At 66.9% G+C, this 55,034-nt stretch carries 55 protein-coding genes, 1 pseudogene and 1 riboswitch (1 of these 57 running past the window's edge); of the genes and pseudogenes, 26 read left to right on the forward strand and 30 right to left on the reverse strand.

From position 1 onward, the window contains the following. Positions 1–99: 99 nt before the first annotated feature. Both C8P69_RS16800 and C8P69_RS16805 read left to right on the forward strand, forming a co-directional pair. Positions 100–552 (forward strand): annotated as a pseudogene (locus C8P69_RS16800) (integrase core domain-containing protein); the annotation flags it as partial. A 49-nt stretch (positions 553–601) separates the two neighbouring features. Next, a protein-coding gene (locus tag C8P69_RS16805) for an IS3 family transposase (RefSeq protein WP_108178603.1) occupies positions 602–1,701 on the forward strand; the annotation gives its coding sequence in 2 pieces (ribosomal slippage) (positions 602–854 and positions 854–1,701; 1,101 coding nt in all). Positions 1,702–1,904: 203 nt separating this feature from the next. Here C8P69_RS16805 and terL read toward each other — a convergent pair. The 5 genes from terL to C8P69_RS16830 form a co-directional block, all read right to left on the reverse strand. Next, complete coding sequence (gene terL, locus C8P69_RS16810) at positions 1,905–3,371, reverse strand: phage terminase large subunit (protein ID WP_108178604.1); 1,467 nt, start codon at positions 3,369–3,371, stop codon at positions 1,905–1,907. Between the two features lie 9 nt (positions 3,372–3,380). Beyond that, on the reverse strand, positions 3,381–4,064 hold the full coding sequence (locus tag C8P69_RS16815; RefSeq protein ID WP_146167367.1) for a DUF5681 domain-containing protein: 684 nt from the start codon (positions 4,062–4,064) through the stop codon (positions 3,381–3,383). Positions 4,065–4,074: 10 nt separating this feature from the next. Beyond that, positions 4,075–5,601, reverse strand: a complete 1,527-nt coding sequence (locus C8P69_RS16820) for a site-specific DNA-methyltransferase (RefSeq protein ID WP_170118280.1) — start codon at positions 5,599–5,601, stop codon at positions 4,075–4,077. Between the two features lie 705 nt (positions 5,602–6,306). Continuing rightward, positions 6,307–7,335: an ERF family protein gene (locus C8P69_RS16825; protein ID WP_108178607.1), complete on the reverse strand. Its 1,029-nt coding sequence runs from the start codon at positions 7,333–7,335 to the stop codon at positions 6,307–6,309. A gap of 3 nt (positions 7,336–7,338) precedes the next feature. Then, complete coding sequence (locus C8P69_RS16830) at positions 7,339–8,259, reverse strand: YqaJ viral recombinase family protein (protein ID WP_245902097.1); 921 nt, start codon at positions 8,257–8,259, stop codon at positions 7,339–7,341. A 442-nt stretch (positions 8,260–8,701) separates the two neighbouring features. On the opposite strand from C8P69_RS16830, the gene C8P69_RS16835 reads away from it, so the two are divergent. From C8P69_RS16835 to C8P69_RS16850, 4 genes are all read left to right on the forward strand, one after another. Continuing rightward, positions 8,702–9,433, forward strand: coding sequence for a GntR family transcriptional regulator (locus C8P69_RS16835; protein WP_108178608.1), 732 nt, complete (start codon positions 8,702–8,704; stop codon positions 9,431–9,433). Between the two features lie 96 nt (positions 9,434–9,529). Next, complete coding sequence (locus C8P69_RS16840) at positions 9,530–10,528, forward strand: sialic acid TRAP transporter substrate-binding protein SiaP (RefSeq protein WP_108178609.1); 999 nt, start codon at positions 9,530–9,532, stop codon at positions 10,526–10,528. Between the two features lie 90 nt (positions 10,529–10,618). Beyond that, positions 10,619–11,197: a TRAP transporter small permease gene (locus tag C8P69_RS16845; RefSeq protein WP_108178610.1), complete on the forward strand. Its 579-nt coding sequence runs from the start codon at positions 10,619–10,621 to the stop codon at positions 11,195–11,197. Further along, a complete protein-coding gene (locus C8P69_RS16850) occupies positions 11,194–12,474 on the forward strand; it encodes a TRAP transporter large permease (RefSeq protein WP_108178611.1) in 1,281 nt (426 codons plus the stop codon). Before C8P69_RS16845 ends, C8P69_RS16850 begins: the two co-directional genes overlap by 4 nt. Before the next feature lie 18 nt (positions 12,475–12,492). Here the strand turns inward: C8P69_RS16850 and galE are convergent, their stop codons facing one another. From galE to C8P69_RS16870, 4 genes are all read right to left on the reverse strand, one after another. Continuing rightward, a complete protein-coding gene (gene galE, locus C8P69_RS16855; protein WP_108178612.1) occupies positions 12,493–13,479 on the reverse strand; it encodes a UDP-glucose 4-epimerase GalE in 987 nt (328 codons plus the stop codon). Positions 13,480–13,578: 99 nt separating this feature from the next. Then, complete coding sequence (locus C8P69_RS16860) at positions 13,579–14,928, reverse strand: UDP-glucose dehydrogenase family protein (protein WP_108178797.1); 1,350 nt, start codon at positions 14,926–14,928, stop codon at positions 13,579–13,581. A 131-nt stretch (positions 14,929–15,059) separates the two neighbouring features. Then, positions 15,060–16,049: a Gfo/Idh/MocA family protein gene (locus tag C8P69_RS16865; protein WP_108178613.1), complete on the reverse strand. Its 990-nt coding sequence runs from the start codon at positions 16,047–16,049 to the stop codon at positions 15,060–15,062. 131 nt (positions 16,050–16,180) lie between these two features. Beyond that, positions 16,181–16,648, reverse strand: a complete 468-nt coding sequence (locus tag C8P69_RS16870) for a YccF domain-containing protein (protein ID WP_245902098.1) — start codon at positions 16,646–16,648, stop codon at positions 16,181–16,183. Between the two features lie 118 nt (positions 16,649–16,766). On the opposite strand from C8P69_RS16870, the gene C8P69_RS16875 reads away from it, so the two are divergent. The 3 genes from C8P69_RS16875 to murJ all read left to right on the forward strand — a co-directional run bounded on the left by C8P69_RS16875 (position 16,767) and on the right by murJ (position 19,716). Then, a complete protein-coding gene (locus C8P69_RS16875; protein WP_108178614.1) occupies positions 16,767–17,489 on the forward strand; it encodes a transaldolase in 723 nt (240 codons plus the stop codon). Between the two features lie 75 nt (positions 17,490–17,564). Next, positions 17,565–18,038 (forward strand): PaaI family thioesterase, encoded by a 474-nt coding sequence (locus C8P69_RS16880; RefSeq protein ID WP_245902099.1) that lies wholly within the window; start codon positions 17,565–17,567, stop codon positions 18,036–18,038. A 136-nt stretch (positions 18,039–18,174) separates the two neighbouring features. Further along, a complete protein-coding gene (murJ, locus tag C8P69_RS16885; RefSeq protein ID WP_108178800.1) occupies positions 18,175–19,716 on the forward strand; it encodes a murein biosynthesis integral membrane protein MurJ in 1,542 nt (513 codons plus the stop codon). A gap of 45 nt (positions 19,717–19,761) precedes the next feature. On the opposite strand, the gene C8P69_RS16890 is transcribed toward murJ, so the two are convergent. Continuing rightward, positions 19,762–20,721, reverse strand: a complete 960-nt coding sequence (locus tag C8P69_RS16890) for a DMT family transporter (RefSeq protein WP_108178615.1) — start codon at positions 20,719–20,721, stop codon at positions 19,762–19,764. Between the two features lie 285 nt (positions 20,722–21,006). Between C8P69_RS16890 and C8P69_RS16895 the strand changes: the two genes are divergently transcribed. Further along, positions 21,007–21,366, forward strand: a complete 360-nt coding sequence (locus tag C8P69_RS16895) for a DoxX family protein (RefSeq protein ID WP_425440765.1) — start codon at positions 21,007–21,009, stop codon at positions 21,364–21,366. A gap of 371 nt (positions 21,367–21,737) precedes the next feature. Here the strand turns inward: C8P69_RS16895 and C8P69_RS16900 are convergent, their stop codons facing one another. Continuing rightward, positions 21,738–24,047 carry a xanthine dehydrogenase family protein molybdopterin-binding subunit gene (locus tag C8P69_RS16900; RefSeq protein ID WP_108178617.1) on the reverse strand — a complete coding sequence of 770 codons (2,310 nt, stop codon included), beginning with the start codon at positions 24,045–24,047 and terminating at the stop codon, positions 21,738–21,740. Positions 24,048–24,195: 148 nt separating this feature from the next. Here C8P69_RS16900 and C8P69_RS16905 point away from each other — a divergent pair, with 148 nt between their 5' ends. Continuing rightward, positions 24,196–24,480 carry a hypothetical protein gene (locus tag C8P69_RS16905; protein ID WP_108178618.1) on the forward strand — a complete coding sequence of 95 codons (285 nt, stop codon included), beginning with the start codon at positions 24,196–24,198 and terminating at the stop codon, positions 24,478–24,480. Between the two features lie 9 nt (positions 24,481–24,489). On the opposite strand, the gene C8P69_RS16910 is transcribed toward C8P69_RS16905, so the two are convergent. After that, positions 24,490–24,726 carry an Lrp/AsnC ligand binding domain-containing protein gene (locus C8P69_RS16910; RefSeq protein WP_108178801.1) on the reverse strand — a complete coding sequence of 79 codons (237 nt, stop codon included), beginning with the start codon at positions 24,724–24,726 and terminating at the stop codon, positions 24,490–24,492. Between the two features lie 125 nt (positions 24,727–24,851). Further along, a riboswitch (TPP riboswitch) is annotated at positions 24,852–24,956 on the forward strand. On the opposite strand from C8P69_RS16910, the gene C8P69_RS16915 reads away from it, so the two are divergent. The 4 genes from C8P69_RS16915 to C8P69_RS16930 all read left to right on the forward strand — a co-directional run bounded on the left by C8P69_RS16915 (position 24,945) and on the right by C8P69_RS16930 (position 28,315). Beyond that, positions 24,945–25,751 (forward strand): hydroxyethylthiazole kinase, encoded by an 807-nt coding sequence (locus C8P69_RS16915; protein ID WP_108178802.1) that lies wholly within the window; start codon positions 24,945–24,947, stop codon positions 25,749–25,751. Its footprint overlaps the riboswitch before it by 12 nt. Then, on the forward strand, positions 25,748–26,545 hold the full coding sequence (gene thiD / locus C8P69_RS16920; RefSeq protein WP_108178619.1) for a bifunctional hydroxymethylpyrimidine kinase/phosphomethylpyrimidine kinase: 798 nt from the start codon (positions 25,748–25,750) through the stop codon (positions 26,543–26,545). The genes C8P69_RS16915 and thiD overlap by 4 nt, the downstream gene beginning before the upstream one ends. Before the next feature lies 1 nt (position 26,546). Then, on the forward strand, positions 26,547–27,617 hold the full coding sequence (locus C8P69_RS16925; protein WP_108178620.1) for a TRAP transporter substrate-binding protein: 1,071 nt from the start codon (positions 26,547–26,549) through the stop codon (positions 27,615–27,617). 83 nt (positions 27,618–27,700) lie between these two features. After that, on the forward strand, positions 27,701–28,315 hold the full coding sequence (locus C8P69_RS16930) for a helix-turn-helix domain-containing protein (RefSeq protein WP_108178621.1): 615 nt from the start codon (positions 27,701–27,703) through the stop codon (positions 28,313–28,315). Between the two features lie 104 nt (positions 28,316–28,419). Here C8P69_RS16930 and C8P69_RS16935 read toward each other — a convergent pair whose 3' ends face one another. Further along, positions 28,420–29,283 carry a DMT family transporter gene (locus C8P69_RS16935; protein ID WP_245902100.1) on the reverse strand — a complete coding sequence of 288 codons (864 nt, stop codon included), beginning with the start codon at positions 29,281–29,283 and terminating at the stop codon, positions 28,420–28,422. 46 nt (positions 29,284–29,329) lie between these two features. Beyond that, entirely contained in the window at positions 29,330–30,175 is an 846-nt protein-coding gene (locus C8P69_RS16940; protein ID WP_108178623.1) for a fumarylacetoacetate hydrolase family protein, read from the reverse strand. 238 nt (positions 30,176–30,413) lie between these two features. Here C8P69_RS16940 and C8P69_RS16945 point away from each other — a divergent pair, with 238 nt between their 5' ends. Then, a complete protein-coding gene (locus tag C8P69_RS16945) occupies positions 30,414–31,310 on the forward strand; it encodes a cation diffusion facilitator family transporter (RefSeq protein ID WP_211353839.1) in 897 nt (298 codons plus the stop codon). On the opposite strand, the gene C8P69_RS16950 is transcribed toward C8P69_RS16945, so the two are convergent. Next, positions 31,307–31,852 carry a GNAT family N-acetyltransferase gene (locus C8P69_RS16950; RefSeq protein WP_108178624.1) on the reverse strand — a complete coding sequence of 182 codons (546 nt, stop codon included), beginning with the start codon at positions 31,850–31,852 and terminating at the stop codon, positions 31,307–31,309. The two genes, C8P69_RS16945 and C8P69_RS16950, sit on opposite strands and share 4 nt — an antisense overlap. Before the next feature lie 65 nt (positions 31,853–31,917). After that, positions 31,918–33,099 (reverse strand): vWA domain-containing protein, encoded by a 1,182-nt coding sequence (locus tag C8P69_RS16955; protein ID WP_108178625.1) that lies wholly within the window; start codon positions 33,097–33,099, stop codon positions 31,918–31,920. 358 nt (positions 33,100–33,457) lie between these two features. On the opposite strand from C8P69_RS16955, the gene C8P69_RS16965 reads away from it, so the two are divergent. Beyond that, positions 33,458–34,051 carry a hypothetical protein gene (locus C8P69_RS16965; protein WP_146167368.1) on the forward strand — a complete coding sequence of 198 codons (594 nt, stop codon included), beginning with the start codon at positions 33,458–33,460 and terminating at the stop codon, positions 34,049–34,051. A gap of 6 nt (positions 34,052–34,057) precedes the next feature. Here the strand turns inward: C8P69_RS16965 and C8P69_RS16970 are convergent, their stop codons facing one another. Together C8P69_RS16970 and C8P69_RS16975 are read right to left on the reverse strand one after the other, a co-directional pair. After that, entirely contained in the window at positions 34,058–34,282 is a 225-nt protein-coding gene (locus C8P69_RS16970) for a hypothetical protein (RefSeq protein WP_108178628.1), read from the reverse strand. A gap of 84 nt (positions 34,283–34,366) precedes the next feature. Then, positions 34,367–35,596, reverse strand: coding sequence for an MFS transporter (locus C8P69_RS16975; RefSeq protein ID WP_108178629.1), 1,230 nt, complete (start codon positions 35,594–35,596; stop codon positions 34,367–34,369). 103 nt (positions 35,597–35,699) lie between these two features. Here C8P69_RS16975 and C8P69_RS16980 point away from each other — a divergent pair, with 103 nt between their 5' ends. Next, entirely contained in the window at positions 35,700–36,545 is an 846-nt protein-coding gene (locus C8P69_RS16980; protein ID WP_108178630.1) for a LysR family transcriptional regulator, read from the forward strand. 6 nt (positions 36,546–36,551) lie between these two features. Here C8P69_RS16980 and C8P69_RS16985 read toward each other — a convergent pair whose 3' ends face one another. Together C8P69_RS16985 and C8P69_RS16990 are read right to left on the reverse strand one after the other, a co-directional pair. After that, positions 36,552–37,094 (reverse strand): hypothetical protein, encoded by a 543-nt coding sequence (locus tag C8P69_RS16985; RefSeq protein ID WP_146167369.1) that lies wholly within the window; start codon positions 37,092–37,094, stop codon positions 36,552–36,554. Between the two features lie 64 nt (positions 37,095–37,158). After that, positions 37,159–38,007, reverse strand: a complete 849-nt coding sequence (locus C8P69_RS16990) for an AAA family ATPase (RefSeq protein WP_108178632.1) — start codon at positions 38,005–38,007, stop codon at positions 37,159–37,161. 283 nt (positions 38,008–38,290) lie between these two features. Here C8P69_RS16990 and C8P69_RS16995 point away from each other — a divergent pair, with 283 nt between their 5' ends. The 4 genes from C8P69_RS16995 (at position 38,291) to C8P69_RS17010 (ending at position 43,653) form a co-directional block, all read left to right on the forward strand. Next, positions 38,291–39,643: a flagellar hook protein FlgE gene (locus C8P69_RS16995; RefSeq protein ID WP_108178633.1), complete on the forward strand. Its 1,353-nt coding sequence runs from the start codon at positions 38,291–38,293 to the stop codon at positions 39,641–39,643. 35 nt (positions 39,644–39,678) lie between these two features. After that, positions 39,679–41,571: a flagellar hook-associated protein FlgK gene (flgK, locus tag C8P69_RS17000; protein WP_108178634.1), complete on the forward strand. Its 1,893-nt coding sequence runs from the start codon at positions 39,679–39,681 to the stop codon at positions 41,569–41,571. A gap of 8 nt (positions 41,572–41,579) precedes the next feature. Continuing rightward, entirely contained in the window at positions 41,580–43,157 is a 1,578-nt protein-coding gene (locus tag C8P69_RS17005; protein ID WP_108178635.1) for a hypothetical protein, read from the forward strand. A 121-nt stretch (positions 43,158–43,278) separates the two neighbouring features. After that, entirely contained in the window at positions 43,279–43,653 is a 375-nt protein-coding gene (locus tag C8P69_RS17010; RefSeq protein ID WP_108178636.1) for a Crp/Fnr family transcriptional regulator, read from the forward strand. A gap of 76 nt (positions 43,654–43,729) precedes the next feature. Here the strand turns inward: C8P69_RS17010 and flaF are convergent, their stop codons facing one another. The 3 genes from flaF to C8P69_RS17025 form a co-directional block, all read right to left on the reverse strand. Then, positions 43,730–44,101, reverse strand: a complete 372-nt coding sequence (gene flaF / locus C8P69_RS17015; protein ID WP_108178637.1) for a flagellar biosynthesis regulator FlaF — start codon at positions 44,099–44,101, stop codon at positions 43,730–43,732. After that, positions 44,064–44,477 (reverse strand): flagellar biosynthesis repressor FlbT, encoded by a 414-nt coding sequence (gene flbT / locus C8P69_RS17020; protein ID WP_108178638.1) that lies wholly within the window; start codon positions 44,475–44,477, stop codon positions 44,064–44,066. Before flbT ends, flaF begins: the two co-directional genes overlap by 38 nt. An 82-nt stretch (positions 44,478–44,559) precedes the next feature. Next, a complete protein-coding gene (locus tag C8P69_RS17025; RefSeq protein ID WP_108178639.1) occupies positions 44,560–45,783 on the reverse strand; it encodes a flagellin N-terminal helical domain-containing protein in 1,224 nt (407 codons plus the stop codon). A gap of 270 nt (positions 45,784–46,053) precedes the next feature. Between C8P69_RS17025 and fumC the strand changes: the two genes are divergently transcribed. Both fumC and C8P69_RS17035 read left to right on the forward strand, forming a co-directional pair. Further along, positions 46,054–47,490 carry a class II fumarate hydratase gene (gene fumC / locus C8P69_RS17030; protein WP_245902101.1) on the forward strand — a complete coding sequence of 479 codons (1,437 nt, stop codon included), beginning with the start codon at positions 46,054–46,056 and terminating at the stop codon, positions 47,488–47,490. 80 nt (positions 47,491–47,570) lie between these two features. Next, the gene (locus C8P69_RS17035) at positions 47,571–48,434 is read left to right on the forward strand and encodes a DMT family transporter (RefSeq protein ID WP_108178804.1); all 864 of its coding nucleotides are present in this window, start codon (positions 47,571–47,573) and stop codon (positions 48,432–48,434) included. 57 nt (positions 48,435–48,491) lie between these two features. Here the strand turns inward: C8P69_RS17035 and C8P69_RS24280 are convergent, their stop codons facing one another. From C8P69_RS24280 to C8P69_RS17055, 4 genes are all read right to left on the reverse strand, one after another. After that, positions 48,492–48,929 carry a flagellar protein FlaG gene (locus C8P69_RS24280; RefSeq protein WP_245902102.1) on the reverse strand — a complete coding sequence of 146 codons (438 nt, stop codon included), beginning with the start codon at positions 48,927–48,929 and terminating at the stop codon, positions 48,492–48,494. A gap of 147 nt (positions 48,930–49,076) precedes the next feature. Continuing rightward, on the reverse strand, positions 49,077–49,559 hold the full coding sequence (locus C8P69_RS17045) for a hypothetical protein (protein WP_108178641.1): 483 nt from the start codon (positions 49,557–49,559) through the stop codon (positions 49,077–49,079). Positions 49,560–49,562: 3 nt separating this feature from the next. Beyond that, positions 49,563–49,892: a rod-binding protein gene (locus C8P69_RS17050; protein ID WP_108178642.1), complete on the reverse strand. Its 330-nt coding sequence runs from the start codon at positions 49,890–49,892 to the stop codon at positions 49,563–49,565. Continuing rightward, positions 49,892–50,992, reverse strand: a complete 1,101-nt coding sequence (locus C8P69_RS17055) for a flagellar basal body P-ring protein FlgI (RefSeq protein WP_108178643.1) — start codon at positions 50,990–50,992, stop codon at positions 49,892–49,894. Before C8P69_RS17055 ends, C8P69_RS17050 begins: the two co-directional genes overlap by 1 nt. 242 nt (positions 50,993–51,234) lie before the next feature. Between C8P69_RS17055 and C8P69_RS17060 the strand changes: the two genes are divergently transcribed. Together C8P69_RS17060 and dksA are read left to right on the forward strand one after the other, a co-directional pair. After that, on the forward strand, positions 51,235–51,684 hold the full coding sequence (locus C8P69_RS17060; RefSeq protein WP_108178644.1) for a flagellar assembly protein FliX: 450 nt from the start codon (positions 51,235–51,237) through the stop codon (positions 51,682–51,684). A gap of 202 nt (positions 51,685–51,886) precedes the next feature. Beyond that, positions 51,887–52,303 (forward strand): RNA polymerase-binding protein DksA, encoded by a 417-nt coding sequence (gene dksA / locus C8P69_RS17065; protein ID WP_108178645.1) that lies wholly within the window; start codon positions 51,887–51,889, stop codon positions 52,301–52,303. A gap of 445 nt (positions 52,304–52,748) precedes the next feature. Here dksA and flgH read toward each other — a convergent pair whose 3' ends face one another. The 3 genes in view from flgH to flgG are tightly spaced (at most 5 nt apart) and all read right to left on the reverse strand, a layout consistent with a single transcriptional unit that may run on beyond the window. Beyond that, positions 52,749–53,534, reverse strand: a complete 786-nt coding sequence (gene flgH / locus C8P69_RS17070) for a flagellar basal body L-ring protein FlgH (RefSeq protein ID WP_425440766.1) — start codon at positions 53,532–53,534, stop codon at positions 52,749–52,751. 5 nt (positions 53,535–53,539) lie between these two features. After that, positions 53,540–54,547 (reverse strand): flagellar basal body P-ring formation chaperone FlgA, encoded by a 1,008-nt coding sequence (gene flgA, locus C8P69_RS17075; RefSeq protein ID WP_108178647.1) that lies wholly within the window; start codon positions 54,545–54,547, stop codon positions 53,540–53,542. A gap of 3 nt (positions 54,548–54,550) precedes the next feature. Further along, positions 54,551–55,034, reverse strand: the 3' portion of a protein-coding gene (gene flgG, locus C8P69_RS17080) for a flagellar basal-body rod protein FlgG (protein WP_108178648.1). It continues 305 nt past the right edge of the window; the window shows 484 of its 789 coding nt (coding positions 306–789); the start codon falls outside the window, past its right edge — the gene reads right to left on this strand; it ends in the stop codon at positions 54,551–54,553.

The following is a 55,034-nucleotide window of genomic DNA, read 5'->3' on the forward strand; positions in this document are numbered from 1 at the left end:
AATCCCGACCAGCTGCGTCGGGGCGTCCGCTGCCATACTGCAAGGGGGTCAACTTTGGACGCCGACAAGGGGTCAACTTTGGGCGCCGATTGACATGTGAGGGTTGATCGCGAACTTGACAGGCTGCTGGCAGAGCGCGGCAGGCCGAAGATGATCGTGAGCGACAATGGCAGCGAGCTGACATCCAACGCCATCCTGGCCTGGGCTGACGCGGCGAGGGTCGAGTGGCACTACATCGCGCCCGGCAAGCCGATGCAGAATGGCTTCATCGAAAGTTTCAACGGCCGCCTGCGGGGCGAGCTGTTGAACTATACGCTGTTCTCCAGCCTCGCCCAGGCCAGAGCCGCACTCTTGCGGTGGTAGCTCGACTACAACACCACAAGGCCGCACTCGACGCTCGGATGGCAGACGCCGATGGACTTCGCGGCCACGTTCCACCCGCGGCGGGATCAGACGCTACGCCTCGCAAATGGCTCCGCGTCTGCCCATCCCGCTCAACCCGCCCGACAGGGCCCAACCATGACGTGCTCCCGGCCTTTTAGGCCAGTCTGAACTGGAATTTTCCACTTATGATCCCCGGGTCGGGGACGAGGAGAGTTCCATGAAGACGTCGAAGTTCACGGAGGCGCAGATCGCCTTCGTGCTGAAGCAGGCGGAGGATGGTGCGCCGATCGCGGAAGTCTGCCGGAAGGCGGGGATCTCGGACGCCACCTTCTACAACTGGCGGAAGAAGTATGCCGGGTTGATGCCGTCCGAGATGAGGCGGCTGCGGCAGCTCGAGGAAGAGAACGCCAAGCTGAAGCGGATCGTCGCGGACCTGTCGCTCGACAAGGCCATGCTCCAGGACGTTCTGGCAAAAAAGCTTTGAGGCCTGCGCGCAAGCGGGAGCTTGTGGACAAGGTTCGCAGTGATTGGAAGGTGTCGGCCAGGCGAGCCTGCGCCACCCTTCGGATCGATCGGGGTCTTTACGTCTACAAGTCGAAGCGTGGCACGCAGGCCGAGCTGAAGCAGCGCATCAAAGAGATCTGCGAGACGCGGGTACGGTACGGCTATCGCCGGGTCCACGTCTTGCTGCGCAGAGATGGATGGGCGGTCAATCCGAAGCGGATCTATCGTCTTTACAAGGAATTGGGACTGCAGTTGCGGAACAAGGTGCCAAAGCGCCGGGTAAAGGCGAAGCTGCGGGACGATCGTCGGGCGGCCACCCGAACGAACGAAACCTGGGCCATGGACTTCGTTCACGACCAGCTGGCGACCGGGCGGAAGATCCGCGTGCTGACGATCGTCGATACCTTCTCCCGATTCTCGCCGGCGGTCGATGCGCGGTTCAGCTACCGGGGTGAGGACGTGGTGCTGACCCTTGAACGGGTCTGCGCTGCCGTCGGCTATCCAGCGACAATCCGTGTTGACCAAGGTTCAGAGTTCGTCAGCCGTGATCTCGATCTGTGGGCCTATCAGAAGGGCGTCATCCTCGACTTCTCCCGGCCTGGCAAGCCGACCGACAACGGCTTCATCGAGTCGTTCAATGGCAAGTTCCGCGCGGAGTGCCTGAACACCCACTGGTTCATGAGCCTTGACGACGCCCGCTCGAAAATGGAGGCTTGGCGTAGAGACTACAACGAAGTCCGGCCACACAGCGCTATCGGCAACAAGCCCCCGATCGCGCTGATAAATAGCTCTCCGGCACCCCCGCCGGCATGAGCCCTAGCCCCGGAAGATTCCAGCTCCGGCTGGCCTAGAAACGGGTAGCGCTTCAACCAACCGCCGGAATGAACTCACAGCTGGATAGAAACTGGGGGCAACGTCAGAAGTGGCGAGTGCATTGTAACCGCTCAATTGATTTCAAGTTTTACGCGGTCGCCGGGTTGAATATCTAGTATTTATAATTGCTTGTCGACATTATTCTACAGTTTTTCGCGAGTGTAGCCGGATGGCCTTTCCATACGTCTGGGGCGGACGAGTGCAGGTCTTTTTAGCTTGTCTCGGATCGGGCGCCCCATCTGGTAGAGGTAGTCAAGGGCTTGGCTTACCGAATCGACCTGGTCGTCGTGCCGACAATTTGGAAACGACAGGATTTCATCCATTAGCAGGGCCAGCCACGGTGCCTCGCTGGGGAAATGGACCTGTGCCGCCTCGAACCGTGAGGCCTGAGCCGCAAAGCGTGTCTGTTTGTCGACGCGCGGTTTCTTTAGGATCGGTCGCAATTCCCGGCCGCGTCTGAGTTCTTGTGCTAGCGCACGGCCAAGCTCGCTATCCTCGATCAGTGTGACGTTCGCCTGCCACTGACGGTCGGTTTGGACAATGAGCCGCTTAAGAGACGGGAATTCGAGCTTGTCCCTTGCCACGTGAAGGAGATAGTAATCATCTCCTTTCGCGCCCCAGACGGTGCCGACAGACCAGTCGGAACCCGCTCCGAGCGTTGAAGCCGTGTCCCAGCTAACGATCGTTTGGTCAAAGACCGACGGTGGAGCGTCGTAGAACCGCAGCCAGCTGCGTCTAACAACGTTTCCGTCCGCTGGCGTTGGTTGTTGTTGGTACTGGGCGGAGAACACCAGAGACCCCTGGGCTTCCTGGATGCTTTGCAGAACGACCAGCGGCTCCCGCTCGCCGTGCAGCGGCGTGCCTTTCTCCCGATGAAAGACGTGCGCTGGATTATCGCTCAGCTGATAAGCGACCTCTTCCGGCGCGATTGCCGGCAGGACCACGTGCTCCCAGTCATCGTGCTGCAGAACGTGGCCAACGAGGTCGTCCTCGTGAAGCCGCTGCATAATGAGGATAATGGCGCCGTACCGTTTGTCGTTCAGGCGCGTCACCAGCCCATTGTTGTAGAACTCTTTTGCCTGGCGACGACCCGCCTCGGAAATACCCTGAATGGCCTTCTGGGGATCGTCGATGATGATGAGGTCTGCGCCGCGACCGAGGATACTGCCCCCCATGCCGCTCGCTAGACGATACCCACCCTGCCGAGTTTCGATCTCCAACGTCCTTTGGCGCACTCCCTTCAGGTCGAGCCGGGGAAAGGCCGAGCGGTACCAGGCACTTTGCATGACTTGCCGGGTATCAATTGAGAGCTTCCGAGCTAGCGCTTCGGCATAGGATACGCAGATGATTTTCGATGAGGGCTCGTGGCCCATAGCCCATGCCGAGAAGGCGATCGAAACTTTGATCGATTTCATTGAGCGCGGTGGCACGTTGATGATGAGGCGGCGAATGTCGCCTCGCGCAAGGCGCGTCAATTGCCAAGAAATATGGTCGATGTGCCAGTTGTGCTGGTAGGGCGTTCCTTCCTCAAGATGCAAGAACGTCCGTCGCGTAAACGCGCTGAGGTCTTGCCTCAGCGCGTTTGCCAGCAGCTTCTTTCGGTCAAGCATGTGGAGGTCTTAGCTCGTGCGGATCTCGATCGTGCCGTCCCCCTTCTGGAGGATCGACGTTACCGACTCTGACACGGCAACAATTCCGTCCGTCGAGGAATTGCGACGGCGCATCGAGGAGATCAGAGCCTCCACAATGCCGACCGGATCTCCGCCTTCAGCAAAGGCCTCAGCGATTTCGGTTTCGAGGCGCGAGACGAGATCCTCATCGATCTCGTCCGCCTCAAGCGACATCGTCCCGTCGGGGTCGAACGTGACCCGGATTTCGCCCGCCAGTGTCGTGGTCATGTTCGATCCCGCCTGCTGGACGCCAAGAGCCTTCAGAATCTCCTCGTCGGCCGGCGATAGCTCATCGTCGCGCTGCTGGTCCGAACGGTTAGCCGCAGCCGTCCAAAGATCCATCACGATCTTGGTCGCTGCCGTGTTGCCCTTCATGGCATCGTTGAAGACACGCATGATCAGGGCCTCAGCGATCGGGACCTGCTGCTGTCGGTTGCCGACAGTTACGGCGCAGGTCTGGCTCGCGAGAAGCGCTTCCATCGCCTCCCAGGGGGCTTTCGGGCGTTTGCGCTTGCCCGAGGGATTGCCGGAAACCCCCTTTTTGAACTGCGTTTCCAGCGGCGGCTTCCCTTTGCCAACCCTGTAGAGCGGCGCGTTCTTGCTCGGGACGTTTCGTTTGTTGTGATTGCTCATGATGCTATTCCTACGCGTCGTTTGCCGTGATGGGGACCGGGCGACGGCGCTCCCGGATCTGCGGGCGTGAAGCGTCAGCTGCGTCCCCTCCCGCGGAATTAACGTTCATGGAGGGGGCCGGAAGGCGTGTGTGGCGGGGCCCGGTGTCGTGCGGTCGCACCTCGGCCGTTAGTTCGTTGAAGGTCGCCCCGCTTGCGACGTGGACTGCCTCCTGGCCGGTGAGGTCCTGCCAGCGGGTCATGATCACCTCGGCGAACTTCGGATCAAGCTCGATGGCCCGGCAGATGCGCCCGGTCTTCTCAGCAGCGATCAGCGTTGTGCCGCTGCCCGCGAAAGGATCTAGAATGATCTCACCGCGACGCGACACATCGCGGATGGCGTCAGCAACCATCATCACCGGTTTGACCGTCGGATGCTGTGCAAGCATCTCCGCTCGTTCCCGGCTGTTCGACGTCATTCCAGGATAGCTCCACACGTTGGTTCGGTTGCGTCCAAAGCGGCCGAGCTGGATGTTGTTCAGATGCTTTCCCGTCCCTGCTTTGAATACGAAGATCAGTTCATGTTGAGACCGGTAGAAGGAACCCATACCGCCGTTGGTCTTTGCCCAGACGATGAGATTCATGAGCTCCGTGTAGGCCGACGTGCCTGCGGCGAGCATCTCCTGCAGGTGCCGCCAGTCCATGCAGACGTAGTTCAGCCCTCCGCCGATCGTATAGGCCGCGCTGAGCTGCATGAAGGAGAGAAGGAAAGCGGTGAACTCCTCGCGGCTCATCTCACCGGAGGCCATGAGGAATTCTTGATGCTTGGTGTTGCCGTTCCCGACTATTCCGTTGATCTCAACGTTATAGGGCGGATCGGTGAAGACCATCCGTGCCTTCTCATCCCCCATCAGCGCCGCATAGGATGATGCGTCCAGCGCGCTTCCGACGAACAGCTTGTGGGAGCCCAGAACCCACACATCGCCGAGCTTTGCTACGGGCTCCGTCGCCGTATCGGGGAGAGAAGCACCGAGATCTACATCCTCGTCGCTGGCCCCATCAGTGAGGGCGAAATCGATTTCGATGCTGGAGAAGCCGGTGATCTCAGGCGCGAAGGGGACATCCACCGACGTGAGGAACGTGAATTCACGAGCAACAGCGTCGGCATCCCATGCCGCATTTTCGGCGATCTTGTTGTCGGCAAGCGCGAATGCGCGCTGGCTCGCTGCATCGAGATGCGAGACATCGCTGATCGGCACCTCGGTCCGCCCTAGACGCAGTGCGGCCTCGTAGATCGCGTGCCCGGCGATGATCTCGCCGTCCTGGCCGATCAGGATTTGGCGAAGGAAGCCGAAGCTCTGGATGCTTTCAGCCACCTGGGCGATCTGTTCGTCCGAATGGATCTTGGCGCGGTGCGGGCTGGGCTTGAGCGTCGCGATTTCGACAAAGGAGACCGTCAGCCGGAAGTCGTCGAACTGACCTTTTGAATTGCTGAGTGCGTCTGCGATGTCCGGCGGTTCATTGCCCGAACCCGGGGTTGATTGAAACGTCTTCGCCATAGGTCCTCCTCGGGTGAAACCGGCAAAGCGCCGGCCGGCTCTCGAATGAACGGACCCGTTCATTCAAAAGAACGAACCTCACCTGAGGTGCGACGAAGGAGGTCCTTAAGTATCTGCGGGCAGACTTGGTGCCCGTCAAGGGGGGTAGGAAATCGCCTCCGAGCGAAGCGGCGCTACGCTCTAAGTCATTGACATAACTGATGTTACGAAAGTGAATAAAATTCACATTTTGCACCGGGGTGCAAAATGCTCCCGATTAACGACAGAAACTATTTGTGTTTTGCCGCTGCCGTCAGTTCCGTCAGTTTCGTTCTCGGGGGGGCTTGAGGTACCAACGTCTTACTCCTGCGGGCACCCGCGGACGACCTGGCACCTTTTCTCGCATGATCACTCGGTGCTGAAACTCGGCTTCGGCGAGGCGCTTCGCCTTCGCAATTGCCGTCACATCAGCGCCTGTCTTGGTTCGGTGGCAGGGGGTGCACAAGGCCTGCAGGAGGGCTGGATCATTCGGGTCGCTGTTCTTGTCCCGAAGCGCTAAGGGCGGGTGGTGGTCAAACTCGGTGAAGTCCGGGCCAAGCAAGCATCCGCATTTGGCGCAGACGCCCTGTTGCCGTTCGACGACCGCCTGCCGGACCCTGCCGGGAATGGCATGGCGCGGGGCGCCAAAGGGATGAGGTTCCCTTCGAACAAACCATTGCTTGCGTTTCATGGCTGGCCTGGTCCAGCGGCTGGAACGTCCGTCGCAAGGACTGGCTGTCGTCGAGAACCATTCTTGGTTCTTTCCTCGCGCTCTGAACGCGGCCTGGACGGGCGCTCGGACCTTGTCGTCCCTTTGTCGCCGGCGATGGCCGGTGCGCCCTTCTCAAGATTGGGATCCTCATCGACAAGACGATCGGCGCTATTGCCTTCGTGCGCCACTTGCTGGTCAACCGCCTTGCGCCTGGCCAAGAAGGCCTCATTCAGTCGTCGACGATCTTGCGGAAGCAGCGGTGCAATCACCTTGACCCTATCCATCGCCCATGACCGCAGGTCCTTAAGGGACGAGAGCCGCTCCAGCTCCTCCGACAATGCGGCTAGTTGGTCGTCAGATGTTCGGGCAAGGTCAAGTGGTGTCAGGGGCTTCGGGAACGATCCATCAGCGGGCCATGATGCACCAGTGTTTGTTCTATCGCCCATATCGCGGCGGTCGTGAGCGCATCGTTTGACCGATATCTCTTCGATCAGTTGGCCAACCGGCTCCTTCGAGCCGGCAATGGGCCGCGACGCATCGTGGTCGCCTGCCGGCAATCCCGCACCAACACAACCGTCCGGGTCATTTTGGGGTGCTATGCCTATCAGCGAGAACAGGGATTGCCGTCTCGCATATGTAAGCGCTGCGCCGAGTTCTCGTGGGTCTGACGCTCCGCCGTGAGGCAGCGGCGCCACGGGATAATCTGCAAGGATCCATTCCCCTGACTCGTGGATGATCCGCGTCTCGAGGATCACAAGTCCTGCCTGGCCGTCGAGCCGTGTGGCCTGGATCAGCGAAAGTCCGTGACGCCCAAGAATAGGCCGTATGAGGGCTAGGCCATCGCCAAGGCTTGCGAAACGATAGGGCTCGATCAGCGCAAGCCCTGAGGGCAGTTCACGCCGGATCTGTCCCTCGTGGCGCGCCTGAGGATTCTGTAGATCACATTGTGCGGCTGCCAGGGCTTTTGCGATGTGGCGAATGCTGTCTGAGGAGCGAGCTGACATGGCTCATGCTCCCGTAAGGATTTCAAAGGACACTGCGCCGGTCTTGCTGCGTTTGGCGCGAAGGCCCTGGCCAATCGCTTCGGCCGCATCGGCTGGAATGAGCGCCTTCAGGCTGTCCTTGGCAGCGACGTGATCATCATGCGCCCGCTTCGTGTTACGAAATTGGGCGGCAAGCACCGCCCATTCATTGCTCCCGGTCATATCAACGATCCGAACGACCTCAGATTTCGGCAGGGGTGGTGGGGCGCCGACCGGCCGGGGAGGGGTGCCAGATGTGACGCAGTCCCAGAATCGCAGCTCTGCCTCCAGCAGTGCGTCCTGATAGATCGGATCGGCTTCGGCCGTGATCAGTACCCATTTCCCGCCGCCGGTAAGGATGGAGAGCCTCGCGGTATTCCTGCCGGCTACCGCCATGTTGTGCTGGAGCTGAGGCATGTGCTTGGCCGCGGCCGCGTCTTCAGAGAACGACCAGGGCAACATGAACTTCGCCTCAAAGATCGCCGTACCCTTGTCTGTCAGACCGTCCAGCGTTGCGGCAAGAAACTCATATGCCGGATGGAACAAGCGCGCCTGAACGTCAAAGACGGTCTCACCTGTCTGCCGCTCGTACCACTCGGTGTTCAATGCTTCGGTCGCACGCCCCAGGGCCACAACCAGATTTCCCGAGTAATCCTCAGATGGGCGAAGTCCTGACTTGAACTCCCAGAGTTTCCTTAACGCAATCTCATCAGAACCCATGATGATTTTTGCATCTGATCCTCCGATGAAGTGTCGGCGTCGTTCATCGGAGTTAATGTTTACATCAGAGTGCCCTGTTTGCATTGTCGTGATGTTCTCTAACATATGAGGCTCACCTTTTACAGTCACGCCGATCCAATTTCTGGCATGCGGATGCATGGATGCTCGATTTTCGCCGTCGATCAAGATAAAAATACTCGATGATAGAACTCATCGCTAAAAATAGACTTGAAGTTTAATGTGAACGGAGTCTTGATGCATCCATCAATTCGATTAATGTGCTCGGGCTAAGTCATGAATATTGGGGTATGATCAAGATAGTGCCGCGATAGCGTTCGAAACGCTGTCGGTCGCCATGCCCCCGAGGGGTTGGCTCCGCATCGTGCCACGTGTCGTCCGAGAGCAACCCTGACCCTCGCTAATTGCCCCGAGACCCGGTTCGCGGTCCCCAGATGAGCCGATTGCCGCCGGCAAAGGCGAGTATCCGTCGCGATGCAAAAACGCGCGCGTTTCCCTGCAGATTTCCCTGCACCAGGGAAAGCCGATGGGGCCGGTGGCTCCAGTGCCTGATGGATTGCCATGCTGATATATCAGGTGTACCTGTCATATCAGGCTGGGATTTTTGGAAATGCTGACGCTGATCGGCGGAGGGCGCGACAGGACTGGGGGGCGGGGCCAGACGGCCGCCGCGGCCATCCATGCGCTGCTGCGCGAGGAGATCCTGTCGCTGCGCCGCAAGCCCGGCGAGCCGATCGCCGAGAAGGACATCGCAGCCGCCCATGGGGTCAGCCGCACGCCGGTGCGCGAGGCGCTCCTGAGGCTCGCCGACGAAGGGCTGGTCGACATCATCGCCAAGTCCGGCACCCATGTGTCGCGCATTCCGCTCGCGGACCTTCCCGAGGCCATCACCATCCGCCGGGTGCTCGAGCAACTTGCGGTGCGCGGCGCCGTCGCCTCGGCGACGGGGAGCCAGATCATCGAATTGCGCGCCATCCTGGTGCGGACCGCCGAGGCGGCGGAGGCGGGCGATACGGAAGCCTTTCACCGCGCCGACGAGGCTTTCCACGAGGCCGTGGCGACCGCAGGCCGCCATCCCGGCGTCTGGGCGCTCGTCCGTCATGTGAAACTGCAGGTCGACCGGTTCCGCCGGCTGACCCTGCCGCTGGAGGGGCGCATGGCGCGGGTCGTCGCCGAGCACGAGGCGGTTCTTGCCGCCATCGAGGCTCGCGATGCCGAGGCCGCCGCCGCCGCCATGGGTGCCCATGTCGACGGGCTGTCGCTCGGCCTCGACGACCTCAAGCGCTTCAACCCCGGCTATTTCCTGGAGGATTCGGCGCGCTCCGACCTGAAGCGCGCCTGAGCACATGCCACCGGCGCCCGTCGCGGGCACCGGCAAGAAGCGGCGGGACCAACCCGCCCGAAAGACCATGATCACACGGGTAGGGAGGATACCCCCATGACCACCATCTCACGCCGCAACGCGCTCATCGCGGGTGCGGGTCTTGCCACCTTCGCTGCCACGCCGCTGCGCGCCCAGCAGGTGAAGCTCAAATGGGCCCACGTCTACGAGACGGGCGAGCCCTACCACACCGAGGCGCTGTGGGCCGCCGGCGAGATCGCCAAGCGCACCAACGGCAAGTTCCAGATCGATGTCTTCCCGGCATCGCAGCTCGGCAACGAGAACCAGATCAACGAGGGCCTGTCGCTCGGCACGGTCGACATGATCTATACCGGCGTTGCCTTCGCCGGCTCGATCCACAAGCCCATCGCCATTTCGAACGCGCCCTACGTGCTGCGCGACTTCGATCACTGGAAGGCCTATCGCGACTCGCCGCTCTTCCGGCAGATCGCCTCGGGCTACGAGGGCCGCACCCGCCACAAGGTCACGGCGCTGACCTATTACGGCGAGCGTCACGTCACCGCCAACAAGGCCATCAACAAACCCGAGGACATGCGCGGCATGAAGCTGCGTGTGCCGCCGGCGCCGCTGTTCCTGATGTTCACCAAGTCGGTCGGCGCCAACGCGACGCCGATCGCCTTCGCCGAGGTCTATCTCGCCCTCCAGCAGGGCACGGTGGACGGCCAGGAGAATCCGCTGCCGACGATCATGGCGAAGAAATTCTACGAGGTGCAGAGCCACATCATGCTCACCGGCCACATCACGGAGTCGCTCCTGTCGATCGTCGGTTCGCATGTCTGGGGCCGCCTCAACGACGCGGAGAAGGCCACCTTCAACGCGGTGCTGCTCGAGGCCGCCTCGCGCGCCTCGAACCAGATCCGCGAGAGCGAGCAGAAGCTGGCGGACGAGTTCCGCAAGCTCGGCAAGACGGTGATCACGCCGGACCGCGCCGCCTTCCGCGCCGCCGCCATGCCGCTGCACAACGATGCGGCATCGGGTGCCGGCTGGTCGAAGGCCGAGTACGACGCGCTGCAGGGCCTCGCCCGCTCGAGCTGAGGCGCATCGCCCAAGGGGATGCCGCCCGCTGCGGCGTCCCCATCGCGCTCCTGACATCGCAATGGCGGCTCCGCGCCGCGAGGACTTCCCATGTCACCCACCCCGCCACCCGCCGGACAACCGAGCGAGGACGTCCATCTCATCGTCGCAACCGACGAGGAGGTGGTGGTCGAGAAATATCCCGAGGACTGGCTGGCGATCGCCATCTTCTGGGGCCTCGCTTTCATCGTCTTCCTGCAGTTCTTCACCCGCTACGTGCTGAACAACAGCCTGGCCTGGACCGAGGAGATCGCCCGCTATCTGCTGATGGTGGTGGTCTTCGTCGGCGGCGCGATGGTGGTTCGGCGCAACACCAACATCGCCGTCGAACTCGTGCAGAACGTCATGCGCGACGGCGGCCTGAAGCGGTCGCTGATCGGCGCCGTCGAGATCATCAAGCTGGTCTTCCTCGGCCTGCTCGCCTGGTTCTCGGTGCTGATCACCGAGCGCATGCACAACCTCTACATGACCGTCTTCGACTGGCCGATGTCGCTGGTCTACGGCGGCATCGCCATCGGCTGCTTCCTGATGGTCATCCGCCAGGCACAGATCGTCTGGCGCGGCTTTCGCACCGGCTTCAGCCGGCCCGATCCCCTCAGCACTGACACCAAGGCCGGCGGCACGCCATGACCATCGTCATTTTCATCTTCTTCGTGGCGCTGCTGGCAGGCATCCCGGTCTTCATCGCGCTGGCCGGTTCGGCGCTCTACTACACCCATTTCGTCGCCTTCATTCCGGACTTCGTGGTGCTGCACCGCATGGCCGGCGGCCTCGATTCCTTCCCCCTGCTGGCGGTGCCCTTCTTCATCCTCGCCGGCAACCTCATGAACTCCGCCGGCATCACCAATCGCATCTATGACTTCGCGGTGGCGGTGGCCGGCTGGATGCGCGGCGGCCTTGCCCAGGTGAACATCGTGGGCTCGGTGATCTTCGCGGGCATGTCGGGCACGGCCATCGCCGATGCGGCCGGCCTCGGCACGATCGAGATCAAGGCGATGAAGGACCACGGCTACTCGACCGAGTTCGCGGTCGGCGTCACCGCGGCTTCCTCGACGCTCGGGCCGATCATCCCGCCCTCGCTGCCCTTCGTCATCTACGGGATGATGGCCAATGTCTCGATCGGCGCGCTGTTCCTCGGCGGCGTGATCCCCGGCCTGTTCATGACCGCCAGCATGATGATCTTCGTGTGGTGGTGCGCCCGGCGCTACAATATGGGCCGCGACCAGGTCTTCCGCTGGAAGGTGCTCGGCCTCACCTTCATCTCGGCGCTGCCGGCGCTGCTGACGCCGATGATCATCATCCTCGGCATGACCTTCGGCTGGTTCACGCCGACGGAGGCGGCGATCGCCGCCTGCACCTGGGCGCTGATCCTCGGCTTCGTGCTCTACCGCTCGCTCACCTGGAAGCAGCTCTACAAGGTGACGCTCGACACGATCGAGACCACCGCGAGCGTGCTGCTCATCGTCGCCGCCGCCTCGCTGTTCGGCTGGGTGCTGACGACGACGCGGCTCACCGAGCTGGCGGCCGAGGGGCTGCTGTCGATCACGACCAACCCCTACATCATCCTCGTCCTGGTCAACATCCTGCTGCTGATCGTCGGCTGCTTCCTCGAGCCCATCGCCTCGATCTCGATCCTGGTGCCGGTGCTCATGCCGATCCTGCTGAAGGTCGGCATCGACCCGATCCATTTCGGGGTGATGATGACGCTGAACCTGATGATCGGCCTGCTGCACCCGCCCCTCGGCATGGTGCTCTTCGTCCTGGCGCGAATATCCGGAATGACGGTGGAGCGAACGACGGTCGCGATCCTGCCCTGGCTGATCCCGCTGCTCTTCTCGCTGGTGGCGATCACCTTCATCCCCGAGCTGACGCTCTGGCTGCCGCGCACGATGGGGCTGGTGAAATAGGCCCGGCCGGCGGCCCGCCTAGCGCGGGCCGTTGGCGAGGCGGCGCTCCCACGCATAGGCGGCCTCGACGATCTTGGTGAGGTCGTCATGGGCCGGCGTCCAGCCGAGGCGGGTGCGGGCGCGGGTCGCGTCCGCCACCACGGCAGCGGCATCGCCCGGCCGGCGCGGGGCGTAGTCGGCGCGGAAGGAGACCTTGGTGACGGCACGCACCGTGTCGATCACCTCCTTCACCGAGTAGCCGTGGCCGTAGCCGCAGTTCGCCACCATGCTCTCGCCGCCTGCCCGCAGATGGGCGAGGGCGGAGAGATGGGCGCGGACGAGATCGGTCACGTGGATGTAGTCGCGCACGCAGGTGCCATCGGGCGTCGGATAGTCGGTGCCGAAGACGTCCATCTTCTCCCGCAGGCCGAGGGCGGTCTGTACCGCCACCTTGATGAGATGCGTGGCGTTCGGCGTCGACTGGCCGGTGCGGCCCTTTGGATCGGCGCCCGCGACGTTGAAGTAGCGCAGCACGACGTAGGTGAGGTCGTGGGCGGCGGCGGCATCGCGCAGCATCCATTCGGTGATGAGCTTGGAGGTGCCGTAGGGACTCTCGGGGCGCGTCGGGGCCTCCTCGCTCACCGGCATGACCTCGGGCGTGCCATAGACCGCAGCGGTCGAGGAGAAGATCATGTGGCGCACGCCCTGCGCCACGCAGGCGGCCATGACGGCGCGGGTCTTCACGGTGTTGGCGAGGTAGTAGCCGAGCGGATCGGCGACCGAATCCGGCACGACGATGCGGGCGGCGAAATGGATGACGGCGTCGATGCCGTGCTGGCGCATCACCGTTTCGACCAGCGCCTGGTCGCCCATGTCGCCGACGACGAGCGTTGCCCGCGGATCGACGGCCCAGACGAAGCCGGTGGACAGGTTGTCGAGGACCACGACCGCCTCGCCGGCGTCGAGCAGTTCCAGGACCATGTGGCTGCCGATATAGCCGGCGCCGCCCGTGACGAGGACCGCCATGGTGTCTTCCCTCCCGCGGCGCGTCCCGGCGCCGGATTGCCCCACGAGGGCTAACCGAAAGAGGTCAAGAAAGTGCCAAGGCAGGGCAGGCGGGCCGGCTCACTCCGCGGCGAGCGGTGTCGCGGCAGCCGGGGCGGCATCGCGCAGCGGCCGGCCGATCGAGTGGTAGGCAAGGCCGCAGGCGCGCGCGTGCGCCGGGTCCAGGAGATTGCGGAGGTCGACCAGCACGGGCGCTGCCATGGTGGCGGCGGCGGCGCGCCAGTCGAGGGCGGCGAAGTCCGGCCATTCCGTCAGGATCACCGCGAGGTCGGCGCCGGCAAGGGCGTCCATGGCGCTCGGGGCCATGGCGACACCGGGGAGGAGAGGGGCGGCCTGGGCCATGCCGGCGGGGTCATGAGCGCGCAGACGCGCCCCGTGGCGCATCAGCTGCGGAAGAATGACGAGCGAGGCGGCCGAGCGCATGTCGTCCGTGCCGGCCTTGAAGGTCAGGCCGAGGATGGCGATGGTCTTGCCGGCGACGGAGCCTCCGGCGGCGCGGATGATCTTGCGGACCATCTCGCCCTTGCGCGCATCGTTGACCGCCACCGCCGTCTCCACCGAGCGCAGCGGCACGCCGTGATCCTGCGCCGTCTTCATCAGCGCCAGCATGTCCTTCGGGAAGCAGGAGCCGCCGAAGCCCGGCCCGGCCTTGAGGAAGCGCTCGCCGATGCGCGGGTCGAGGCCGATGCCGCGGGCAACGTCCTCGACATCCGCGCCGACCTCCTCGCAGAGATTGGCGATCTCGTTGATGTAGGTGATCTTCAGCGCCAGGAAGCAGTTGGCGGCATATTTGATCATCTCCGCCCCGCGCCGGCTGGTTGCGACCAGCGGTGCGCCGGCCTCCGTCAGCGGGCGGTAGATCGCCTCCATGAGGGCGAGGGCGCGGGCATCCTGGGTGCCGACGACGATGCGGTCCGGCCGCATGAAATCGTCGATGGCGGCGCCTTCGCGAAGGAATTCCGGGTTCGACACGACGGCAAATGCCGCCGGGCGGCCGAGGGCCTGCAGCCGCGCCTCGATTTCCTCGCCGGTGCCCACCGGCACGGTTGATTTCACGACGATGGCGGTGAAGCCGTCGAGAGACCGGCCGACCTCGGCGGCGGCCTCCATGACATGGCGCATGTCGGCATGGCCGTCCTCGGGGCGCGGCGGCGTGCCGACGCAGAGGAACACCGCCTCGGCGCCGGGAACGCTGGCGGACAGCTCTGTCGAAAAGGCGAGGCGGCCGGCCGCGGCCTGCGCCGCCACCAGGACGTCGAGCCCGGGCTCGTGGATCGGAATGATGCCGTCGCGGAGGGCGGCGACACGCGCCACATCGCGGTCCACCACCGTCACCTCATGGCCGAGGGCGGCGAGGCATGCGCCGCTGACGAGGCCGACATAACCCGCCCCGACGACGACGATGCGCAGCGTGGTCTGGCCCTTGTCTGCGTGCGGCATCAGCTGGCGTTCCATCCCCGCGGGCACCCCCTGGGCGCCCCGTCATGGTCGAGCAACAGCATTTCAAAGTGACGCCACGACGACAAGGCCGTGGCGGGCGGTCAGCCGCGCCCGCCGGCGGCGATCTTGAGCGGCGTCACGGCCGTCTGGTGCTCGCCCAGGCAGCGCATGGCGATGTCGAGGCTAGCAAGGCCGTCGGCGCCGCCGGTCACCGGAGCGGTGCGGTTGCGCACCGAATCGACGAAGGCGACGAGCTCGGCGCGCAGCGGCTCGGCATAGGCGACCGAGAGGTGGCGCATGGAATAGGAGCCGTCCGGCTTGTAGTCGAAGCACTCGGTCACCTGGCGGGTGATGAGGTCGCCGGAAATGTACTTGTTGCGGGTCGCCACATGCACCGTGCGCGCCTTGAAGGGCGTCAGCCAGTTGGTGTTGATGTGGGCGAGGACCCCGGACTCGGTGCGGAACTGCAGCAGGGCGATGTCTTCGCGCGCCGCATGGATCGAGTTGGTCTGCGGCTGGATCTCGGCAATCTCCGAACCGGTGAACCAGCGGATCAGATCGATGTCGTGGACGGCGAGGTCGATGACGACGCCGATGTCGGACATGCGCGGCGGGAAGGGGCCGACGCGGGTGATCTGGATGGAGAGGATGTCGTCGCCGGCAATCGCCTGGCGGATCGACTGGACCGCGGGGTTGAAGCGCTCGACATGGCCGACCATCAGCGTCACGCCGGCCTTTTCGGCGGCGTCGATGATGCGGCGGCCTTCCTCGACCGTGTGGGCGATGGGCTTCTCGACGAGGACATGGACGCCGCGGGCGATGGCGGCGAGCGAGATAGAGGTGTGAAGCTGGGTCGGCGCCGCGACGGTCAGCGCATCGATGCCGGCATCGAGCAGGGCCTCGAGCGAGGAGAAGCCGGCGCAGCCGAGGCGCGAGGTGACGAACTCGACCTGCGCCTGGTCGGGATCGGCGACGCCGACGAGGGTGACGCCGGGCAGCTCGGAGAGGACGCGCGCGTGGTTCTTGCCCATGACGCCGAGACCGACCACGCCGACGCGCAGGGGGGTGGCCGGGGACTTCGATTGGGTCATGGCATGCCTCGGACTCAAGGATGGCGGCGACGACGGATCGTCGGCCGCGGGCGGCGATCTATACGATTTCGCCACCCCCCTAAGCAAATGCCGGCTCATCACGATCGGTGACCGCCGGTGTCAGGCCGCGGTCAGGCGCGCCGCCAGCCGACCAGCGCGTTGGCCGCGGACTGCCGACGGGCGAGATCGGCAAGGTCGGAGGAGACGATGCGCTGGCCGAGCGGGAAGACCGAGGCCGCCGCGAGCTTGAGATGCGCCCAGCCGAACGGAATGCCGATGATGCTGAGGAAACAGGCCGCCGCCGCCACCACGTGGATGACCATCAGCGACAGGCCGATCGGGATGAACCAGATGACATTGCCAATGAAGCGCAGCACGCCCATGGCGCCGGACGGCCGCCCGGTGAGCTCGCTCGCCCAGACCACGTCCCGGCCGAAGGGCCAGAGCGTGTAGGAGCCGATGCGGAAGCAGGCGAAGGCCCAGGGCAGGCCGACGATGGTGATCGCCGCGAGGATGCCGGCCACGAACCAGGCCAGCCCGGCGAGGAGCCCGCCGAGCACGAACCAGAGGATGTTCAGGATGAGGCGGATCGGGCCCATGGGGTCCTCCGGGGTGACATGACCAAGAGATAGGTATCGCGGGAGCTGCGCGCATCCCCGGTTGGACACCCGCCTTGGCCGGCCTTAAACAGCCTTCGGGAAACACCGGGAGAGAACAATGCCGGCCATCGCCGACCTCAAGGTCAAGCTCTACACGGACGGCGCCGAGAAGGCCTCCATCGTCGAGATGGCGAAGAAGCCGTGGATCCAGGGCTTCACCACCAATCCCTCGCTGCTGAAGAAGGCCGGCGTCTCGGACTATGCGGCTTACGCGGCCGATCTCGTCGCCGCCGTGCCGGACCATCACATCTCCTTCGAGGTCTTTTCCGACGACCTGAAGGAAATGGAGGCGCAGGCCCGCGTCATCGCCACCTGGGGCAAGAACGTCTACGTCAAGCTGCCGGTGACGAACTCGAAGGGCGAGCCGCTCTACGACATGATCCACAAGCTCTCGCGCGAGGGCGTGAAGATCAATTTCACCGCGCTCTACACCGCCGGCCAGATCAAGGCCTCGGTGGAGGCGCTGAAGGGCGGCGCGCCCTCCATCATCTCCGTCTTCGCCGGCCGCCTCGGCGATGCCGGCCACGATTACATGCCGGTGATGACCTATGCGGTGGGCCTTGCCCGCGGCACCGAGACGATCGAGGTCATCTGGGCCTCGACCCGCGAGGTGTGGAACGTTATCGAGGCGGATCGCATCGGCTGCCACATCATCACGGCGCCGGCCGACATCCTGAAGAAGCTTGAGGGCCTCGGCCGCGCGCCGGAGGACATCTCGCTCGACACGGTGAAGGGCTTCGTCGCCGACGCCAAGGCCGCCGGGCTGACGCTGAAGGTGTGAGCCTGCGGACCATGCAGGGCGCCTCTGCCGAAAGCGGCGGTTGAGCGCGGCGCCCTGCCGGGCTCGACTGGCGCCATGGACATGACGCCCGACCCGCTTGCGCCGCCCGCCGGCTTCGTCCGCTTCCGCGACCTCGAAGGCTTCATCGGCCTCGCCGGCCCCTATTTCTGGCGAGCGCTGGCTGATGGCACGGTCGAGTACGGCTTTCGCGCCGAGGCCCGGCACGGCAATCCCAACGGGGTGCTGCACGGCGGCTCGCTCACCACTTTCATGGACACGGTGCTGGGCTACGAGGTGATCCGGCAGACGCGACGGCGCTGCGCCACCATTTCGCTCACCACCGAGTTCGTCGCCGGCGGCAAGCCAGGCGCCTGGATCGCCGGCCGCCTGTCGCTGCGCAAGCTGACCGGGTCCATGGCCTTCATCGACGGCGACACCTATGCCGATGACGTGCTGGTGGCGCTGAACCACGGCATCTTCCGCCTGCTGCCGCCGGAGGATCCGCCCCATGCGCCGCCGGGCGGGCCGCCGCTGGTGCCGGCCGCCTGACGACCGAGCCGAATCGCTCGCCCTCGGCTAGACCTTTCTTTCGCCGGATGGCGCGGCTATGCACCGCCGGCTCGCCCGCGGAGGGGCCGCGTCGCGGCTCCGACCGCCCAAGGATCGCCCGGGGAACCTTTCGGCCGTGATCAAGAACATCTTCTCGGTCTCGGCGATCACCCTCGTCAGCCGCCTGTTCGGCTTCGTGCGCGACCTGATGTTCGCCGCGATCCTCGGTGCCGGGCCGCTGGCGGATGCCTTCTTCGTGGCCTTCCGCATCCCCAACCAGTTCCGCGCCATCTTCGCCGAGGGCGCCTTCTCCGCCGCCTTCGTGCCGGGCTTCGCCAAGGTCGCGGCCGAGCGCGGCCAGAATGCCGCGCTGGTCTTCGCCGACCGGATCTTCGCCTTCCTCATCCTCGCCCAGCTCGTGCTGCTGGTCCTCGCCTTCGTCTTCATGCCGACGGTGGTCGGGCTGATGGCGCCGGGTTTTGCCGACGATCCCGTGCGCTTCCCGGCGGCGGTCGAGCTCACCCGCATCACCTTCCCCTATCTGGCGCTGGTCTCGCTGGTCATCCTGATGAGCGGCGTGCTCAACGCCGTCGGCCGCTTCGCCGCGGCGGCGGCGACGCAGGTCGTGCTCAATATCGGCATCATCGGCGCGCTGCTGCTGGCGGCGAACTTCCGCACCCCCGCCCATGCCGCGGCCTGGGGCATCGTCGTGGCGGGCCTGTTGCAGTTCCTCGTCGTCACCGCCGATGCGCTCAAGGCCAATGTCATGCTGGAGCTGCGCGCGCCGAAGGTGACGCCGGAGGTCCGCCAGTTCTGGAAGACCTTCTTGCCGGCCACCGTCGGCTCGGCCGGCACGCAGATCGCCGTGCTCGCCGATACGGTTGTGGCGAGCTATCTCGTCGCCGGGTCGGTCTCCTGGCTCTATTACGCCGACCGCCTCAACCAGCTGCCGCTCGGCGTCATCGCCATCGCGGTCGGCACGGTGCTGCTCTCGGAGATGAGCCGCCGCGTCGCCGCCGGCGACGATGCCGGCGCCCGCACCGCGCAACTGCGCGCCATCGAGCTGACGCTGGTCTTCACCCTGCCGGCGGTCGCCGCCTTCGTCATCGTGCCGGACACGCTGATGACGGCGCTGTTCATGCGCGGCGAGTTCAGCGCCAATGACGCGATGCAGTCGGCCCGGGCGCTGGCGGCCTATGGGTCGGGGCTCGCGGCGCTGGTGCTCATCCGGCCGCTGACGGTGACGTTCCACGCGCGCGGCGACACCACGACGCCGGTGATCGCGGTCGCCGTCGCCATCACCGTCAATGTCCTGCTCAAGGTGCTGCTGATGGGCCCGCTCGGCCATGTGGGCCTTGCGGTGGCGACCAGCGCGGGGGCCTGGATCAACCTCGCCCTGCTGATCGTCTTCGCCCGCCGGCGCGACCTGCTTGCGCTCGACGAGCGTGCGAAAGTGGTGATGCCGCAGCTTGCCGTGGCCTTCTCGGTGCTGGCGCTGGCGCTGGTGGCGTCCAACACCGCCATCGCCATGCTCATTCCCGGCCGCCTCGGCGCCAAGGTGGAACTGGTGCTGCTCATGGCGATCGGCGGCCTCGCCTATGGCGGCGCGCTGGCCGTCCTCTTCGGCAAGCGCTTCCTCGCCGATCTCAAGCGCCTGAGGCGCGGCATCGAGGGCTGAGGCCACGACGCCAGACATTGCGCGCTTGGAGGACGAGCTGACCGCTCAGCCCTGCGGGGTCGTGACCTTGCGCTGCTGGGCCCGCTCGAGGCCGAGCTTGTGCTCGCGCCACATGACGAAGATGCCGGAGGCGACGACGATGGTGCCGCCGGCGATCACATAGGCGCTCGGCAGGTCGGCGAAGACGAGATAGCCGATGATGACCGCCCAGATCATCGAGAAATAGTCGAAGGGGGCGATCAGCGAGGTGTCGGCGTAGCGGTAGCTCAGCGTCAGGAAGATCTGGCCGAGGCCGCCGGTGACGCCGACCATGACGAGGATGAAGGCCTTCATCGGGCTCGGCACCACCCACTGGCCCATGATCGGGATGACATAGCCGAGCGGCCAGGTGAGCAGCGCCAGGCAGGCGCAGAGCACCATGAAGGTGAAGACGATGGCCGCCGTCGTCTCGGTGTTGACGAGCTTGCGCACCTGGATGGTGGCGAAGGCGGCGCAGATCGCCCCGCCCAGCGAGAAGAGCGCGCCGGTGCTGTGGGCATCGGCCTGGCCGTAGAGGGCGACCACGTCGAGATGCGGCCAGAGGATCACCACGACCCCGACAAAGCCGACGGCCACCGCCGTCCAGCGATAGATGCGCACCTGTTCGCCGAGGATGAAATAGGCCAGCGGCACGACCATCAGCGGCGCGGCGTAGCTGATGGCGGTGGAATCGGCGAGCGGCAGCATGGTGAGGCCAACGAAGCCGGAGAACATGCCGGTGGCGCCGATGACGCCGCGCTTCATGTGGGAGAGGAAGCTCACATAGCGGAAGGCGTCCATGACCTCATGGCGCCAGGCCAACATCATGAAGAGCGGGATCAGGGCGAAGAAGGACCGGCAGAACACCACCTCGCCGACCGGGATCTCCTTGCCCGCCACGCGCACCAGCGTCGACATGGAGGTGAAGGCCACCGTCGACATGAGCTTGAAGAGAATTCCCGTGGCAGCGCGGGAGAGAACAGGCATGTCGGGAGGAAAGGCCGGAGGAGAGCTTTGATCTCCTTTGAACCACGCCGTGGCCGATTCAGGCAGCCCCGTCGGTGCAGTGAAGCCCTGCGGCGCTGTCCCCGAGCAGCCCAACCGCGGTCATGCCGACGCCGCTTTCCCCGCCGCGGGTGCGGTTGCGCAGGTTGTCGCAGGGGTTAAGGTCCGTTCACCACCCTGCAAGAGGTGGTGCCACGACCTCATCGTCAGACAACGGGACCCCCGATGGACAGCCTCAATCCGACCCTCAATGCCTGGGCACCGCGCGTGCTCTCGATCGTCCGCATCATGTTCGCGCTGGTGCTGCTGCAGCATGCCTTCGTGAAGCTGTTCAGCTTCCCGATGGCCGTCAATTTCGCGCCGGTCGGTTCGCTCCCGTGGATCGCCGCTCTTATCGAATTTGCCACCGGATTGCTGCTTCTGGCCGGCTTTTTCACCCGTCCGGCGGCTTTTCTGCTCGCCGGCACCATGGCCGCCGCCTATTTCATCGGCCATGCGCCCCGCGGCTTCTACCCCATCCAGAACGGCGGCAGCCTGGCCATCATGTACTGCTTCACCGCGCTTTACCTGGTCTTCGCCGGCCCGGGCCCGTGGAGCGTCGACGCCCAGCGGACCTCCAACCCCTGATGATCTGATCCGTCACGTCCGGTGACGACGATGGCCGCGAAGAGCTCACGCTCTCGCGGCCTTTTCATTGCGCCGTTGCTGGTTCATTGCGTTCATGCCCATAAGTCACCAGGAGGCAACCTGTCTCTAGGGCAGGCTATCCGCTCACGATTTGCCGGCTTGTGGTCACGGTTGCGTGATATCAAGCGCGATTTCAGGAGCTCATTCAGGGCCGTCGCAGGGTTGGTAGAACGAGACGCGCGCTGACTTGGCCAGCAGCCCTCGTCGTCGGCCGTCGGCTGGTTCGCTGCAAAAATGCATAATTGTGCTTGCCGTCATGCAAGCATGAAGCGGCGGCAGGGCAGGGCCCCGCCGCCAGCCTTTCCAAGACCTCAGGCGGCCTTCGCCGCCTTGGCCTGCTGGATCGCCTCCCAGACCACCGCGGGGGTGGCGGGCATGTCGATCTCCTTGATGCCGTAGGCGCGCCAGAGCGCGTCGACGAGGGCGTTCATCACCGCCGGGCAGGCGCCGATGGTGCCGGCCTCGCCGGCGCCCTTGATGCCCAGCAGATTGGTCACGCAGGGCACGTTGCGGGTCTCGAAGTGGAAGTTCGGGATGTGGTCGGCCCGCGGCATGGCGTAGTCCATGAACGAGGCGGTGAGCAGTTGGCCGCTCTCCTTGTCGTAGACCGTGCGCTCCAGCAGGGCCTGGCCGATGCCCTGGACGATGCCGCCATGGACCTGGCCGGCGAGCAGCGTCGGGTTGATGGTGACGCCGAAGTCATCGACGACGGTGTAGCCGACGATGGTGGTGGCACCCGTGTCCGGATCGACCTCGACCTCGCAGATATGCGTCCCGTTCGGGAAGGTCGGCTCCGGCGGGCGCCAGGTGCCGTGGGACTTCAGCTTCTCCTCGGCGCCGGGCAGGGAGGCGATCTTCTCGTAGGAGATTGACTTGTCGGTGCCGACGACGCGGACATTGCCGCCGACGATCTCGACGTCGGCGACGCCGACCTCCATCTCGGTCGCCGCCATCTCCTTGATGACGTCGGCGAGCGCCCGCGCGCCAACATCCACCGCCGCGCCGCCGACGGGCAGCGAGCGCGAGCCACCGGTGCCGGTGCCGGAGGGGATGAGGTCGGTGTCGCCCTGGATCACGGTGATGCGCTCGACGGGGATGTCGAGGTGCTGCGAGGCGAGCTGCGCATAGGCGGTCTTGTGGCCCTGGCCGTTGGACTGCGTGCCGACCTTGATGATGACCGAGCCGTCCTTCTCGAGGCTCATCCAGGCGTTCTCGGGCGCGCCGCCGCCGCAGGCCTCGATATAGGTGGCCATGCCGATGCCGCGGATCTTGCCGGCCTTGCGGGCGACCTTGAGGCGGTCCTTGAACGTGTCCCAGCCCGCCACTTCCATGGCGCGGGTCATGTGGCCGTCGAACTCGCCGGAATCATAGGTGCGGCCGACCGGCGTCTTCCACGGGAACTGGTCGGGCCGGATGAAGTTGCGGCGGCGCACCTCGGCCGGGGTCGAGCCGGTCTCGATGGCGATGCGGTCCATGAGGCGCTCGATGAGATAGGCCGCCTCTGGGCGGCCGGCGCCGCGATAGGCGTCCACCGGCACGGTGTTGGTGTAGGCGTACTTCAGCCGCACATCCATGGCCGGGAAGGCATAGACGCCAGCCAGCATCAGCGCGCCGACGTAAGGGATGAAGGTCGCGTACTGGGAGAGATAGGCGCCCATGTCGGCGATGGTCTGCACCTTCACCGCCAGCACCTTGCCGCGCTTGTCGAGCGCGGCGGTGGCGGTCGAGACGTTGTCACGGCCCTGGCTGCAATTGACGAAATGGTCGCCGCGCTCCTGCACCCACGCGACCGGCTTCTTCAGCTTACGCGCCGCCACCATGCAGAGCGGATACTCGCGGAACATGAAGGTCTTGGTGCCGAAGCCGCCGCCGACATCGGGCGTGACGACGCGGATCTTCTCCTTCGGCATGTTGAAGATCTTGGTCGCCAGCGTCGCCTGGATGCCGTGCGAGCCCTGGCTGCCGAGGGTGAGCGTGAAGCCCTTGGACTTCGCGTCGTACTCGGCGAGGCAGCCGCGCGTCTCCATGTAGTTGGTGATCAGGCGGTTGTTGACGATGGTCACCGAGACGGTGCGGTGGGCCTTCTCGAAGGCCTTGGCCGTGGCGTCGGCATCGCCGAGATGGACCTCGCCGCAGAGATTGCCGGCAATGTCCGGCCAGACCTGCGCGGCGCCGGGCTTCAGCGCATCGACGGCGTCGATGATCGGCTCACGCGAGGTCCATTCGATCTCGATGGCCTCGGCGGCATCCTTGGCGCGGTCGAGCGTGTCGGCCACGACGAAGGCGACGCCGTCACCGACATGGCGCACCGTCTTCGAGCAGAGCACCTCCCATGGCGGGTTCGGGATCGGCTTCACCGAGGGGATCTGCGACAGGCAGGGCAGGAGCCCGACGCCCTCGAGGTCCGCATGGGTGAAGATGGCCTTCACGCCCTTCATGGCGCGCGCGGCGGAGGTGTCCTTGATGACGAAATCGGCGAAGGCGAAGGGCGAACGCAGCACATAGCCGACGAGGGCGCCTTGCGGCACGAGGTCGGAGACATAGCGGCCCTCGCCCTTGATCAGCGGCGCGTCCTCGACCCGGCTCACAGCCTGGCCCATTCCGAATTTCGTCGGCGTCATGTCACGTGCTCCGGGGAACTCGGGGAAGAGAATGGAACGCTTCGAGCCTGCGAGGCAAGATGGACCGATAGCAGGGGCGCAATGCGGTGCTGGCTGGCCCGAGACCGCATCCCTGTCGTAGGAAAGGACCCGTCAGCCGGAGCCGTGCATGTCCGAGGACGACCGAAACGCGACACCCCCCGCCATCTATGTCGGCCTCGCCTTCTGCATGGCGGCGGTGGCGTGGTGGTTCGCCTACTACGCCCAGTATGGCGGCGCCTTCGGGCTCCTCGGCCTGAAAGTGGCCTGCATCGGCTTTGCGACGCCGGAATGCAGCTTCTTCCAGGCGAATATCCGCGGCAGCGTTCCGCGCTACGTGCCGGTTCTCTGGTATGCGGGCATGGTGACGCTCGCCTTCGGCGTCTGGCAGCTCTGGCAGCAGCGGCCGAAATAGGGCGCTCGGTCAGAATGCCTTGAACGTGATGATCGTGTGGGTGTCCTGGATGCCCGGGATCAGCTGCACCTTCTCATTGACGAAATGGCCGATGTCGGTGCCCGGCTCGACATAGAACTTCACCAGCAGATCGAAATTGCCGGCGGTCGAGTAGATCTCCGAGGCGATCTCGCGATCGGCGAGGGCGGCAGCGACCTCATAGGCCTTGCCGAGCTGGCATTTGATCTGGACGAAAAAGGCGATCATGAGGACCTCGCGGCGCAGATGGCCTGACATGCCACCAAAGCCGGCGCGCGTCATCCCCTCGCGTGGCGGTTGCCATGCGGCGCCGGCCTCCCTTGCGCCGGCGAAGCGCTTGGCCTAACTCTTGGGACATCTCGTCGGGGTGCCCCAAAGGGGCTGAGAGGCCGGTCACGGCCAACCCGTCGCACCTGATCCGGGTCATGCCGGCGGAGGAAACCGAGATGGATGCCCTGTCCCCGTCCGGGGAAGCCCTGTCGCCCCATACCGTCGTCGCCGCTGCGCAAGCTGGCCTTGCCGCCATCCGCGCCCGCCGGCCGCGCATCCATTGCATCACCAATTCGGTTGCGCAGGCCTATACGGCGAACGCGCTGCTCGCCATCGGCGCCATTCCCTCCATGACCACCTCGCCCGACGAGATCGCCGCCTTTGCCGGCAGCGCCGACGGGCTGCTCGTCAATCTCGGCACGCTGGAGCCGGAGCTGCGGGCGGTGATCGCAACGGCCATCGATGCCGCCGCGGGAGCAGGCCGGCCCTGGCTGCTGGACCCGGTCTTCGTCGACCGCTCGCCGCCGCGGGCGGCCTTCGCACGGGAGATCGCGGCGCGCCGTCCGACGGTCATCCGCGCCAATGCCGCCGAGATCGGCGCGCTGGCCCCGGGGGAGGGGCCCGCGGCCCTCGCCGCACGGCTCGGCACGGTCGTCGCCGTCACGGGGGAGGCCGACAGGGTGACGGATGGGGCCAAGGGCTTCGCCATCGCCAACGGCCATCCGCTGATGGCGCGCGTCACCGCCATGGGCTGCGCCGGTGCCGCCATCACCACCGCCTTCCTGTCGGTCGGCGCCCCGCCGATGGTCGCGACCGCGGCCGCCCTCGCCGTGCTCGGCCTTGCCGGGGAGGTTGCGGCGCGCACCGCCTCGGGGCCCGGCAGCTTCGCCATCGCCTATCTCGACGCCCTCGACGCGCTCACCCCCGACGCCCTCGCGGACGGAGCGCGCATCAAAGTCCTCACGCCAGGAGACGCCTCGTGACCGCCATCGCCGTGACCATTGCGGGCTCGGATTCCGGCGGCGGCGCCGGCATCCAGGCCGACCTCAAGACCTTCTCCGCCCTCGGCGTCTATGGCGCGAGCGTCATCACCGCACTGACCGCACAGAACACCCTCGGCGTGCAGGCGATCCACGACGTGCCGGCGGCCTTCATTGCTGCGCAGATGGATTCGGTCTTCTCCGACCTCGCGGTCGGCGCCGCCAAGATCGGCATGCTCTCGCAGGTGCCGGTGATCGAGGCCGTGGCCGCGGGCCTCGACCGCCACGGCGTCAAGGCCGTCGTGCTCGACCCCGTCATGGTCGCGACCTCTGGCGACCGGCTGCTCAACCCCGATGCCATCTCGGCGCTGAAGCGGCTCTTGCTGCCGCGCGCCGTCGTGGTGACGCCGAACCTCCTGGAGGCGGCGGCGCTGCTCGACCAGCCGGTAGCGCTCGGCGAGGAGGACATGCTGGCCCAGGGCCAGAGGCTCATCGCGCTTGGCGCGCCGGCCGTGCTGATGAAGGGTGGCCACGGCCATGGTGATACCAGCGTCGACCTGCTGGTGACGCGCGAGGGCGCGGTGCGGCTGGAGGCCCCGCGCATCGCCACCCGCAACACCCACGGCACGGGTTGCACGCTCTCCTCGGCCATCGCCGCGGGCCTCGCCAAGGGATTCCCGCTCGGCGAGGCCGTGTCCGAGGCCAAGGACTACGTCACGAAAGCCATTGCTGCCTCCGACCGCCTTTCCATCGGCTCCGGCCACGGACCGACCCATCATTTTCATGCCTGGTGGTGACATGACCCCGACCCGCCGTTCCGCCCTCGCTGCCGGCGCCGCCGGCCTCCTGGCCGCTCCCGCCATCGCCTCGGCGCAGACGCCGCTGCGCTGGCGGATGGTCACCTCCTGGCCGAAGGCGCTGCCCGGACCTTCCTTCTCGGCCCAGCGCATCGCCGACCGCATCCGCGTCCTCTCCGGCGGGCGCATCGAGGTGCAGGTCTTCGCCGCCGGCGAGGTCGTTCCGGCCTTCGCCGTTCACGAGGCGGTCGGCAACCGGACCGTCGAGCTCGGCCACACAGCCTCGTTCTTCGCCATCGGCCGCGAGCCGGCGCTCGCCTTCTTCACCACCGTGCCCTTCGGCCTGACCCCGCCGGAGCACAATGCCTGGGTGCTGAAGGGCGGCGGGCAGGCGCTCTGGGATGCCGCCTCCGAGCGCTTTGGCGTGAAGCCGTTGCTCGGCGGCAATACCGGCGTCTCGATGGGCGGCTGGTTCCGCCGCGAGATCCAGTCGGCCGAGGACGTGAAGGGCCTGACCATCCGCATGGTCGGGCTCGGGGCCGAGCTGTTCCAGCGGCTCGGCGCGACCGCCATCGCCGTGCCGCCGGGCGACATCTATCCGGCGCTGGAGCGCGGGGCGGTCGACGGGGCGGAGTTCACCGCGCCCGGCTCCGACATCCAGCTCGGGCTGTGGCGCGTCGCGCCCTTCTACTACGCGCCGGGCTTCAACAAGCCGAACGGGTCGAGCGAGCTCGTCATCAACAAGGCGCTGTGGGAGGGGCTGCCCGCCGATCTCAAGGCCGTCGTCGAGGCGGCGAGCGAGGCGGAACAGGCCGTCGCCCTCGCCGAGATCGAGATCCTCAACATGGAGGCGCTGACGACGCTGGTCGGCAGCCATGGCGTCAAGCTGCGCGGCTTCCCGGCCGCGCTGGTGCAGCAGGCGCGCCGGCAGGCGGCGGACCTGCAGCGCGACCTCGGCACCCGCAGCCCGATGGCGGGCCGCGTTGCTGAGAGCTACACCGCCTTCCAGGCGCGCATCGCCCCCTGGACACGCGTCTCGACCCATGCGGCGCTCGGCGCGCGGGAGGTCTGAGGGCCGCTCTCACCTTGCACCGCAGCGAGCCTGTCCTTAAGATCGAACGATCGTTCGTCACACCGACCGAGTGCCCGCTTCCCATGGCCGACCGCGATCCGAAGAAGACCGAGCTCGACGCGGGAGCCCATGTCCTGTCGGGCAATCTCGGCAAGACGGTGCAGCGCCTGCGCAAGGCCTACAACCTGTCGCTCTCCGAACTCTCGGAGCAGTCGGGCGTCGCCAAGTCGATCATCAGCCAGATCGAGCGCAACGAGACCAATCCGACGCTCGCCACCATCTGGCGCCTCAGCCAGGCGCTCGACGTCTCGATCGAGCGGGTGCTGGCCACCGCTACCGAGGAGCCCTTCCTCGAGAAGCTGTCGCGCGCCGATACCCCGCTGCTCGTCTCCGACGACGGCAAGTGCCGGCTCTCCATCATCGGCTGGATCAAGACGGTCGAGTGGCTGCAGTGGTACGACTTCCAGTGCGATCCCGGCGGGGTGCTGGAGAGCGACGGCCACCAGCGCGGCTCCATCGAAAGCCTCTCGGTGCTGTCCGGCGAGCTCACCGTCGAGGTGGCCGATCGCGTCGAGGTGGTGGGGCCCGGCGAGAGCGCGCGCTACCGCTGTGACGGCCGCCACGTCATCCGCAACCGCGGCACGACGCCGGCCCATGCGGTCATGGTCTGCATCCTCAAAGCCGCGGTGATGGAGTGAGGCGCGTCATCGCGCGCTGAATCACGCCTCGCCGCCAAGCCCCTGATCCGGAATCGAAAAAGTGCTGCTGTTGAGGGCGAGAATCAAAGCCCTCACACATTGATTCAGCTGCGGCGACGCCGTTCGCCGGCCAGCACGGTCACCGCCATGCCGGCGAGGATGGCGGCGCTGGCGAGGACCAGGCGCAGCGTCAGCGGCTCCGCCAGCAGCAGCACAGCGCCGGCTGCCGCGATGGCCGGCACGGTCAGCTGGACCGAGGCGGCGGTGAGCCGCGACAGGCGCGGCAGGACGCGATACCAGACCGCATAGCCAAGACCTGAGGCGATGGCGCCGGAGGCGATGGCGCATGCAATGCCGAAGGCCGATGGCGCCGCCGTCCACTGGCTCCAGGCCATGAGGGCGAGGCCGGCCGGCAGGCAACGCACGAAGTTGCCGGCGGTGTCGGCGACGGGTGCGGTGGAGCCGCGGCCGAGCAGCGAATAGGCGGCCCAGCACAGGCCCGACAGGGCCATGACGAAGACGCCCATGAGGGGCGGCGCCGCGACGCCCGGCGAGACCAGCCAGACGAGGGCGGCGAAGGCGAGGGTGAGCCCTCCGATCTCGACCAGACCCGGCCTGTCGCCCGCGACCAGCGCGCGGCCGATCATGCCGGCCTGGACCGCGCCGAAGAGGACGATGGCGCCCACCGCCGCGCCGAGCCAGAGATAGGCGACGGAGAAGAACACCGCATAGCCGAAGAGCGCCACGGCCTGCGGCCAGCTCCCGGCTAGCGGCAGGAGGGGGCGGTCGCGTTCGAGCAGCCGCATCACCAGCACGAGCGTCACCGCGCCGGAGGCGAGGCGCCAGCCGGTATAGCCGAGATCGTCGATGGAGCCGGTGGCGAGCGCCAGGCGCGCGAGAATGGAATTCGCCGCGAAGGCGATCATCGCGGCTGTCGTCAACGCGCCGAGGGCGAGGACAGGGGGCATGGGGATGGGCGGCGGGCGGCCGGTCAGGGCGCGCCCGCCGATCCGGTCACTGCCAGGCGATGACCTTCTGCTTCTGCTCGCCGAGGCCCTCGATGCCGAGGGTCATGACGTCGCCGGCCTTGAGGAACTTCGGCGGCTTCATGCCGAGGCCGACGCCGGGCGGGGTGCCCGTGGTGATGACGTCGCCGGGCTCCAGCACCATGAATTCGGAAACGTAGGAGACGATGGTCTTCACGTCGAAGATCATGGTCTTGGTCGAACCGGTCTGCATCCGCTCGCCGTTGACGTCGAGCCACATGCCGAGGTTCTGCACGTCCTTGATCTCGTCGGTGGTGACGAGCCAGGGGCCGAGCGGGCCGAAGGTCTCGCAGCCCTTGCCCTTCATCCACTGGCCGCCGCGCTCGATCTGGTACTCGCGCTCGGAGACGTCGTTGCAGATGCAGAAGCCGGCGACGACCGAGAGGGCGTCCTTCTTGGAGACATAGCGGGCGCGCTCGCCGATGACGATGGCCAGCTCGATCTCCCAGTCGGTCTTCACCGACTTCTTCGGCAGCATGACATCGTCGTTCGGGCCGACGATGCAGGAGCGCGCCTTGTTGAAGAGGATCGGCTCGGTGGGGATGGCGGCGCCCGTCTCGGCGGCGTGGTCGGCATAGTTGAGGCCGACGGCGATGAAGTTGCCGACATCGCCGACGCAGGCGCCATAGCGCGGCTTGCCCTTCACCAGCGGCAGCTTCTCCCAGTTGGCCTTGGCGATCTTGGCGAGGCCCTTCTTGCCGAGCGCATCACCGGAGATGTCCGCCACGACGGAGGACAGGTCGCGGATTTTGCCATCGGGATCGATGAGGCCGGGCTTTTCCTTGCCCTTGGCGCCGTAGCGAACGAGTTTCACGATCTGTCCTCCCTCATGTCGTTGTCCGATCGTTGGCAGGATCATGAGCGGGCGCCTCGCGATCGCGCAAGGCCGCGCTGTGCATGGATGCCGCGCCGGCCGTGAAGGGGCGCTGCCCGTCCTCCGGCCGTAGCCGCGCGCCGCCGGCGCCGCGATTGCGAGCGATTTGCATGTATTGGCGATCGCTGGCTTTCCCCGCTTCGATCTGTTAGGTGCTCGCGCAGAGAGGACGGCGCGCATGGCCAAAATAGATCGTGTCCAGCTTATCGCGCTGATGAGCATCGTTATTGGCGTCGTGGTGCTTGCGCTCAAGTATCTGGCGTTCGTCCTCACCGGATCGATCGCGCTCTATTCAGATGCGCTCGAAAGTATCGTCAATGTTGTTACGGCCATCGTGGCGGCGCTGGCGGTGCGGACCAGTGGCCGGCCGGCGGACAAGGACCACCCTTATGGCCACGGCAAGGTCGAATACTTCTCCGCCGTCATCGTCGGCGTGTTCATCGTGGTGGCGGCGATCCTGATCCTGCGCGAGGCCTGGGACGGCTTCCGCGAACCGAAGGTGCTGTCCGGCGACACGATGGGCCTGATGGTCAACGGCGCCGCGGGCCTCCTCAATGCCGGCTGGTGCTGGGTTCTGGTCTCGCAAGGGCGCAAGCTGCGCTCGCCGGCGCTTGTCGCCGACGGCCATCACCTCCTCACCGACGTGGTCTCCTCCGCCGGCGTGCTGGTCGGCGTGCTGCTGGCGACCGCCACCGGATGGGCCATCCTGGACCCGGCCTTGGCCGCCATCGTTGCCGTCAACATCCTGTGGGCCGGCTGGAAGCTGATGAGCGACAGTGTCGGCGGCCTCATGGACAAGGCGCTGCCCGAATCCGAGCTCGATCGCATCCGAGCGCTCATCTCCGCCAATGCGGAGGGCGCGATCGAGGCGCATGACCTCAGGACCCGCATGGCGGGCAAGACGACCTTCCTGGAGTTCCACCTCGTCGTCCCCGGCACCATGTCGGTGGACGCGGCCCATACGATCTGCGACCGGCTGGAACAGGCCATCCGCGGCGAGGTCGGCCACGCGCAGATCACCATCCATGTCGAGCCCGAGGCCAAGGCCAAGCATTCGGGGATCGTGGTTCTCTAGGCCGCTGCGATCCGGGCTAAGAGCAGGTTGTCGCGCCATTCCTCGCCGACGCGCAGATGATCGCGCAGACGGCCCTCCGCGGTGAAGCCGAGCCGGGTGGCAAGGCCGATCGAGGCGGCATTGTCGGGGTGGATATAGGCCTCCAGCCGATGCAGCTTCAGGACCGTCGTGCAGTGCTCGATCATGGCGGCCACCGCCTCGCGGGCGAGGCCCTGGCCCTGCCGCCCGGGCACGAGAAGGTAGCCGATGGAGGCCCGGCGGTTGCGGATGTGGCCGTCATGGTAGTTGGCGAGGCCGATGCACAGGTCGGTGTCGCGGTCGGCAACCGCCCAGAAGCGGTAATAGGCCGGCGTGCAGTCGATGCAGCGCTGGACGACGCGGTCGGTGTCGATCCGCTTCTCGTGCGGCGGCGTGTTCCACCAGCGCATGGTCGCGGCATCGCAGAAGGCGGGGTGCAGGGCCTCGGCGTCCTCGGGGCGAAACTGGCGAAGCCGCAGTCGATCCGTCTCCAGGACGGGGTGGGGGACGGCCGGGCGCGCCATGGCGGTTCTCCGAAAGCCGCATCATGGCACCGCCGGATGGCGACGCGCCATACCGCGCGGTGCCGTCAGCGCGAGCGCACCAGTTCCTTCATCGCCTTGTCGAGACCGTCGAGGGTGAGCGGGAACATCCGCTGCTCCATGACGTCGCGCATCATGCCGATGGAGTGGGTGTAGTCCCAGTGCTTCTCCTTCACCGGGTTCAGCCAGACCATGGAGGAATAGATAGAGGCGACGCGCTTCATCCAGGTGACACCGGCCTCCTCGTTGAAATGCTCCACCGAGCCGCCGGGCTGCATGATCTCATACGGGCTCATCGAGGCGTCGCCGACGAAGATCACCTTGTAGTCGTTGCCGTATTTGTGGAGCACGTCCCAGGTTGGCGTGACATCGTCGAAGCGGCGGGAGTTCTTCTTCCACACCTTCTCGTAAAGGCAGTTGTGGAAATAGAAATATTCCATGTGCTTGAACTCGGCCTTGGCGGCCGAGAACAGCTCCTCGCAGAGCTGGATGTGCCAGTCCATCGAGCCGCCGACGTCGAAGAAGATCAGCACCTTGATGGAGTTGCGCCGCTCCGGCCGCATCTGGACATCGAGATAGCCGTGGCGGGCGGTCTCGCGGATCGTGCCGTCGAGGTCGAGCTCGTCGGGCGAGCCGGTGCGGGCGAACTTGCGCAGGCGGCGCAGCGCCATCTTGATGTTGCGGGTGCCGAGCTCGACCTGGTCGTCGTAGTCCTTGAATTCGCGCTTGTCCCAGACCTTCACGGCGCGGAAGTTGCGGTTGCCGTCCTGGCCGATGCGGATGCCTTCGGGATTGTAGCCATAGGCGCCGAAGGGCGAGGTGCCGCCGGTGCCGATCCACTTGGAGCCGCCCTGGTGGCGGCCCTTCTGCTCCTCGAGCCGCTTCTTCAGCGTCTCCATCAGCTTGTCCCAGCCGCCGAGCGCCTCGATCTGGGCCTTCTCCTCCTCGGTGAGGAATTTCTCGGTGAGCTTCCTCAGCCATTCCTCGGGGATGTCGACCTCGAGCCCTTCGGCGAGGCTCTCCAACCCCTTGAAGGTGGCGCCGAAGACCTTGTCGAACTTGTCGATGTTGCGCTCGTCCTTCACCAGCGTGGCGCGGGAGAGGTAGTAGAAGTCGGTCGGCGCCCGGTCGATGATGTCGGCGTCCAGCGCCTCCATCAGCGTCAGGTATTCGCGCACCGTGACGGGCACGCCAGCCTTCTTCAGCTCGTGGAAGAAATGGATGAACATGAGGGTAGTCTAGGGGCTCTGCCGGCCGTCGTCATCCCGGGACCTTCGGCGGATCAGACCAGGCCTCCGCCCTGTGGCGCCCCGAAACCGGCGGTTGCCGCCAGCCGGTCTGCCGCAGTGCGTTGTTCGTCCGCGTGGCGCATCCGGGCGCTCCGGCGAAAGCGGGCAGCCAGCCACCAGGAGAGGGGCAGCGACAGAACCAAGGCCGTAAAGGCGGCGAAATAAACCGCGTTCCGCATGTGAATAGGATGCGCCTTTGTGCCGCCGCCGTCAAAGGGGCCTGCGGATCGGGGCGATTTGCCCTAGCTGCAGCATCATGACGCCAAGACAAGCGGCAGAAACATCAAGGCCGCACACCATGCGCATGCAGCCGTCAGCGCCTTCTGCCGCGCCCTCGTCACCCAGGCCCGCCGAGCGCCGGTGGCCGCTGGTTATCGGCTGGATCCTGGCCCTGCCGGGCCTGTGGGTGATCGCGAGCTTCCTCATGTTCTCGCCCCTGTCCGACTGGGCCGGCTGTCCGGCGCCGCTCGGCGTGGACTTCCGCCCCTGTCCGCCCGGCCCCCTGGCCGGACTCGCGGACGCCATGCGGACATCGGTGGCGATCACGCTGATCGCAACCTTCATCGGGATCGGCATCCTGCCTCCGCTCTATGCGGCCGGCTTTGTCGCGGCACGTCTCGCCATCCGCATCGACCGCTGGCGGCGTCGCCTGCCGGATGGGGGCGAAGCGCCGCGGCAGCCGGGACGTCTTGTGATCCTGACCTTTGCCATTGTGTTGGGCGGGTGCGTTGCAGCGGGAATGGCGGGCCGCATGATTGAAGACGCCCGCCGCGGCGCCTTCTCGCTCGACGGGTTCGGCGAGGGCCTCCTTGGGCTCGCGGCCATGGTGGCGCTGGTCTATGGCGCCTATCGGCTCGTTCGCTGGGGCGTCAGGTCCTTGCGCGGCGGCTAAGCTCGTTCAGTCGCCGCCACCACCCCCGTCGCCGCCACCACCCCCGTCGCCGCCGCCGGAATCACCGCCGCCGCTGGACTCGCCGGCATCGTTGCTGTCGTCGGAGCCGGAGCCACCGTCCGAGCTGTCACTGTCGCTGTCGCCACCGCCGAGAATTCCCTTCAGCACGAAGACGAGCAACGCCACGGCGGCGCTGGCGAGGACGAGGATGAGGGCAAGGGTCGAGGTCATGGGGTCTTGGGTTCCTGATTCAGGACCCTGTCATTCCAGAATCTCCACGTTTCGGCGCGATGGCACCAAACGCGGTGTCCGGTGTCATCCCGGCTGCGCGGGGGCGCGGCGCCGGAGCAGGGCGGCCGCCAGGACGCAGACTGGCAGGATCAGCGCCGTCCAGGCCGCGCCGTAGCCGGCATGGTCGGTGATGAGGCCGAAGAGGAAGGGGCCGGCGGCCATCGCCACCATGCAGAGGGTGGTTGCAAAGGCGACCGTCGACGCGATGGAACTGCGCGGCGCGCTCTCGGCGATGAGCAGCAGATAGAGCGGGAACCAGCCGATGCCGAAGAGGCCGAGCACGGCGAGGGCGGCGGCCACCATCGGCAGGGGCGCGCCTGCCGGCAGGAGGGCGAGCAGCGCAGCGGTGCCGGCGGCGAACAGCGCGATGACGGCGAAGCAGTCCACGCGCCGGCCCGGGAACAGGCGATCGCAGGCAAAGGCGAGAAGGACGCGGGCAGGAATGCCCACCGCCTGCAGGCCTGCGAAGAGGCCCGCGGCCCAGACGAGGCCATAGCCCAGTCCCTCCGCGAGATAGCCGATGAGATGCGCCGTCACCGTGAACTGGAACGCCGACATGGCGATGCCCAGTCGCAGGACGGGCCAGAAGGACGGATTGGCGCCGACGGCGCGCAGCAAAGGCCTGAGCGCGAGCGGCTGTTCCGCGCTCCCGGCGGCCTGATCGGGCTCGCGGTAGAGCAGGCCGAACAAGGCGGCCCCCAGGAGCGAAATGATGGTGGCGGCCCAGAGCGCCGTCCGCCAGCCATGGACGGCGGCGAGATAGGGCAGGAGAGCGGCAGCCGCCATGGTGCCGAAGGGAACGGCGCCCTGCCGGAAGCCTGTGGCGAGACTGCGATGCTCCGGCGGGAACCAGCGCAGGATGGCGCGGGTGCCGCCCGGCTGAACCGCCGCATAGGTGCCGCCGAGCGCCGCCATGGCGATGAGGAGACCAGCGAGCCCGTCGGCGAAGAGGGCGGCTGCGGCCGTGCTCGCGGCCATGCCGAGCATGGCCAGCGCGACCACCAGCCGCTCGCCGTGGCGATCGATGGCGCGGCCGAGCGCCACCATCGTGGCGATCTGCGCGGCGTTCATCGCGGTGACGGCGAGCGAGGCGGAGGCGAGCGAGGTGCCGAAGGCGTCGCGCCAGAAGGGCACGAGGATGTAGACGCCCTGGGCGACGATGGAGCCGGCGGTCTGCGTGCCGACCGCCACGGCGAGGATCGCCCAGATGATCGGGCGGGTGGTGGCGGCGGCGTGGGCGGGCAGGGGGGTCATGGCGGCATCCGGCGGGTGGGGTGCCGCAGTGAAGCCGAGCCTCTGCCGAACAAAAACCCATGGCTCGATGGTCTCAATGATATCCATTTGTTATGACTGGGCCATGCGGACCCTTGATGCCGATGCTGTCGAAGCCTTCATCCTCGTCGCCGACCTCGGCTCGTTCACGCGGGCGGCGGCGGTCCTCAACACGACGCAGGCCGCCGTGTCGCTGCGCATCCGCAGGCTGGAGGATCATCTCGGGCGGCGGCTGCTGGAGCGCACGCCCCGGCAGGTCCGGCTCTCGCATGCCGGGGCGCGCTTCCTCGAACCTGCCCGCGACCTGATCGCCGCGGGCCGGCGGGCGGCCGAGGCGGTGCAGGACGAAAGCCTCAGTCTCGCGCTTGGGGTGACCCACCACCTGGTCGGCCCCGGCCTGCCGCGGCTCCTGCGGCAGATTGCGGTGCGCGACAGCGGCGTGACGCTGCACCTGCGCACCGGCGGCACGCGGGCTCTTCTCGATCGTTTCGATGCGGGCGAACTCGACGCGGTCGTGGTGCTGCGCCACGACGAGAGCCGGCGCGGCGGTGAAACCCTGCTGACGGAGCCGTTCGGCTGGTATTGCGCGGGCGATATCGACCTACCGCCGGGCGCGCCCGTGCCGCTTGCGGCCCAGCCCGAACCCTGCGCCCTGAGGGCCATGGCGGTGCGGGCGCTGGAGGCAGCGGGACTTGGCTGGCGGGAGGCCTTCGTCGGCAATGGCGCGGCTGCGGCCGGGGCGGCCGCGTCGGCCGGGCTCGCCATTGCGCCGCTGGCGCGCCGGGCGGCGCCGGTGGACACGGTGGATGTCGGCCCGCGCCTCGGCCTTCCGGCGCTCCCCGGCCGCGAGGCGGTGTTGCACTCGCAGGTGTCGGGAGCGCGAGCGGCGGCCGTCCTGCGCCGGATCACCGGCGCCTTCCGGGCGATGTGAGGGATCTCAGCCCGGCTCCCAGGCTCCACCCGTGGCGCGGCAGAAGCGTTGCTCGTCGAGGGTGAGGGGCGGCGGCGCGCCGAACAGGGCGCCGGCCGGATCGCCATAGACCGTGAGCGTCGCGGTGACGACGCGGCAGGGCCGGCCGGAACGGGCCTCGACCGGATAGACCGAGAGGACAATCTCGCGGCGGGCGCCGGCGCGGCTGCGCCAGGTGGTGTCGAGGCCGCGGGCGCTGGCGGCCGTGGCGGTCAGCAGGGTGCGGATCTCGCCGACATCCTCGTCGGTGAGGGCGAGGACCGGGCCGCACTCCTCCGGTCCCTCGCTGCGGGAGATGGCGGTGACCGAGCCGAAGACCGCGACGCCGCCGAGGCCTGCGCCCGCCGCGCGCGTCCCGCCGGACTGGGTGGCGCGGCAGCGCGCGACCTGGCGCTCGATCGCCCAGGCCGAACCGCCGGCCGGCCCCGGAGGGCTCGCGTCGAGCCCGGCGGAGCAGCCGGTGAGCCAGAGTGCCGCCAGTGCGGCCATGGCTGAAGGCCAACCGTTCACGGTCGTCCCCTTTGGATGTCCCGTCATGGCCGCGCGATTCGCCGCGCGGCCCGCGGACCATGCCTCAGCCGCGGCGGGCGAGGAAGGCCAGACGCTCGAAGAGGTGTACGTCCTGCTCGTTCTTCAGCAGCGCGCCGTGGAGCGGCGGGATCATCTTGCGCGGGTCCTTCTCGCGCAGCGTCTCCACGTCGATGTCCTCGACCATGAGGAGCTTCAGCCAGTCGAGCAGCTCCGACGTGGAGGGCTTCTTCTTCAGGCCGGGCACCTCTCGCACCTCGTAGAAGATGCGCAGCGCCTCGGCGACGAGCTTCTGCTTGATGCCGGGGAAGTGGACGTCGACGATGGCCTGCATCGTCCCGGCGTCGGGGAACTTGATGTAGTGGAAGAAGCAGCGGCGCAGGAACGCGTCCGGCAGTTCCTTCTCGTTGTTCGAGGTGATGACGACGATGGGGCGCTGCACCGCCTTCACCGTCTCGCCGGTCTCGTAGACGAAGAACTCCATGCGATCGAGCTCCTGCAGGAGGTCGTTCGGGAACTCGATATCCGCCTTGTCGATCTCGTCGATCAGCAGGACTGGCCGCACGGGGGCCGAGAAGGCCTCCCAGAGCTTGCCGCGCTTGATGTAGTTGGCGATGTCCTTGACCTTCTCGTCGCCGAGCTGGCTGTCGCGCAGGCGCGAGACCGCGTCATATTCGTAGAGGCCCTGTTGCGCCTTGGTGGTGGACTTGACGTGCCACTCGATCAGCGGGGCGCCGATGGCCTTGGCCACCTCGATGGCGAGCACGGTCTTGCCGGTGCCGGGCTCGCCCTTCACCAGCAGCGGCCGTTGCAGCGTGATCGCCGCGTTCACCGCGACCTTGAGGTCGTCGGTCGCGACATAGCCGCTCGTGCCCTCGAAACGCCCGGACGCCATGGAATTGCCTCTCGCCTTGCAGGGGATCGGGGGCATCGCCCCCTCGTCGTTGGCCAAGGGTAGGGGGGGCCGAGCAGCCCCGCAACACCCGGCAGAATATGCCGATCGGCACAGGCGAAACTGCCGGCCGCACAGCGGTTTACGGCCCGTTTACCATCCAACCCATTGAAAAATATAGGGTCCCCGCTGTCCGCCGTCTTGGCACGGGCGCTGCACAGACTGTTACGAAGCGCGACGGGTTGCGTCGCCTGCCAGCCGTGCAGCAGCGGCGAGGGGAGTAACGATGGGTATCTTCGGTGCAATGACCACGGCGGTCAGCGGCCTCTCGGCGCAGGCCTACGCCCTGGAAAACATTTCCGGCAACATTGCCAACTCGCAGACCACGGCCTTCAAGCGGATCGAGACGGCCTTCGTCGACCTGATCCCGGATTCGGGCCCGAAGCGCGAACTCTCCGGTTCGGTGACCGGCTATTCGCGGGCCACCAACACGATCCAGGGCCAGATCTCCGCCACCTCGATCACCACCAACCTCGCCATCAACGGCGACGGCTATTTCGTGGTGCAGCAGCCCTCTGGCTTCGTCGACGGCAAGCCGACCTTCTCCACCACCAACGCCTATACCCGCCGCGGCGACTTCACGGTCGATGCCAACGGCTTCATGGTCAACGGCGCCGGCTACTACCTGCGCGGCCTGCCGCTCGACCGCACCACCGGCAACCCGCTCGGCTCCTCGCCGGTGCCGATCCAGATCACCAACGACGTGATCCCCGCCCGCGCCACCGACAAGATCAAGTACCGCGCCAGCCTGCCGACCTCGCCGAAGACGGCACAGGCCAATGCGACCGCCGGCAGCGAGCTGATGGATCCCGCGCTCGTCGGCCAGGCCACGATCAACTCGACCAATGCGCCGAACTTCGTGGCCACCTCGGTCTCGGGCGGCTCCATCACGGCCTTCGATTCCCTCGGCAACGAGGTCAACGTGCAGGTGCGCTGGGCCAAGACGGCGAATGCCGCCGCCGGTCCGCCTGCCGTCTCCGACACCTGGAGCGCCTATTACCAGTCGAGCTCGGCGTCCGGCGCCGAGACCTGGACCCGCATCGGTGGCGACTTCACCTTCTCCAGCACCGGCCAGCTGACCTCGCCGACCTCCTCGCCGACCATCTCCAACCTGACGGTCAACGGCACGAATGTCGGCAATGTCGAGCTCGACATCGGCACCAACGGCCTGTCGCAATATGCCCGCGCCGACGGCACGGTGCAGGTCACCGATATCGGCCAGAACGGCTATGCCGTCGGCGAGCTGATGAACGTGACCATCACCGACACCGGCCGCGTGCGCGGCAACTATTCGAACGGCCAGTCGGTGGACCTCTTCTCCATCCCGCTTGCGAGCTTCAACGGCGACAACATGCTGAAGCGCCTCGATGGCGGCGCCTTCTCGGAGACCTCGGGCTCGGGCCCGGCGATCCTCGGCGCCTCGGGACGCATCGTGTCGCAGAGCCTCGAGGGGTCGAACGTCGACATCTCCGAGGAGTTCACCAAGCTGATCATCACGCAGCAGGCCTACGCGGCCAACACCCGCATCGTGACCACCTCGAACTCGATGCTCCAGGAAACGATCAACATGATCCGCTGAGGCGGAGCATGGCGCGCGTCAAGGAGTGACCTGCGATGACCCTCACCAGTGCCCTTGCCAATTCCCTGTCAGGCCTGCGCTTCAATGCGCAGGCCACGGCGCTGACGTCGGCCAACATCGCCAATGCCGGCAACTCCACCTACACGCGCAAGCTGATCGACCCGGTCGACGCCCTCGCCGGCGATCAGATCGCCGGCGTGAAGGTCGGCTCGATCCGCCGCGAATACGATGCCTTCGTGCAGCGCCAGCTGGTCGGCGAGAAGTCGAATGCGGGCTATGCCTCCACCCGCTCGCAGTTCCTCGACCGCCTCGACCAGATGATGGGTGCGCCGGGTTCCGCCCGCGCCCTCGACACGGTGCTCAACACCTTCTCCTCGTCGTTCCAGACGCTGCTGACCTCGCCGGAGAGCGACACGGCGCGGGCCGGCGTCATCAATTCCGCGACGGTCGTGGCGCAGAGCCTCAGGAGCCTGTCGACATCGGTGCAGGACATGCGCCTCGATGCGGAGAAGGGCCTCGCCGACGCCACCACCCGCCTCAACACCCTGCTCACCGACCTGTCGAAGGTGAACGGCCGCCTCGAGGTCTCGTTCACCGACGAGAGCCGGGTTGGCCTGCTCGACCAGCGTGACGCGCTGGTCTCGGAGATCGCCGAATACACGAATGTCCGCACGGTCTACCAGGACAGCGGCGCGGTGCAGCTCTATGGCGGCGCCGGCTTCGTGCTCTTGTCGACCACCAAGCCGACCCTGTCCTTTGACGGGCGCGACCTGATCGGCCCCTCCAACGTCTATGACGCCGATCCGAACAAGCGGACGGTCGGCACGATCACGGCCGATACGCCCTCCGGCAAGATGGACCTCATCGCCGCGGGCGTCTTCACCTCCGGCAAGATCGCCGCCCTCATCGACCTGCGCGACAAGGCCATGCCGGCGGCGCAGTCGCAGCTCGACCAAATCGCCGCGAGCCTTGCCCAGGCGCTCGGCAATGGTTCGACCAGCACCCCGACGACGGTGGCCGGACCCGGCCCGACCAAGGGCTATGACACGGCGCTCGGCCCCGGCCTGTCCGACGGCGACACGGTGACGCTCGAGCTCACCGCCAACGGCGTCACCAAGAAGCTCACCTTCAAGCGCGTCGACGACACCACCGTGCCCATGTCGGACACGATGACCGCCGATCCGAACGACCAGGTCTTCCGCCTGACCGGCACCTCGGCCGCCGGCCATGCGACGCAGATGCAGACGGCGATCGATGCCTGGGCGGCGAGCGTCGGCGCCCCCGCCGGCTCCTTCTCGGTGGCCGTCTCTGGATCGAACCTGCGCGTGCTCGCCGATCCCACCGTCACGGGCGGCGCTACCGTCAATGCCGCCGCCGCCAATGTCACGGCGCGCACGCTGACCGATGGCGGCACGACGCTGCCCTTCTTCGTCGATGCGACCGCCGTCGGCGGGCTCTATTCGGACCGCTACACTGGTTCGGGCTCGCAGTTCGTGGGCCTTGCCGCGCGCATCGACGTCAATGCCGCGCTGAAGGCGGACCCGAGCGCGCTGGTGAAGCTCAACGCCACGACGCTCGAATCCGACGAGACGCGGCCGTCCTTCTTCGTGAAGGCGCTCGCCGATACCGGCCGCTACTTCAAGCCGGCGGGCGGGCTCGGCACCGACGGCAATCCCTTCCAGGGCTCGGTGCTGTCCTATGCCCGCTCGGTGATCGTCAACCAGACCAATGACGCCGCCAGCGCCAAGCAGGTGGCGGACGGCCAGGAGGCGGTGGTGACCCAGCTGCAGGCGCGCTTCGACAGCGTCGCGGCGGTCAACATCGACGAGGAAATGACCCTGCTGATCCAGCTGCAGACCGCCTACGGCGCCAATGCGCGCGTCATGAGCGCGGTCCGCGAGATGCTGGACATGCTGCAGAAGATGTGAGGCGCGTCATGGCCATCAGGACCTCAGGCATCATCTCGGGACTGAGCGCAGCGGATTTCCTGCGCATGAAGGACCAGCTCTCCGACCTCCAGCGCCAGCTCGGCACCGGCAAGAAGGCCGAGACCTATGGCGGCCTTGGCGCCGAGCGCGGCTTCTCGCTCGCCTTCCGCGCCTCGATGAGCCAGATCGACGCCTGGCAGCAGAGCATCTCGCTGGTCTCGACCCGCATCTCGATCATCGACACGTCGCTGACCGGCATCTCCAACATGATCTCGTCGACCAAGACGTCGATGCAGCCGAACGAGTACAAGCTCTCGTCCGGCCAGACGATCGGGCAGGTGGCAGCCGGCCAGAGCCTGTCCTCCATCGTCTCCATGCTGAACGCCAACGATGGCACGCGCTACGTCTTCGGCGGCCGCAAGTCGGCGACGCCGCCGGTCGCCGATCCCTCGATCTTCCTGAACGGCGACAATTCCAAGGATGGCTTCCGGACCGTCCTGCTCGAGCGGATGCAGGCCGATCTCGGCGTCGCCTCCGCCTCGCCCGAGGCCAATCCCGCCGCCACCGGCCGCGTGACCCTGTCGGCGCAGGGCACCCAGCCCGTGACCCTCACCGAGGATGGCGTCCACAGCTTCGGCCTCAAGGTCGCAGCCCCCACCGGCGCCATCGACGGCATCACGGCCACCCACACCGCCGGTCCGCCCGCCTCGCTGTCGCTCGCCGCCGGCGCCGGCAACGCCTCGGTCGGCCAGGCCATGACGCTGAAGTTCACGCTGCCCGATGGCAGCATCGAGCAGATGACGCTGACCGCCGTCTCGGCCGATGCGCCGGTCGTGGCGGCCAACGAGTTCAAGATCGGCGCGACTTCGACCGATACGCTCAACAATCTGCGCGCCACGCTCGGCACCCAGCTCAGCAAGCTGATCGGCGGACCGCTCGCCGCCGCCTCGGCGGTGAAGGCGGGCGAGGACTTCTTCAAGGGCGAGGCGACCGCCAGCGCCGGCCCGCCGCCGGTCGAGCAGGGCATCGCCAAGCGGCTGGTGCCGGGCGTCTCCGGCACCATGGCGGACGCGGTGGCCTATGACACGCCGCAGAACGCCGAGGCGCGCACCGTGCGCTGGTACCAGGGCGACCTCGTCTCCTCCAATCCCCGGGCAACCGCCTCGGCCGAGATCGACAATGCCCAGTCGGTCTTTTACGGCGTGAGGGCCGACGAGGAGGCCCTGCGCACGGCCGTCCAGTACATGGCGGTGGCGAGCAGCCTGAAGTTCAGCGAGTCCGATGCCAATGGCCTCGCCCGCTTCCAGGCGCTGACGCCGCGCGTCGTCTCCGGCCTCAGCATGGAGAAGGGGACGCAGACCGTTCAGTCGATCCAGATCGACATCGCCGCGGCGAGCACGGCGGCCGACAGCGCCAAGACCCGGCATGCCGATCGCAAGTCGATGCTGGGCGGTCTCGTGACCGATATCGAGCGGGCCGATCCGAACGAGGTCGGCGTGCAGATGCTGGCGCTGCAGACCAACCTTCAGGCGAGCTACCAGACCAGCTCGATGCTCTCGAAGCTGACCATCGTCAACTACATGTAAAATCGGCCGCGCAACTTTCGCCGATGGGCCAGGTCGCGGCCTGCGCGCTCCCCCTTGAACGAACCGGTTGCGGGCCGGCCACGGTCCGTGTGACGGTACCGTGACACAGGGGGAGGGATCCATGTCCAATGCCGAAGCTGGCGACTTCCGCGAGATCGCCCGCGGACTTGGAACGGTCATGCGCTATGCCTCGGGCGACGTGCTGTTCCGCGAGGGCGACGAGCCCGTTTACATGTATTTCGTGCTGGGCGGGCGGGTGGAGATGACCAGCCACGGCAAGTTCATCGAGACGGTCGAGGCCGGACGGGCGCTCGGCACGGTCTCCATGGTGGACAAGAACCCGCGGTCCGCCACCGCGACGGTGCTGGAGGCGGCCGAGGTGGCGCTGATCGACCAGAGGAAGTTCCGCTTCATGGTCGAGGAGATCCCCGGCTTCTGCTGGTTCGTCATGGACGTGCTGGTCCAGCGGCTGCGCGCGACGAACGAAAAGCTCTGACAGCCCCCCGCCGGCGGTTTCGCCTGGGGTCTCATGCCCTGGGATGGGGAGGGAGCGGGCAGGGGCCCGCCCCGGATCAGGCGCGGCCGGCGAGGCCCGCGGCGATGTTCGAATTGATCGAGACGAGGATGGTCAGCTTCTCGGGCGCCGGCTCGATCTCGATGTCGATGGTGCGCTGGAAGATGAACAGGCCGAGATTGGCGATGTTGTTCTTGATCGGCAGCGGCAGCGGATTTTCGGGCTTGGTCGCCGAGGTGGACAGGATGGTCCAGAGCTTGCGGTTATAGGCGAGAGCCGGGCTCAGATCGCCCCGTGACTGCTCCCAATTGTCCTTGACTGACTGAAGCCTGGCGGCGGCTTTGAGAAGCAGGCTCGCCTCCAGATCGCGGGGACTCGCGGTGGAGGTGACCTTAGCCGTCGACGCGTACGCTGCTGCCCCGTGATGCATGTTCCAGCAGAGTCCCTTCGTACTCGATGAGGCCTTTTGTGGCCTTCAGTGCTTTGTAGAGCGCACCGGTTAATATGTGATTGTTGATGTCGTCGATGAATCGCAATGTCGAGGGAGCGGCCTTCACCACGTCGTTGACGAGGTCGAAATACATCTTGTGGTGGCTGACCGGGTCGCGCGACAGGTACATCAGCTGCACGATCAGGTAGATCTTCTTGCAGGGGGTGTCGGCGGCCTCGATGGTCATCACGTCCTTCTCGCGAAGGATGGGGGCTTCGCCCTCGATGGTGAGCCTGGTGCGCTGGTCGTCGTTGACGATCACGCTGTCGCCGAGGATGAACTTCTCGCCGGGCTTCAGTTCGACCTTGAGCGCCATGGACTGCCTCCGCACGATTCGTCGATCGGCGGAATGCTAGCACAAGCCGAACAAACGGCGAGAAAGCCTGCCGCCTGGCGCCTCAGCCGCCGAAGAGCCTCAGGACGCTCTGGTCGGCCTGGTTCGCCAGCGACAGTGCCTGGGTCGACAGCTGCTGGCGGGTCTGCAGCGCCAGCATGTTGGCGCCTTCCTCGTTCATGTCGGCAAGGACGAGGTTGTCGGCGCCGGTCTTCAGCGTGTTCGCCATTTCCTGCGTGAACTTCTGGCGGATCTGGACGAGCGCGAGGTTCGAACCGAAGGCGCTCGACTGCGAGCGCAGCATCGACATGGCCTGGGAGAGCTCGCCCAGCGCGTCGTTGATGTCCGCGTCGGTCTGGAAGCGGTTCTTCTGGTCCTTGATGGCGAGGTCCTGGTCGACCGAGAAGCGCACGCCGGTGATGGTCAGCGACGAGGTCTGCCGCTCGTTGAACATGGCCTGCAGCGTGTCGGCATTCAGCAGGTTCACGCCGTTGAAGCCCGAATCCTTGGCCAGCTGGTCGATCTGGCGGCGGAGTTCGGAGAACTGCGCGGCAATGTTGGAACGGGTGACGTTGATCTCGCCGGCCAGCTTGGCGCGGTCGGCGGGCGCAAAGCCCATGTTGGTCAGCGCGCTGCCGGCGTTGGACGAGGACAGCGTCAGCGGCTGGGTGCCGATGGCCTGGATGACCAGGCGGCCATCGGGCGAGAGCAGGGCGCGGGCATCGGCGCCGGCCGTCGAGCCGATGGTGACGCCGGTGCCGGTGGCACTGGTCGCCTCGGTGTTGTTGTTGATGGCGTCGACGAGGTTGCCGACGGTCATGCCGGCCGCGATGGTGAGCACCGTCTGGCGGTTGGTGCCGGTGTTGATGGTGATCGTCTCGCCGGCGGCGAAGCCGAGCGTGGTCAGATCGGTCTGCGGGGTGAGGGCTCCGACCAGGCCGTTGACGGTCGGCAGTACGCCGCCGAGCCGGGCGGTGGTGGCGGCCGAACCCTGCGCCTGACGGGCGAGGGCCTGGGCATTCTCGACGACCCGGACGATGGAGCGAATACCGTTGTCGGCGGCTTCCAGCGTCTTGATCGCGGTGCCGATGCCATCGAGCAGGTTGGTGATGTCCGTGGCGCGCGAATTGAGCATCGCGGCGGAGAAGAAGTTGCCGGGGTTATCCAGCGCCGTATTGACCTTCTTGCCCGTCGACAGCCGGTACTGCGTGCGATCGCGCAGGTCGGCGGTGCCCATCAGGGAGAGAAGGTTGCCGCGAATGCCTTTGGAAAGGACGATGTCGCTCATGGGTGGTCCTCGGCCGGGCCCGACGATTCTCACGGGCCTTTGACGCACCCTGCCCCGTTAACCCTAACCAATGGTTAATTTCCGTCTCAGTGAGAATTTTCGTCGTCTTTTTAGGGGCTTGGCAGGGCAGGGTGTGTCCCGTCCGACACGGCAGAAGTTAACCGGCAGGAATTGCCGGGTGGTCCTTTGCCGGCGCGGCCAGATTGCGCCGGGCTGCCCGCGGGGCTATCTGCGCTGGCATCGAGACCGCGCGGGAGCGCCGCGACGTCGATGCTCCGCCCGCCGCCGGCGGCTTTGACAGGAAAGGCTCCGACCATGGCCTCCACCCGCACCGAAACCGACACATTCGGCCCGATCGAGGTCGCCTCCGATCGCTACTGGGGCGCCCAGGCCGAGCGCTCCCGCGGCAATTTCCGCATCGGCTGGGAAAAGCAGCCGCTGCCGGTGGTGCGGGCGCTCGGCATCGTCAAGCGCGCCGCCGCCGAGACCAACATGGCGCTCGGCCGGCTCGACCCGGCGATCGGCGAGGTCATCGTGCGGGCGGCGCAGGAGGTGATCGACGGCAAGCTCGACGATCATTTCCCCCTCGTCGTCTGGCAGACGGGTTCTGGCACCCAGTCCAACATGAATGCCAACGAGGTCATCTCGAACCGCGCCATCGAGATGCTTGGCGGGGTGATGGGCTCCAAGAAGCCGGTCCATCCCAACGACCACGTCAACATGAGCCAGTCGTCGAACGACACCTATCCGACGGCCATGCACGTCGCGGCTGCCGAGGAGATCGTCCACCGGCTGCTGCCGGCGCTGCGCCATCTCCACGCGGCGCTCGCCGCGAAGGCCGAGGCCTGGGGCCATATCGTCAAGATCGGCCGCACCCATACCCAGGACGCGACGCCGCTGACCCTGGGGCAGGAGTTCTCCGGCTATGCCCAGCAGGTGGCCAATGGCATTGCCCGCATCGAGCAGACGCTGCCCGGGCTGATGGAGCTCGCCCAGGGCGGCACGGCGGTCGGCACCGGCCTCAATGCGCCTGTCGGTTTCGCGGAAAAAGTTGCCGAGCGGATCGCGGCCATCACCGGCCTTGCCTTCACCTCGGCGCCCAACAAGTTCGAGGCTCTGGCCGCCCATGACGCCATGGTCTTCGCCCACGGCGCCATCAACACGGTGGCGGCTTCGCTGTTCAAGATCGCCAACGACATCCGCTTCCTCGGCTCGGGCCCGCGCGCGGGCCTTGGCGAACTCGCCCTGCCCGAGAACGAGCCGGGTTCGTCGATCATGCCGGGCAAGGTGAACCCGACCCAGTGCGAGGCGCTGACCCAGGTCTGCGTGCAGGTCTTCGGCAACCACGCCGCCCTGACCTTCGCGGGATCCCAGGGCCATTTCGAGCTCAACGTGTTCAACCCGGTGATGGCCTACAATTTCCTGCAGTCGGTGCGCCTCATCGCCGATGCCTCGGTGTCCTTCACCGACAACTGCGTCGCCGGCATCGTGCCGCGCGAGGACAATATCCGCGCCGGCGTCGAGCGCTCGCTGATGCTGGTCACGGCGCTCGCGCCGACCATCGGCTATGACGCGGCCGCCAAGATCGCCAAGACGGCGCACAAGAACGGCACGACGCTGAAGGAAGAGGCGCTGAAAACCGGCCTCGTTTCTGACGCGGACTACGATCGTCTCGTCGATCCGGCCAAGATGATCGGGCCGGGCTGACGCCCGCGCGAGGTATCCGGCATGTCTGCCCAGCGGTGTCGCCGGTAGCCGACCCGGCGTGAAGCCGCTAGGCGGACATGATGCTCGTCCGCGATTTCATCCTGCTGATGGGGGTCTGCCTGATCTGGGCGACCAACTTCGTCGTGACGAAGCTGGTCCTCGTCCATCTCGACATTCCGCCGCTGCTCTTCTCCTCGCTGCGCTTCGCGCTGGTGCTGCTGGTGGCGCTGCCCTGGCTGCTGCCCTGGCCGCGGCCGCGCTGGCGGATCGTCGTGGTCGGGCTGATGATGGGGGCGGGGGGCTTTGGCCTCGTGTCCATCGGCCTCATGACGGCGACGCCCTCGAGCGCGGCGGTGGTGACCCAGCTCAGCGTGCCGCTCACCGCGCTCCTGTCGGTGTTCATGCTGGGCGAGAGGATCGGCTGGCGCCGCGGAATCGGCATCGCGCTCGCCTTTTCCGGCGCGGTCATCGTCATGTACGACCCGAAAGGCTTCGCGCTGTCTTTCGGCCTGCTGTTCGTCGTGGCCAGCGCCTTCGCATCGGCCTTCGGGGTGGTGCTGCTGAAGAAGACCGAGAATGTCGCGCCGCTGCAGTTCCAGGCCTGGGTGGGGCTTGCCTCGTCGATCCCGCTCGGCCTTGCCTCCATGGGGCTGGAGACCGGCCAGGTCGACCGGGCCCTCACGGCGGGCTGGCCCTTCCTCGCCGCGCTCGCCTACACGGCCATCGCCGTGTCGCTGCTCGGGCACAGCCTGTTCTTCAAGCTGGTCATGAAATACGAGGCGAACCTCATCTCCACCCTGACGCTGATGTGCCCGCTCATGGGCATCGGGCTGGGCGTGCTGATCACCGGCGACCGTTTCGATCTCCGCATGGTCGCCGGCACGGCGGTGGTGCTGGCCGGCGTCGCCATCATCCTCATCGCGCCGAAGCGGGCGCGGGCCTGAGATCCAACGACAAAAGCTGCCCTCGCGGCGGCGGACACTCAACAGGGGCGGTGGAGGTCAGGCGACCTTTTCGACCCGCGGGTTCTCGGCTGCCTCCAGCTCTTCCTTGCGTGCCATCTCGCGCGCATAGGCCTTGAGCTTGAGGATCATCTCGTCGGGAAACTGGCGCACGACCTCGCCGGTCTGGCGGTCGACCGTGCGGTAGACCAGCACGCCGGCGGCGTCGTCCTTCTCGATGCGGCGCTGGAGGGATTCCCGCATCGTGTCGGCGATGCGCTCCATGCGCGCGCGCCTGTCCGCGAGGATGCGATCGTCGCGCGCCGCCATGTCACCGGCGCGGCGATCGTCTGTCGCGGAGCCCGCTGTATCGGACTCAGGCTGGCTCACCCGCTGAATGCGGGGCAATTCCGTCCGCACCGCTTCACGGTACTGGACGGCCTCCGACCGCGCGGTCGAGATCGTGCCGACGGCCGGCCGTGAGGACACGATGTCCATGACCGGAACTCCCTGTGGGGGAAGGACCTCGTGATCCCTCTTCTCCCAAGTGCCGGATCATGACGCGGAAATCCTAAACCCGCGTTAGGACTTATGGTAAATAACGCGGCCGCGAATTCTATCGAATACCGCGGAATGTCGCCGCCTTTACAGCGAGCGGACGATAGCCACCGGAGCCGCGGCGCGTGGCGGCGGGGCGGCGGTGCGGCCGTTGGCGCCGTAGAGGCTCGGGGCGCGCTTGGCCTCCACCGTCGCGGAGACGTGGCGGATGATCCCCTCGGCCACCGCATGGGCGGTGGCGAGCACGGCGAGATTGACCTGCAGGGCATCCTGCATGGCGGCATGGTCCGCCTCGAGCGCCGCCAGGCCTCGGGCCGCATGGGTCCGGACCACCTCGCGGTGGAGCTTCATGCGGCCGAGATCGGCGAGATAGCGGCGCGACAGCTCGGCCTTGCGGGCCTCCAGCGGCTGGGCGGCCTTCACCTTGGCGCTGCGGACCAGGGCGGTTTCCTCGTTCAGCACGCCGGTGAGCTCGGCCATGGTGGCGCGCAGGCCGGCGACGAGGTCGAGTGCGTCCTGCGGCGTGGTGATCGGCGCGGGGAGGGTGGCGGGGTGGGCCTGCTGCTGCATGGCTCAGCTCCTTGCTGGGAGGCGTCGCGGCGCGGCTTCCTGCGCGCCGATCAGTTCGCGGTAGATGTGGTTGGCCAAGCCGACGCCGCCCTGGGACGTGACGGACTTGGCGTATTCATCGACCAACATGCCGCGCCAGGCCTCGCTCTGCTTGCCGCCGAGGGGCGAGTCGTTGCCGATGCCGGTGAACATCTGGGAGAACATGGTGTTGAGGAACACCTGCTCGAAGTTCTGCGCCTGGTTCCAGGCGCGGTTCTCCTTGGACCCCGGGACCTTGGCGGCGGCCGGGGTATAGGCGTTGACGGCGGCGCGTTCGGGCGTCTGGCTGCGCATCAGAGCACCTCGATCTCGGCCTGGAGGGCGCCGGCGGCCTTGATGGCCTGGAGGATGGAGATCATGTCGCGCGGGCCGATGCCGAGCGCGTTGAGCCCGTCGACCAGCTCCTGCAGCGACACGCCCTCGCGGACGAGCGCGAGGCGCTTGCCTTCCTCCGTCGCCTGGATCTGCGTGCGCGGCGTGACGACCGTCTGGCCCTGCGCCAGCGGGTTCGGCTGGCTCACCTGCGGCCGCTCGGAGATGGTGACGGTGAGATTGCCCTGCGCCACGGCGACGGTGGAGACGCGCACGTCCTTGCCCATGACGATGATGCCGGAGGCCTCGTCGATGACGACCTTGGCGACCTGGTCGGGCTGGACGCGCAGCTGCTCGATCTCGGTCAGCAGGGCGACGATGTTGCCCTCGAAGCGCTGCGGCACCTTGAGGTGGACCGTTGCCGGGTCGGTCGGCTCGGCGGTCGGGGCGCCGATGAAATCGTTGATGGCGGCGGCGATGCGGCGCGCCGTGGTGAGGTCCGGGTTGCGCAGGGCGAGCTTCACCGAGGCGAGGCGGTTGATGGCGAAGTTCACCTCGCGCTCGACAATGCCGCCATTGGAGACGCGGCCCACCGTCGGCACGCCGCGGGTGATGCTGGCGGCGGCGCCCTGGGCCTGGAAGCCGGCGATGGCGACGGCGCCCTGGCCGACCGCATAGACCTCGCCGTCGGCACCGATGAGCGGCGTCACCAGCAGTTCGCCGCCCTGCAGCGAGCGCGCGTCGCCCATGGCCGAAACCTTGATGTCGATGCGCGTGCCCTGGGTGGAGAAGGGGGGCAGGTTGGCGGTGACCATTACTGCGGCGACGTTGGCCGTGCGCAGGTTCATGCCGCGGGTGTTCACACCCAGGCGTTCCATCATCGATTGGATGGACTGGCGGGTGAAGGGCGAGTTGTTGAGCGTGTCGCCGGTGCCGTTGAGGCCGACCACGAGGCCATAGCCGATCAGCTGGTTATCGCGGATGCCCTCGACATCGACGAGATCCTTGATGCGCGAGGTGTTGGCTCCCGCCGGGGCGGCGAGGGCGAACAGGCTCAGGAGGACGACGAGACGGCGGAGCATGGGTGTTCCGATCGTGGGTTCGGTGAAAACCTCGCACAGGCCATGCCAACACCATGCGGTGAACGAAGTTGTTGATTTATTGTGAGGATTGCCGAAAGGCGGGGCTATCGCCCGGTCCTTTGCGGGGTGCACCCGGCAAGTCTTGCCGGGCATTAACGACCCCTTAACCACGCAGGGGGTCTTCTTAACCTCGCAGCAAGACGTGTTGCGCCTTCTTGAAGCGCCCGTCCCGGAGAAGGACCATGCGGATCATCACGCCGCCGACCGTCGGAGCGGTCGCCCAGGGCCCGGCCACGCAGCGGGCCGATCGGCCGCGTTCGGCTTTCGAGCTGCCCGGCGGCAAGGCGGAAACGCCGTCCACCGCCGCCGCCCGCCCGACGGTTGCCGCGGCGGGTCTCGAGACATTGCTCGCGGTCCAGGGGATGCAGCCGGAGGATCGACGCGAGAAGCGCCGTCGCGCCATGCAGCGCGGCCGCCAGTCGCTGGACCTGCTCGACGACCTGAAGCTGTCGCTGCTCGCCGGCGAGCCCATGCCCTCGGTGCTGCTCAAGCTGCGCAGCGTCACCGCGACGGCGCTGGAAGGGTCGGGCGACCAGGGCCTCGACGACGTCCTCGCCGAGATCGACCTCAGGGCCCAGGTGGAGATCGCCAAGCGCGAGGCGGCGGCCCGCGAGGACAGCGGCGGCCGGTAATCGTCACCGGCGAATCGCCCGGTGCAAGCTGATGGAATCCAGACAATTCCTGCCTTCTGGCACGGTTCCTGCCTCTCGGCGGTGCCTGTGTCCTGTTCCGTGACGGCCCGATGACCCGGTTTCAGGTTGTCTGGCATCGGAGCGGATGCTATGAGCGCGCCGAAACACGGGTCTAACACCGTGAATCAGAGGGGTTCGTTGCATGACGTTGGAGTTGGAAGCGGACTACCGCCCGAGCGACTCAGAGCCGTTCATGAACGAGCGGCAGCGCGAGTACTTCCGCAAGAAGCTGCTGTCCTGGAAGGACGACATCCTTCGCGAGGCGAAGGAGACCCTCCAGAACCTGCAGGACGAGAACCAGAACCACCCCGACATCGCCGACCGTGCATCCTCCGAAACCGACCGGGCCATCGAGCTTCGGGCCCGCGACCGCCAGCGCAAGCTGATCGCCAAGATCGACGCCGCGCTCGCCCGGATCGAGGATGGGACCTACGGTTTCTGCGAGGAGACGGGTGACCCGATCTCGCTCAAGCGCCTCGAGGCCCGTCCCATCGCGACGCTGTCGCTGGAGGCCCAGGAGCGCCACGAGCGCCGCGAGCGGGTCTATCGCGACGAATGACGTCGCCGGCCCTGCCGCCATCACACGAGGCCGCCTCCGGGCGGCCTTTTCTTTTGCTGGTCTTGGCTCTCGGAGAGCCCGTTGAGCCGCCGGTTGGGCCTGGCTCTGGGCCTGGCTGAGAGGCGGGCCGCCAAAGTCCCCCTCCCATCGCGTCAGCGAGGGGAGGGTGCGGGTGGGGCATGGGCGGCGCGCCTGAACCTGCCGGCTGATCTTGGCGGGGGCGAGGCTTTGAGGAATGCCCCACCCTGACCCTCCCCTCGGGCGAGGCGAGGGAGACCACGGCGTCGCGTCTGGTCCGGGGTGGTGTGCCAAGTACAGCCTGTCGTTTCCGGACCCGGGGTCCCGAACGGCCAACGCCGCCCGCGTTGGGAGAACGCGAGCGGCGCCGGACTTGCCGTGTTCGCCTGGGGAGCGGGGACGGCTGGGAGCTGGGGAAGGGGGAGGGTCAGAAGGGGAGGAGGACGTCGAGCACCTGCTGGCCGTAGCGCGGCTGCTGCTGGTCGGTGATCTGGCCGCGACCGCCATAGCCGATGCGGGCCTGGGCGATCTTGTTGGAATCGATGGTGTTGTCGCTCTCGATATCCTCCGGGCGGACGACGCCGGCGACGATGAGTTCGCGCACCTCGAAATTGACGCGCACCTCTTGCTTGCCCTCCAGCACGAGGTTGCCGTTGGGCAGCACCTGCATGACCACGGCGGCGACGTTGGTGGCGAGCGTCTCGGAGCGTGTGACCGTGCCCTTGCCTTCGTTCGAATTGGTGCCGGTGGTCGAGACGAGGCTCGCCGGATCGGCGCCGGTGCGGGCGATGAGGCGTTCGGCGCCGAAGAGGCTCGGCGTGCCCATGGTCTGCGAACCGGTGCGCGACTGGTTGGTGGTGTTCTGGACGTTGGCCTGGTCCTGGAACTTCACCTTGACGGTGAGGATGTCGCCGACGCGCTGGGCGCGCTGGTCGCGGAAGAAGGCGCGCGAGCCGTTGCGCCACAGCGAATTGGGATTGTGCGAGACGGGCTGCGGCTCGGGCATGGGCATGGAGACCGGCCGGTAGCCGGGCTGGGTCTGCGGGTTCTCCACCGCCGAGAGCTGCGGGGCGCGGCCGACATTGCGCAGCCGGTCCGGGGCGCCGCAGGCCGCGACCGACAGGCCGGCGGCGATGAGGAGGAGCGGGCGGAGGCTGTGCTGGCTGCGGGCGAACATGGCGGATCCTGACGCGGGACGGCGGATGGCGGGCATGGGCATCACGGCGTCCTCGCGGTGGCGACGGCGGTGGTGGTGGTGACGGGCGGGGTGATGGAGACGCGGTTGAGGCCGGTGACGGTGGCCTGCAGCCGCTTGCGGGACTGCAGATTCTCCACCTGGATCATGTCGCCCTCGGCGCCGGCCTCCAGCGCGCGGCCGCGCATGGTCAGCGACAGGCCGGGCATCTCCATGGTGATGAGGACGTTGCCGTTGCGCTCGACGAGCTCGGGCTTCATCAGATCGGCCATGCGGAAGGGGCGCTCGGGACCGATGGGGCGGCGCGCCGCCATGCCGACGGCCTGGCTCGCGCTCACGACGGTGTCGAGGGTGAGGGCTGGCACCTGCGTGCGCGGCTTGCGGTCGACCACCAGGTCGGAGGAGCGGATGACCTCGCCGCGGCCGATGGACCGGGCGAGCACGACGAATTCGACCAGCTCGACAGCCGTGCCCTGGACGCGGAAGCCGCCATTGCGGTCGGTGCGGGGCGAGCCGCCGATGCCGAGCACGGCCTCGAAGCGGCCGGTGCGGGGGTCATGCTCGATGCGCAGGATGTCGAGGCTGCCCGAGACTCCCTTCTCCACGGCGATGGGGCGGGTGCCGCGGTCGAAGGCGACCTGGACGCGGTTCGAATCCGACAGGCCCATGGACGAGGCGAGCGCCATGGCGATCCGCTCCTCCATCTCGGCCAGCGGCAGGATGCGGGCATCGCGGGTGATGGAGACCTCGCGGTTCCGGTCGCCGGTCTCGGGCTCGAGGCCGACGCGGCGCGCCGCCTCGATGATGCGCCAGGCGGGAACCTGGCCGGTATGGCCTGGGTCGGGCGAGCGGAAGACCGGCACGTCGGCGAAACGGCCGGCATTCTGGAACAGGTCGCCGAGGCGAACGACCTCGCCGGAGACGGCGACCTCGAGGCGCAGCACCGGGCGGGGCGGCGCATCGAAGGCTGCCACCGGCGCCGCGGCGAGGCCGAGGGCGAAGCTTGCGAGGAGGGTCCTGAGGGTCCGCATGGCTCAGCGCATCAGCTGCGAGGTGGACTGGAGCATCTGGTCCGCCGCCGAGATGATGCGGGCGTTCATCTCGTAGGCGCGCTGGGCGGCGATGAGGTCGGAGATTTCCGACACCGCCGTCACGTTCGACTGTTCGAGGTTCTTCTGCAGCAGCTGGCCCATGCCTTCGTTGCCGGGCGTGGTGGTGATGGCCTGGCCGGAGGCGGAGGTTTCGAGGAACAGGTTGTCGCCGATCGATTCCAGGCCCGCCTTGTTGACGAAGCGCGAGAGCTGGATCTGGCCGATGGTCTGGGCGGCGGTCTGGCCGGGCAGGGTGGCCTGGACGACGCCGGCGGCGCTGATGGTCACGGCGGTGGCGTTGTTCGGCACGGTGATGCCGGGCTCGAGCTGGTAGCCGTCGACGGTGACGATCTGGCCATCGGCATTGCGCTCGAAGGAGCCGTCGCGGGTGTAGGCGGTGCGGCCGTCGGGCAGCTGGATGCGGAAG

The sequence above is a fragment of the Phreatobacter oligotrophus genome (genome assembly GCF_003046185.1).
Taxonomy (GTDB): domain Bacteria; phylum Pseudomonadota; class Alphaproteobacteria; order Rhizobiales; family Phreatobacteraceae; genus Phreatobacter; species Phreatobacter oligotrophus.

Excerpts from the sequence above, each read along its gene's own strand:
- terL (WP_108178604.1), bottom strand. The coding sequence starts at position 3,371 with ATGCTTGACCGAAAGAAGCTGCTGGCAAACGCGCTGAGGCAAGACCTC.
- C8P69_RS16815 (WP_146167367.1), bottom strand. The coding sequence starts at position 4,064 with ATGAGCAATCACAACAAACGAAACGTCCCGAGCAAGAACGCGCCGCTC.
- C8P69_RS16820 (WP_170118280.1), bottom strand. The coding sequence starts at position 5,601 with ATGGCGAAGACGTTTCAATCAACCCCGGGTTCGGGCAATGAACCGCCG.
- C8P69_RS16825 (WP_108178607.1), bottom strand. The coding sequence starts at position 7,335 with ATGTCAGCTCGCTCCTCAGACAGCATTCGCCACATCGCAAAAGCCCTG.
- C8P69_RS16835 (WP_108178608.1), top strand. The coding sequence starts at position 8,702 with ATGCTGACGCTGATCGGCGGAGGGCGCGACAGGACTGGGGGGCGGGGC.
- C8P69_RS16840 (WP_108178609.1), top strand. The coding sequence starts at position 9,530 with ATGACCACCATCTCACGCCGCAACGCGCTCATCGCGGGTGCGGGTCTT.
- C8P69_RS16845 (WP_108178610.1), top strand. The coding sequence starts at position 10,619 with ATGTCACCCACCCCGCCACCCGCCGGACAACCGAGCGAGGACGTCCAT.
- C8P69_RS16850 (WP_108178611.1), top strand. The coding sequence starts at position 11,194 with ATGACCATCGTCATTTTCATCTTCTTCGTGGCGCTGCTGGCAGGCATC.
- galE (WP_108178612.1), bottom strand. The coding sequence starts at position 13,479 with ATGGCGGTCCTCGTCACGGGCGGCGCCGGCTATATCGGCAGCCACATG.
- C8P69_RS16865 (WP_108178613.1), bottom strand. The coding sequence starts at position 16,049 with ATGACCCAATCGAAGTCCCCGGCCACCCCCCTGCGCGTCGGCGTGGTC.
- C8P69_RS16870 (WP_245902098.1), bottom strand. The coding sequence starts at position 16,648 with ATGGGCCCGATCCGCCTCATCCTGAACATCCTCTGGTTCGTGCTCGGC.
- C8P69_RS16875 (WP_108178614.1), top strand. The coding sequence starts at position 16,767 with ATGCCGGCCATCGCCGACCTCAAGGTCAAGCTCTACACGGACGGCGCC.
- C8P69_RS16880 (WP_245902099.1), top strand. The coding sequence starts at position 17,565 with ATGGACATGACGCCCGACCCGCTTGCGCCGCCCGCCGGCTTCGTCCGC.
- C8P69_RS16890 (WP_108178615.1), bottom strand. The coding sequence starts at position 20,721 with ATGCCTGTTCTCTCCCGCGCTGCCACGGGAATTCTCTTCAAGCTCATG.
- C8P69_RS16900 (WP_108178617.1), bottom strand. The coding sequence starts at position 24,047 with ATGACGCCGACGAAATTCGGAATGGGCCAGGCTGTGAGCCGGGTCGAG.
- C8P69_RS16905 (WP_108178618.1), top strand. The coding sequence starts at position 24,196 with ATGTCCGAGGACGACCGAAACGCGACACCCCCCGCCATCTATGTCGGC.
- C8P69_RS16910 (WP_108178801.1), bottom strand. The coding sequence starts at position 24,726 with ATGATCGCCTTTTTCGTCCAGATCAAATGCCAGCTCGGCAAGGCCTAT.
- C8P69_RS16915 (WP_108178802.1), top strand. The coding sequence starts at position 24,945 with ATGGATGCCCTGTCCCCGTCCGGGGAAGCCCTGTCGCCCCATACCGTC.
- C8P69_RS16925 (WP_108178620.1), top strand. The coding sequence starts at position 26,547 with ATGACCCCGACCCGCCGTTCCGCCCTCGCTGCCGGCGCCGCCGGCCTC.
- C8P69_RS16930 (WP_108178621.1), top strand. The coding sequence starts at position 27,701 with ATGGCCGACCGCGATCCGAAGAAGACCGAGCTCGACGCGGGAGCCCAT.
- C8P69_RS16935 (WP_245902100.1), bottom strand. The coding sequence starts at position 29,283 with ATGCCCCCTGTCCTCGCCCTCGGCGCGTTGACGACAGCCGCGATGATC.
- C8P69_RS16945 (WP_211353839.1), top strand. The coding sequence starts at position 30,414 with ATGGCCAAAATAGATCGTGTCCAGCTTATCGCGCTGATGAGCATCGTT.
- C8P69_RS16950 (WP_108178624.1), bottom strand. The coding sequence starts at position 31,852 with ATGGCGCGCCCGGCCGTCCCCCACCCCGTCCTGGAGACGGATCGACTG.
- C8P69_RS16955 (WP_108178625.1), bottom strand. The coding sequence starts at position 33,099 with ATGTTCATCCATTTCTTCCACGAGCTGAAGAAGGCTGGCGTGCCCGTC.
- C8P69_RS16965 (WP_146167368.1), top strand. The coding sequence starts at position 33,458 with ATGCGCATGCAGCCGTCAGCGCCTTCTGCCGCGCCCTCGTCACCCAGG.
- C8P69_RS16970 (WP_108178628.1), bottom strand. The coding sequence starts at position 34,282 with ATGACCTCGACCCTTGCCCTCATCCTCGTCCTCGCCAGCGCCGCCGTG.
- C8P69_RS16975 (WP_108178629.1), bottom strand. The coding sequence starts at position 35,596 with ATGACCCCCCTGCCCGCCCACGCCGCCGCCACCACCCGCCCGATCATC.
- C8P69_RS16980 (WP_108178630.1), top strand. The coding sequence starts at position 35,700 with ATGCGGACCCTTGATGCCGATGCTGTCGAAGCCTTCATCCTCGTCGCC.
- C8P69_RS16990 (WP_108178632.1), bottom strand. The coding sequence starts at position 38,007 with ATGGCGTCCGGGCGTTTCGAGGGCACGAGCGGCTATGTCGCGACCGAC.
- C8P69_RS16995 (WP_108178633.1), top strand. The coding sequence starts at position 38,291 with ATGGGTATCTTCGGTGCAATGACCACGGCGGTCAGCGGCCTCTCGGCG.
- flgK (WP_108178634.1), top strand. The coding sequence starts at position 39,679 with ATGACCCTCACCAGTGCCCTTGCCAATTCCCTGTCAGGCCTGCGCTTC.
- C8P69_RS17005 (WP_108178635.1), top strand. The coding sequence starts at position 41,580 with ATGGCCATCAGGACCTCAGGCATCATCTCGGGACTGAGCGCAGCGGAT.
- C8P69_RS17010 (WP_108178636.1), top strand. The coding sequence starts at position 43,279 with ATGTCCAATGCCGAAGCTGGCGACTTCCGCGAGATCGCCCGCGGACTT.
- flaF (WP_108178637.1), bottom strand. The coding sequence starts at position 44,101 with ATGCATCACGGGGCAGCAGCGTACGCGTCGACGGCTAAGGTCACCTCC.
- flbT (WP_108178638.1), bottom strand. The coding sequence starts at position 44,477 with ATGGCGCTCAAGGTCGAACTGAAGCCCGGCGAGAAGTTCATCCTCGGC.
- C8P69_RS17025 (WP_108178639.1), bottom strand. The coding sequence starts at position 45,783 with ATGAGCGACATCGTCCTTTCCAAAGGCATTCGCGGCAACCTTCTCTCC.
- fumC (WP_245902101.1), top strand. The coding sequence starts at position 46,054 with ATGCTCCGCCCGCCGCCGGCGGCTTTGACAGGAAAGGCTCCGACCATG.
- C8P69_RS17035 (WP_108178804.1), top strand. The coding sequence starts at position 47,571 with ATGCTCGTCCGCGATTTCATCCTGCTGATGGGGGTCTGCCTGATCTGG.
- C8P69_RS24280 (WP_245902102.1), bottom strand. The coding sequence starts at position 48,929 with ATGGACATCGTGTCCTCACGGCCGGCCGTCGGCACGATCTCGACCGCG.
- C8P69_RS17045 (WP_108178641.1), bottom strand. The coding sequence starts at position 49,559 with ATGCAGCAGCAGGCCCACCCCGCCACCCTCCCCGCGCCGATCACCACG.
- C8P69_RS17050 (WP_108178642.1), bottom strand. The coding sequence starts at position 49,892 with ATGCGCAGCCAGACGCCCGAACGCGCCGCCGTCAACGCCTATACCCCG.
- C8P69_RS17055 (WP_108178643.1), bottom strand. The coding sequence starts at position 50,992 with ATGCTCCGCCGTCTCGTCGTCCTCCTGAGCCTGTTCGCCCTCGCCGCC.
- C8P69_RS17060 (WP_108178644.1), top strand. The coding sequence starts at position 51,235 with ATGCGGATCATCACGCCGCCGACCGTCGGAGCGGTCGCCCAGGGCCCG.
- dksA (WP_108178645.1), top strand. The coding sequence starts at position 51,887 with ATGACGTTGGAGTTGGAAGCGGACTACCGCCCGAGCGACTCAGAGCCG.
- flgH (WP_425440766.1), bottom strand. The coding sequence starts at position 53,534 with ATGCCCGCCATCCGCCGTCCCGCGTCAGGATCCGCCATGTTCGCCCGC.
- flgA (WP_108178647.1), bottom strand. The coding sequence starts at position 54,547 with ATGCGGACCCTCAGGACCCTCCTCGCAAGCTTCGCCCTCGGCCTCGCC.